This window comes from Companilactobacillus muriivasis, assembly GCF_036246245.1.
Lineage (GTDB): Bacteria > Bacillota > Bacilli > Lactobacillales > Lactobacillaceae > Companilactobacillus > Companilactobacillus muriivasis.
This window is the reverse complement of the sequence record NZ_BTTQ01000008.1, coordinates 115,343-171,859: the sequence shown is the minus strand read 5'-3', so window position 1 is coordinate 171,859 and position 56,517 is coordinate 115,343. Positions and strand designations below refer to the sequence as shown.

Sequence of the window (56,517 nt, the reverse complement as noted above, 5' to 3'; positions counted from 1 at the left end):
ACTCCCTTATATATTGGTTTCAGCGACTTAATTATAAGGATATGAGTAAGCTCATGTCTATTTTTGTACAATAAAACCCCGGCATGCCGGGGTTATTGTATAATATTCAACTTTCAACCTTTAGTTAGAATAAAAAATAAACTCCGTAGTAATCATCTCTGACTGCTACGGAGTTTTTGTATACTACTTTCCTTTATAAACCATGAAATTACGAATGAACTTATACTTTCGGCTGTGACTTGCTGAATAATAATATCCAAAAATGCTGAAGAATATCGCACCAATTAGATTAACAAATAAATCCTTCATCGTATCGATTAAACCGATATCTAAATAACCACCTTTTACGACAACATTTTTATTATCCTTGGTATGAATTGTTGTATGATCAATATTTTTAATGTGACCGACTGTATTAGGTTTATCCGATAGCTCAACGCTATTAACTTTTTGAACAATCCGGTCCTTCTGCATATCGGTATTCAACCACTGATCAGCTGTAAACTCACCAAACTCCCACATAACTCCGATTGTCATTGAGAAACAAAACGATGTTATCGCAATAAAAACCGGTGTTAATTTAATTGAGGTCATACCTTCATTTAGCAGATAAATTGACGAAAAGCCGACTCCAGCAGCTAAAAATCCATTTAATGTATGCAAACCGGTATCCCAAAATGGCAAATATCCATAGAAGTCACTCAGTTCCCCCAAAATAGTTGAGCTGAAGATAAACGAGATGATAACAATTTCCAAAATATCGGGAATCATGATTTTAAATTTATTCTCAATAACAGCGGGAATCTCAAATAAAACTAGCGTCAGCAAAACAATCATGATTCTGTTGCCCTGTTGCATCCAGATTTGACTACCCAACATTATTAAAGCAATCAAACGATAGAGAACATATACTATTTTTACAAATCTACTGGCATCGTTTGTTGATCTGGTCAACCACCTGACTAATATCATCTTTTCTCCCTCAAATATATGGTAATTTTATCTCAATCGAAAATCGCTGTTGAACAAGCTTGGCATCCATATTACCATTCATATTCTCAATCAGACGTTTCGAAATATACAATCCCAATCCGCTTGATTCGGTATTTGTACGTGTCTTAGATTCAGTATAAAAACGATCAAAGACCTTTTCAATCGATATCTTGCTACCATGCTTAATATCATTGATGAACGTTACAACGCCAAAATTACCTTGTTTAGCATATTCGATTTCAACTTTTCCCTGAGCATAACGTAAAACATTTTGAATTATATTTTGAATAACACGATTCAAAAGTACCTTGTCCGCCAAAACATGAATAGATTCACAATTATCAGGGAATTTAATTGTCAAACCTGACTTTTCAAAACTGTCAAAGAAATTCAAAAAGTTATCCTGAATCGCGTCATTCAGCGATAATTTAACTAAGTCAAAGCCCTTTTGATTGAGGTCTATTCTAGTCAAATCATAAAACTGATTAGTCATCTCAAGCAACTTGGAAACAGATAATTCTATAACATCTAAATATTGTTTTTTCTTGAGTGGATCATCGGTTAACTTAAGCAGCTGCACATAACCGTCGATTGCCGTCAATGGGGTTCGTAAATCATGTGATAAACCAGTTATTGAAAGCTGTAAATTTTCCTCGGCTTGCTTAACTTGTAATTTCTCTGACTCATAAGTATTAACCATTTGATTAAGTTCATCAACTAATGCAATCAGATTCTTTTCTCTAAAATCAACAAAAAAGCGACTGCCTTTTTTTGAGTCAGCCGACATAGTATTAACTTGTTTTGCCAAGCGTTTAATTTGTCGTTTCAAAAAAAACACATATAGTATCAAACCACACAAAAGTAATAAAAGGACGTTAAATATCACCATCAACGTTGGACTCTCCCTCCAATTTGAAACCAATTCCCCAAACAGTTTCAATGTAATGAGCTCCAAATTGATTCAACTTTGAACGTAAATTACTAACATGCACACTGACCGTTTTATCATTGTCTAGATATGGTTCATGCCAGACACTTTCATATAAATTAGAACGGCTAAAAACTTTCTTGGGATTACGCAGCAATAATTCTAAGATACTGAATTCATGCGAAGTAAGATGAATATCTCTGCCCGAAACGGTAACTTCTCTCGTATCCGTATCTAAATCAATCGTTTGGTAATGTATTCTATTGTCTTGTAACGGCGTTGTGGTATCGCTATGACGTAGTTGAATTTCCACTCTAGCAAGTAATTCTTTCAAATCAAACGGTTTAGTTATATAGTCATCAGCCCCGTGAGTCAGTAAATCTAACTTGGTATCTTGATCGACTTTCGCAGACACGGCAATGACTGGTACGGTCGAATTGCTTCTGATTTTTCTGATCAATTCTTCACCCGACATCCCTGGCAACATCAAATCCAACAGAATCAAATCAATCTGATTCTGTTTAAAAATTAACAGTCCTTCAGTACCAGAATATGCATCAAAAACACTGAAATCATGCAATTCCAGTGTTTCCTTAATTAGCGAATGGACCGCCATATCATCCTCTATAACCAATATATTTGTCATCTTATCCTCTACTTAATATCGGCTTTGTAAAAGCTCCAAATACCAATAATTGTCGAAATTATAATCGTTATAACGCTAATAAAAATCATCTTGGGAAATTCATTTATCACTGATGGCAAGGCGAAGTTCTTATAAAACAAATAACTTTCCGTAAACCACCATGTTACGTCTGCCACTGATTTGAATTTCATAAAAACCGCTGGAATAAATCCCATTGAAATTGTAAAAACAAATGTCCAAATAACGCTTGCACCTATCGTACGAATCATGAAACCAATCGCTACATAGGTTGATACAACTGAAAAAATCAATAGAAAAATCGTCAACGATAACATCACAAAATAATTACCATAGTTAGTGATACCAGCGATATTTCCGAATCCAAAAACCATACCGTATCCGCTAACACCCATTGCTGTAATTATAACAGTCGAAATTAAAGTTAAACCAAAAGCTACTAATAACTTTAACAAATAATATTTTCCACGGCTGATACCAAGCGACAATGCATTTCTAATCGTTCCATTTTGAAATTCTTCTCCGATATAAAAACTAATAAACGCACAGAATATCAGTAGAATAACCAGATTACTCTTAACATTCATCAAAACGCCAGATGCTCCGTTGACGACAATATCCTCTTTTGGCGTCAAGTGACCTTGATAACTGTTCTTACTAATGGCATTCAATAGTTGAAAAATTGGTAAGAACACTACTATGGATAAAGTTATCCACATTTTACGACTTTTAAATAATTTTACTTTATCCGCTGCCAATAAATTTAACATTACTTTTCCCCCGTTATATCCATGAAGTAATCCTCAAGGTTTTGATTAGCCATACTGATTCCTAGAACATCGATATTTTCCAAAACCAATTTCCGATTAATCTGGGAAATTTGATCTAAATTAGAATAAATTCTGATCTCATCATCATCGGAAACTTCGTATTCCTCAATATTTAACTTATCCAAAATCGTCAATGCTTTTTCAACCTCTCCAACCTGCAAAGAAATATATTGCTGGCTCTTTTGAAGTAGCTCCGTTTTAGAAAGTTCTTGAATAATTTTTCCATGATGTAAAATTCCATAATTTGTGGCAACTTGTGAGAGTTCTCCTAAAATATGACTGGATATTAAAACTGTTAAACCTTTTTCATTCACTAATTTTTTTATAATTTCTCTTATCTCAATGATTCCCGCTGGATCCAGCCCATTTGTGGGTTCATCTAAAATGAGAAACTCTGGATTGCTGACTAAAGTTACTGCAATTGATAATCTCTGGCGCATCCCTAATGAAAAGTTCTTAACCTTCTTGTGACCAGTATCTTGGAGATTCATTAGCTTCAATAAATTTGAAATATCGCTATTACCAACCCCAGCATTAGCCGCTTGAACTTTCATATTATCGACAGCTGTTAATTCTGGATAAAGCGCTGGAGTTTCAATGGATTGCCCAATTTTTCTTCTAGCATGTTGGATTCCATTAGCATCAGTAGCCCCGAATAATTCAATTTCGCCACCATCAGAATAAGTTAAACCCATGATAATCCGCATCAAAGTAGATTTACCCGCTCCATTTACACCTATCAATCCGTAGATCATGCCTTTGTCAATTTCTAAAGATACCTTATCTAATACTTGATGTTTTCCATAATGTTTGGAAATGTTATTAACCCTCAAAATTGTCTCTGTCATAATTTTTCCTCGTTTCACTATACTAATATAGTAATATCCAGAGATAAATTAACTGACTAGAAAGTTCAAAGAAAGTGTAAAGATTTTGGAGTCCTAACCTTATCCAATTAAAAAAAGGGGCTGTGACATAACTCCTTTTGTCTTAAATATGCAGCCATAAACGTGCAACAAAACATTGCTTTTTCCGCTTAAAACAAATAAAACTAGCAATCCAAAATCGGATTACTAGTCTTATTTGCCTTAATGCTCGAAAGCTGACCATGTTTTGTCACACTCTCTCTGATATTTTATTTAATCTTCAAACTCTTTAAATTATCTTCAATTGTCTCTAAAGGTGAGTCAACTTCTGCCAAAGTAGCCGCTGTATAAGCCCCCTCAACTAAAGCTACATCATACTTATGAATCACTCTGTCAGTCATTTCCAGCAACATTTCCAAATTCATCTTGGAACTGCCGAGGTCATAAAACGCCAAGATTTCATCACCTGTATTGTCATCAACAGCTTGTTGAATTTTTTCTAATGATGAACCAATTTCGCCCTCATCTGTTCCGCCAGCAACTGTGATTGATAAATCTGGGGCCGCCTGAGAAATCAGTGCTTTGACACCTTTAGCAATATCGGCTGAATGTGAAACAATCAATATTCCATATTTCATAATTAGGCTCCTAACACTTCGATTAATGATTCGAATAGATAGGCACTTGATTGAGCACCAGGATCAATGTGACCTTTAGATTTTTCTTCTAAATAACTAGCTCTACCCTTTGTAGCAACTAAATTCTTCACATTTTCCAAAGCATCGTCAATTACTTTTTGGTCAAATTTATCAGCCTTCAAGGCATCACTAACTGGTTGCCAAACATCAATCATAGTCTTCATTCCCGTGTCAGATTCACCACGACGCTTGAGTCCATCGGCGCCAATCTGAATCAGATCACCTAATTCGAGGTTATCTGTTTTGACAGCTTTTGACATATCTAGAAAAGCTGTTCCATACAAAGGACCTGAAGCTCCACCAACTTTTTGAATCATGGCAAAAGCAGTTGCTTTATACAAATCAGCTAAATTCTCAGGATCTTTTTTCTCAAAAGCAGCGGTAATAGCCTCAGCGCCACGATTCATATTTGTACCATGGTCACCGTCACCGATAGCCGTATCCAATTCATTCAAATCGGCTTTATTATTCTCTAATTTTTCAACAAATAAATTAATCCATTTTTTGGCATCTACTAATTCTAATTTCATCAAATTACCCTCTCTACCAAGCGATTGTCGTTACTGGTTCCTTGAGATATTTAATCCAATCGGCATCGGCTTTCATAATTGTTAAAGAAATTCCCTGCATATCAAGTGATGTGACCAAATTGCCAACCTTACTGAAGGAGACTTTAACTTTCTTATCTGCTAATTCGTTCAAAACATCATTAACAAAGATATATTGTTCCATCAAAGGTGTGCCACCCATACCATTAACGAGAATGGCAAAGTCACCATCTTGGCCAGAAAACTCATTCATAATTTTTTCAATCAATTCATTAGCTAATTCTTTAGCAGGTCTAATTTTTTCAACCGCATAACCACGTTCGTTATGGATTCCGATACCATATTCAATCTCATCATCGCCGAGTTCAAAACCAGGATGACCAACAGCAGGTACAGTAGCCGCATGTAGTGCAATTCCAATTGTCTTCGTATTATTGATTACGTTTTGACCAAGTGTTGCTAAATCGTCCAAATTCATCCCTGAACGAGCCGCAGCACCAACAATTTTTTCAACTAAAGCAGTTCCGGCAACCCCACGTTTACCTTGTGTAAATTCACTATTCTTAACGGAAATATCGTCATCAACGACAATTGTCTTAATTTCAATATCGTCTGCTTCAGCCATTTCCTTAGCCATATCAAAGTTCATGACATCACCAGAATAATTTTTAACGATTAACAAGACACCTTTGCCTTGATTGACCGCTGTAATAGCTTCATAAATTTGATCTGGAGTTGGTGAAGTAAAGACCTCACCGGCAACAGCAGCACTGAGCATCCCATCGCCAACATAACCAGCGTGCAATGGCTCGTGACCACTACCACCACCGGAAACAATTCCGACTTGCTTATTTTCCTTGAATTTCGGATCGTTTCTGACTACAGCAGTTGTCCCATCAATCTGCTTGACCAAATCCGCATTAGTTCTTACGAGACCAGAAATCATTTCTGGTACGATATCCTCGACATTATTAATAATCTTCTTCATGTTTCGCCCTCCTTGTAATCGCTTACTTTCCTATTATATAACATTTATGATTTTCTTTATAGTTGGTTATGCCGTCTTCGGTTTAGAGGTATGTTTACAAGTCATTAAGTTTTTATAATTTTTCTTACAGCAAAAAAGGCATGCAATAAAACGCATGTCTTTCAAAGTGTGATACAGCTTATTCTTTTAATATAATTTCTAAAATATTCTGACTATTTAAAATCGAATCGGTTCGCTTAGCAGGTAAATATTTCTCAGTCCTGGAGACCCCTAAGCTAAACTAGCCTTTGGCAAAATATTAATAATATAAAGCAAGATAACGAAAACCACGAACAATCCGTACATAATTGGATTTATTTCTTTTCTTTTACCTGCAGCAAGCATTGTGATTGGATAAACTAAGAATCCAAACGCAATACCATAAGAAATATTATATGTTAGTGGCATACCAACAATTGTTAAGAATGCTGGTAGTGCAATTTCAAATCTATCCCATTGAATACCTTTCATTGATTGAGCCATTAAAGTCCCAACAATGATCAAAACTGGTGCTGTAACGTTACTTGTTACGACTGTCAATAATGGTGAGAAGAACATAGATAACGCGAACAAAACACCTACTGTGATGGAAGTTAAACCAGTTCTACCACCCACGGCAATACCGGCTGATGATTCAACGTAAGCTGTTGGAGGAGTTGTACCAAAGACAGCACCACTGACCATTGAAATTGAGTCGGCCATCAAAGCGTGACCAATTCTTGGCATTTTACCGTCTTTATCCTGCATAATGTCGACTTGTTCAGCCAAACCAATCAAAGTACCGGCAGTATCGAAGAATGCTACTAATAAGAAGATAATCACAACTGCCCAAAGTTGAGGTTCTCTAATATCTCCGATATGTGCTACACCAACCCCAAATGTTGGCTTTAAACTAGGAATTGCGGACACGATATGTGCTGGCGCAGGAATCAATTTAGTAACTAGTCCCACGATTGTTGTAAAGACCATACCGATAAAAATTGCACCAGGAATCTTACGAGCCATCAAGATAGCTGTTACTAACAATCCAACGATTGTTAACCAAGTTGTTGGGTTAGCGAATGATCCGATAGCAACTAATGACGACTTACTTGCTGTAATCAATCCCCCACCTTGTAATCCGACGAAAGCAATAAAGATACCTAAACCAGCCGCAACCGCCAGTTTTAAATCTTTTGGAATCGCATTAATAACGACTTCACGAATTTTCATCAATGATAAAACTAAGAAAATCAAACTGGCTACGAATACACCAGCCATTGCCGTTTGCCAAGGAATACCCATGGCGATAACAACTGAGTAACTGAAAAAGGCGTTGTCACCTAATCCTGGAGCAATTGCAATTGGATAATTTGCTAAAATCCCCATCAGTACTGAACCAACGACAGCAGTCAAAGCTGTTGCTGTAAACAATGATCCTTTGTTCATCCCTGAGTCTCCCAAAACTTGAGGATTAACAAATAAAATATAAGCCATCGAAACAAATGTTGTTAAACCAGCTAAAATTTCTCGTTTAACAGTTGTCTGAGCTTCTTCTAGATGGAATAAACGTTCCATAAAACTTAAATTCCCTCTATTATCTAATGAATTCACTATAAACGCCCCTTAGAAAAATAATTTCTTTTTTGAACTTATATAGTATTGCAAATTATTCGGATTTTTACAAGTGTTTTAGAAACAATTATGTGTATAATTATAAAAATAGTTCGTGTTTTACTATAATTTAATTAATTTCTAGAGTTAATCAAGTACAAAATCACCCATGAAGATAGTTAAAGTTCGTGTTTTGATATTAAAATAGGCTTGATTTTTGCTTAATATTCATTCAAATAAAATTCCATCTTTTTTATTGTAAGCCTTATCATGCAAAGGCTTTGACTCTTATTCGTTCAACAATTCACTAAAAATATAATTAAACTCCACTGAAATTACGAACAATCTAGATAATTTATTATCCTTAATGCAAAAAAACATCCTTGTTCAGAAAAATGTAGCTATAAATAATTACTAGGGTTATAATTTTATTAAAATATTTTTAATTTTAGGGGAATTATTATGACACTACTACACTTTTTAAAATTTGCAAAAAAGAAAACATGGATTCTTTTACTATTAATTCCAATCGCATCAGGAGTGGAAATCTCTGTTTCTTACCTACTACAAGTAATTACTGACGTAGCAACAGGCAAAAGCCAGCTATCATATGGTCTCTTAATTGCCATTGTCATTTGCTATATCTTGATTGACACGGCGGTTTACTTTATTGGATCTTATCTCCAACAAACTACTCTCAATCAAATTGTTAATACTGTTCGAAATCGATTGTTAACGAAACTTTTCAAACAAAACACGGGTATTGGTAACGATGTCCAAAAAATCACGAATGATTATTACAATGACTTTTCCGAAACCGTTCCAGTTTTACGCGATGATTATCTTCAAGGAACATTCAATGCTTATAAACAAATCTGTCAGTTGGTTATTGCTTTGACACTGTCAATCATGATTAAACCCGCACTGACATTAATTATTGTTTTACTATGTATCCCAGGAATTTTTCTGCCGTTCTATCAACAAAATAATCTCCGTAAGAATAAACAAAATGTAATTCATGAATCAAAGTTGGCAACAAGTATTTTACAGGATGCCACCAATGGTCTTAGAACAATTCAAGTCTTTAACATCCAAAGACAACTACACAATATCTTCCAATCTCAAAATCAACACTTACTAATTGCTCAGAATAATGATCAACTAACACGCAAGAAAGTCGGTGCAATAAGTCAATTCATGAACGACTTTCTTTATTTGGGAACTTGGATCGTCGGTATCTATTTCGTGCTGAAAAAGGAAATCTCGCTAGGACAACTTGTTGCATTCTCTCAATTGATGATTTTCATTTCCGAACCGATTCAAACAGCTTCGGGAATTTTCAGCGATATTATTGGTGGAAAAACAGCCGCTACCAAACTGGACGAAAAGATTCAGGACACTAATGTAGAAGTTAAAACCAAGTCTCTAGAGAAATTTGCTAATTTGTCCTATCGAGATGTTTCGTTTACTCAGGACAATAAATCAATTCTTAAGCAATTTAACTTAACTCTAAAAGCCCAGCAGCACTACTTACTGGTGGGTAAAAGCGGTAGTGGTAAAACAACTTTAATCAATCTTCCTTTTAACTCCAAAGTTGCTGAGGGACAAATAACACTTAATGAACAACCAATTAATAGCTATTCATTAAACGATGTTTTCCAACATTTAGGCTTATTGGAGCAACAAGCACACATTTTTGATGCTAGTTTGAAAGACAATCTAACTCTATTCAACACCGAGTTTTCAGCTGAACAGTGCTTTGCGGTTTTACAAAAGGTCGGTTTAACAAAATATGCTAATCCCAAAGCCTTAAATCAACATATTGATTCCCACAGTGGTTTACTTTCTGGTGGTGAAAAAAGGCGTTTAGCTCTTGGGCGTTTGTTACTACGACAAACTGAATTCAATCTATTTGATGAACCTTTAACTGGTGTTGATCCCCGCACCTCACAAGAAATCAGTCAAATTCTGACAAACTTGGATTCCGGTTGGTTAATTGTCACCCATCAATACGATGAGCAGCTCTTCCATAACGCCGATTCGATTATTATCCTTGATAATGGTGAGATTAAAGCCACTGGAGATTATAACGATATAACGGTTAACGATTGGCTCCATAAATTGAATTTGCTGAACCATTAAAATAACCAGTTCATGGAATCATAATGATTTCACGAACTGGTTTCTTTTGTATCTGTATCTAAATGTGACGAAAAAAAAATTAAGAATTACGTTTTCGAATCCTACTCAATGAAACAGGAGTCATCCCTAAGAATGAAGCCACGTAATGTAACGGCACCCGATCAATGACCTCAGGATTATTTTCTGCAAGTTCTTGATAACGTTGCTCCGGCGAATGTTGAATTTGTGAGAAGAAAATATTTCGATATTCAATGAATCGTTCACAGATAAGTTCGGTTATCGACGCTTCAATAGCTGGATAGCTTTGTCTGATTTCATCAAAATGCTGTTTGCTGAGTTTTAAGACAGTTGTATCCTCAATTGCTTCAATCGAAAAGCCACTTGGTTTTCCTAAATAAAAACTTTCAAAAGACGACACCATTTGATTTTCAAAAAAGAACTGGAGTGTAATATCGCGACCGTTATCATTGTGCCATAATCGTAACGCACCATCCAAGACAATATAAACTTCAGTAGCAACATCATCTTCATCCAATAACGTACTACCTTTTGGAAATTTTTCTGGAATAAATAAAGGCTCTAGTTCCGTCCAATGTTCTGCAATGGTTGGAAATTCATTTTTCAAATAATCTGACAATTCTTTTTCCATGAAGTACTCACCCCTAACTTTAAATTAACAATTGTTAATGCTCGTTACTGATACCTCGCATAAACTTAAGTCATTAATCAAACACGAGGTGTTATTTATGAAAACTCTAATTATTTTTGACCATCCATATACTGCTACTGCATCAGATAATGTTCCCCATCACCGCTCATTTTTAGCAGCATTACTCAAAGCGACTATTAAACAACTGCACGCTGAAAACAATGAAGTCGATCTTATTGACCTACACGCTGATAACTTCAATCCTGTAATGACTGCTGACGACCTGACAAATTGGCGCCGTGGTAAACCAATCGACCCACAAATTGAAGACTATCAAAATAGACTCTTAGCTGCTGATAGAATCATCTTCATGTTCCCAATCTGGTGGGAAGTTATGCCAGCCATGACGAAAGGCTTTCTCGACAAAGTTTACGCAAAAGGTGTTCTTTATAACGCTGATACAATGAAGAACAAACTAACTAAATCGCCAAAAATTGAAGTAATAACAACGATGAGCACGCCAAGTTTTGCCTACAAATTTCTCATTGGATCTCCTATTGCAAAGATGCTGTTCAGAGGGACATTCATTAAAACTAGACTTTGGAATTTTAAGTGGAAAAATTTCTCTGGCGTGGAAAAGAAACCTTTAGCAAAACGTGAACAGATATTGGATAACTTCAAACTTTGACTCCATTTTATCGAATTTACCTTTATTTGACCGCAATATCTCTAAATTTTTTTCATGCCAAATGGCACAAGTAACCTAAATAGATCACTTGTGCCATTATATTAATAAGCTGTTTCTCGCATTGAAACTGGCCAATCTTTAATAGAACGGTGTTTATCAAACTTCTTCAAGCCTTCTAATTCTGCGTCAGTAAGTTTGAAATTAAATATATCCAAATTTGACTTCAAATGTGCTTCATTATTAGACTTTGGAATCACGACAATCTTCTGTTGAGTCATGGCACGCAACAATATCTGGGCTCCGGAAACATTGTATTTTTTAGCAAGTTCAGTAATTTCTGGTAATTGAATCATTTCTTTAGCATATTCTTCGCCAAAAGGTGCCCAAGCTTCATGAACAATTTCATGTTCAGCTAAATAAGGAGCAATCTTACTTTGTTGCCAATATAAATGAGTTTCGATTTGATCAATTACTGGTTTAACATCACTAGATTTTAGAATTGCATCAATTTGGTTAGGATTAAAATTACTCAAACCAATTGCACGAATTTTTCCAGCATTATAAGCATCAGCCATAGCACGGTATGTTTCAAGACTATTGCCCATTGGCCAGTGAATAATCATTAAATCAATATAATCCATTTGAAGTTTCCTTAACGAATTATTTATACCTTCTGCCGTTTCATCATAGCCGTCAGTCTGAGCTTTGGTTGTAATGAATAAGTCTTCTCGAGAAATATCACTCTTCTTAACTGCTTCTCCAACGCCCTCTTCGTTGCCATAAACTTGAGCTGTATCAATACTGCGATAGCCAGTTTTAAGTGCTCTAGTCACACTTTCCTCAGTCATTGCAGGTGGCGTTTGGAATGTACCAAAACCAATTACTGGCATTTTTACACCGTTATTAAAAATTACATTTTCCATTTATAAAATTCCTCTTTTTTCATTTGAATTATCAATAGTTGTAAGTGTACTCGAATATATCTTTGATTCAAAATACTTATTTCAAATCATTAATTATGCATTTTATGTATGGATAATTCAAAAAAATCCCTGATAACTTAATATCAGGGATTTTTTACTATGCATTTGTGACGGCTGACTTTTCAGAAATCTTAATGGTTCCTTCAACTAAATCGGCTTTCAAATCTTTAGCGTCAATATGATCGAGATAGAATTCAGCAACTTTATCTCTAATCTGTTGTTCAATGACACGACGTAATGGTCTTGCACCCATGGCTTCATCGTAGCCTTCATCGATCAACCATTCCTTAGCTTCTGGCGTTACTTCCAAAGTAATACCTTTCTTTGCCAAGTTGCGGTTGACGTCGTTTAACATCAATTCAACGATTTGGTTCAAATCATCTTTAGATAGATGTGTAAATTCAACGATACCATTGAATCTGTTTAGAAATTCTGGAGTAAAGTATGGTGCCAATTTATCCATTAATTTCTCATCTTTGTTGCCATGACCAAATCCAGCATTAGATGTAGCGATGATGATTGTATTTTTGAAGTCAACTACGTTACCTTGACCATCTGTCAAACGTCCATCATCCATTACTTGTAGCAATAAGGTCAAAACTTGAGGATTAGCCTTTTCAATTTCATCAAGTAAAACGATGGAGTATGGATTACGACGAACTTTTTCTGTCAAAGTATTGCCGTTATCTTCGTAGCCGACGTAACCAGCTGAAGTACCGATCAACTTAGAAACAGCGGTTAAATCAGAATATTCACTCATATCCAAACGGATAATTGAATCCTTGGAACCAAACATATCCTGAGCCAACTGCTTTACTAATTCAGTCTTACCAACACCAGTTGGACCAACGAATAGGAAACTACCAATTGGACGGTTACCTTCGTCAAAGCCAGCCCGATTACGACGAATAGCTCTGACAACCATGTCGACCGCTTCATCTTGACCAATAACCTTATCTTTCAAACGTTTGCCCATCGTCTTGAGTCTTTCGATATCACTAGCACCCATTTGTGAAACGGGAACGCCAGTTAATCTTTGGACTGACTCAGCAATATCATTGATTGTGGCCACTGGTTCATCTGTTGCAGTATCATCTTTATTCAATTTGGCCTGAATATCTTCAATCTTTTGTTTCAAACTAGCAGCTTTTTCGTAATCTTCTTTAGCTGCCGCAGCGTCCTTATCTTTCTCAGCTTGCTTCAATTCCTTTTCCAAACTAACTTTATCAGTTACAGGATTCTTGGCTGCTAAGTGAGCGGCTGTCATATCGATCAAGTCGATTGCCTTATCAGGTAATGATCTTTGAGGAATATATTGAACAGAATAATCAACCGCTGCTTTCAAAACATCGTCAGGTAATTTTACGTGATGGTGTTCTTCGTATGCCTTACGCAAACCTTGTAAGATTGCTACTGTTGATTCTTTGCTAGGTTCATTGATTGTTACATCGTTGAATCTTCTAGCCAAAGCAGCATCTTTCATAATTGTATTACGGTACTCATCTTGAGTCGTCGCACCGATAACTGAAATCTCACCACGACTCAACGCAGGTTTGATAATATCGGCTAAACCTTTACTACCAGAGTCTGATCCAGATGATCCAGCACCGATAATTTGATGAATTTCATCGAAGAATAATACCACGTTGCCTGCTTTTTTGACTTCTTTCAGTAAGTTCTGAATATTTTCTTCAAAGGAACCACGATACTGTGTTCCGGCTTCAAGAGCTGATAAATCAATGGAAATAATCTGCTTGTCTTTAATTGCTTCAGGTACATTGCCTTTGACAATTGCTTGGGCTAAACCTTCAACAACCGCAGTCTTACCAACACCAGCATCACCTACTAGGATAGGATTGTTCTTCGTTCTCCGGCTCAAAACTTCTGCCGTTTCTTGAATCTCTTTATCACGGCCAATAACCGGATCAAGTAAGCCATCTTTAGCCTCTTGGGTTAAATTACGTCCGAGTTTCTCTAACATTGTGCCATTCTTTTGTTTAGGACTATCGCTGACTGGAATATTTTGACCAGCTGCTCTAGCCTCTTGATATTTTGCTAATTCTTCAGGAGTCAATTCGTGCCCATTCACATAATACTTAGCTTGTGAATCACCGTTTTGTTGACTCATTAATCTTCTAAAAATTTCGTCCATATTGTTGTTAAATGGATCTTCATCCCAAAATGATCTTGCCATATAAAGACCTCCTCACTTTAGATAATGCAACTCCAATTCACGCAGAACTCTCCACATTTCGATATCCTGCGCTTTGGCAATTGCCTCTATATCGCGCAAATTTATTGATGTGGCGGAAGATTGTTTTTTGTTGAAAGATTTATGCAGAGTCGTATAACCATACCCGCTTTTCTTTGCTATTACATATATTGTTAATCCGTTATCTTCTAAGTATGATTTAATATCTATTCGCATCTTTCTCCAACCTCCACATCTATAGTATAGCACAAATGTGATATAGTACAAGTGTGAAATACCACATTTGTGACATAATTAAGAAATGGTTCTGAATTACTTATATAAAGGCAATTTGTTAAAATGAAAATGATAATACAATTAATAATTCATCATATTTAAAAAAAGCAACATTCTGAGTTGCTCACAGACTCTAAAAAAGGATGATTAAGGAAAAGCGTTGCTATAATAGCGTTTACAGTGTGTTAAATACTGCCTAATTTCGTACAATTAAGATGATGACATTATTTTAGTAACATTTAACCAAATTGAGAGGTGATCACATGAGGGAACTATTAACCAACCTAAACCGTTTAAACCATATTTATGATCAACTCGACCTATTAAACTTTCGAGCTCATAAAAATTTTCCACTAACTTTTAATAAAAAAGACAGCAAACAGTTGCTGCCACAAAATAAGCGTCTTTACTTTAGTTACGCCTATTTGAACAAAGAAAAAACACGTTTAACCAATCTGGTTTTAAACCAAGTAATTGATCTACGTGTCCCCCAATTTTTAAAAGATTCAACTATTCACCCTCAGCTGATTGATAAGGCTTTGCGTTTGAAAAACCTTGATCAACTTCATCACGAAAATAATTTTTCAGTACCTTCACGTAACCGAAAAATTAATAAATTAAAACAACTTATTGCCATGATTGAGGATGAACAGATTAATCCGTGTCGGGGTTACTTGAATCAAATTTATGTCATTTTATTGCTGAATAATTTGATGCCATTAGAAATTCGTTCTGAGCCATATCAAGCTGGCGAATTGCTTCATAACGCTGACTTTCGAACTAAATTACTACAATTCGATTATGACCGTTATCTTTATCAAGAATTTCGTCCTGAGAATTATCTCAAGTTCTTAATTTACAGTCTCGTTCACCGCTTGCCCGATTACATTCGTTCCTATGATGTCCGTGACATTATCCCTGAAGCAGCTGAATGTGGGTTCTCAAGTATTGCTTATGAAATTGTTATCGACGGTGTCAAAGAATGTTATGTCACCTTCAAGGGTACTGAGGCTAATGTCGATCAGACAATTAAATCAAGAAGTAAGCGATTTGAAAAATCTATTCTTGAAAATTATAACGATTGGGATTACAACGTTAACTCAATTTTAATTGGTAGTACTAAAGAAGACCGTCAACTCCTTGTTGCACGTGACTTTATTCGTTACTTGCACAGTCAAATTGCATCCCAATCACTGATTTATGGAATTGGTCATTCTTTGGGTGGTCATTTTGTTCAAACTTTACAATTGATGGATAATTCTTTTGATGCCGGATATACGTTAAATTCTGCACCAATCAATTTGAAGTTAATTCGAAATATCAAACCAGATTTATTTACGACTGAAACCTGGGAAAAACTTCTACAACTAACTGACGATACAGATGGAACAAAGTTTATTACTCCTGCCTTAAATGACGAGATAAAAAAACTTTTGCCAGCAGATTACTCAGAAATTATCAACGAATGCTTTGAGCAAGATATGACACAAGTCTTCTATGAGCTGCCTTTCACTATTTGGATTGGTCAGAAGTGGGAATACAATCTCAGTAACTGGAAGTATCCTTTCAAGAATCATCCCCGTGCTTATTTATCTAGTGGTGAAATTCACGCTTATCAAAAATTCTTTGAGGAATTATTTGCTTATTTATCAAGTTCCGACAACAGTCGTCAAGTCGTCCGCAATAGTTTAGGATTCATCGGTGCTAGGACTAAAATTCTACGTGAAACTATCGGTGAACAAAAAACTGCCAAGTATTTCTTTGATTATTCCAATTATCTTTATCAGTCCGGATTATTCACTGATCAACCACAAAAAGTTGGAAAAAAATTTATTGAACAAAATAATTCTCTCTTCCGTGGTTCGTTACGCGAGTGGCCTTTCTTAAAGAGTCTAAACCCTGATATGTTCAGTCTGGCAACCTATTTCCACGTTATCGATGGTGCCAAACATTTCTTGAATCGCACGCCTCATAAATTATAAAAATTATAATTTTATTAAAAAAACACTTGATATTCAAATTTTAGGTGACTATAATACAAACCAACAAAACGTTGAAGAAAAAAGTAGAAATCTCAAGTACGCTTAGTGAGTCATGTTTAGTGCAAAGTGACCGTCGCGAGAATTTCGAAAATCATTTCTGAGTTCGATGCCGATATGTAGGTTATCGTGGTTGCCACCATTATTTGGCTAGCGGATATCATTTAATTACTGTCCGTTAATAAAGTGAGTATTCTTAGAATACCCAAAAAAGGTGGTACCGTTCTATTTGAGCCCTTTTCCTTAGCTGGAAGAGGGCTTTTTTTGTACCAAAATTAGTAAACTCAAAACGTTATTTGTATAAAGTTTGAAAGATGAAAACTTGTTATAACAGTTAATCCAACATTCTAAATTTCAATTTATTTAAAATAATCCCAAATTTTCATGAGATTAAAAATAAATTAGTTGGAAGAGCTGAGAGTATTCATCAGCAGCGAAAGTGGCGTTATTGCTTTAGCAATTACACCACCGGGCGTGTTGGAGCCTTACCGGTCTCAACCGAGATTCGAGACCGCCCTTTGGCTCGAACCGTACCGCGCAGCAGATGAATACTCTCAGCTATGGAAATGGCATACTTCAATAAACTTTCAGTCTTTAATCTAAAAAAAGAGGTGGTAAAAATGGATTCTGACATTAGTGGCATTAAGGGCCCAACACAGATTAGAAACAACATTTTTAGGAGGATGTATTATGAAAGACGATTTAGATTTAACAGGAGAAAAAAACAATAAAAAGAAAGTTTTACATTTACTCGTAGTCAGTTCCTTAATTTTTGGAATGTTCTTCGGCTCAGGTAACTTAATTTTCCCAGTTCACTTGGGACAATTAGCTGGTAACAATTGGTTCTCAGCTGCATTTGGATTCGCAATTTCCGGTTCCCTCTTTCCATTACTAGCAATCATGGCTGTTGTCGTAACCAAGAGTGATGGTTTATATGATCTCGCTCGTCCAGTCGGCAAATTCTACGCTGCCTTGTTCCTAGTTTTGGTCCACCTCACAATCGGACCACTGTTTGGTACACCACGTACCGCTGCAACAGCTTTTCAAATGGCCGTTCAACCATTTCTACCAGCAAAATTTGACACCGTCGGGATGTTATTATTCACTGCCGCTTTCTTCGGTCTTGCATATACTTTGACTGTTCATCAAAGTCAATTATTGAAATACGTTGGGAAATATCTCAACACTATCTTTTTGGTATTATTAGCTGTCGTATTCGTCGTTGCATTCTTACATCCAATGGGTGGTTTGAATCACATGCCAACCCAAGCTTATCAAACAAACTCAACTGTCAGTGGTTTGCTTGAAGGTTACAACACAGTTGATGCTGTTGCCTTACTAGCCTTGAGTGTTACTTTTGTTCACGCCGTTAAAGGCCTTGGTTACAAAGATCGTGAATTATCCGTTTTAACCGCTAAAGCAGGTTCATTAAGTATCGCCGTTGAAGTTTTAGTTTACTTTGGATTAGTTTTATTAGGTGCTTTCAGTTTGAGCAAATTGACCCTTTCAGCTAACGGTGGTGTCGCACTTTCACAAATCGTTGGTCACTACTTTGGCCGATTCGGTGCCGCATTCCTAGGCGTTTTAGTTACCTTAGGAGTTTTCACAACTGCTATGGGATTAGTTGCTTCATTCTCACAGGATTTCCACAAATTATTTCCTAAAGTTAGTTACTTAGCATGGTTGAGAACAACAACCACCTTGTCATTCGTTGTTGCCAATGCTGGATTAAACAACATCATCGCTTGGTCATTGCCAGTCTTGATGCTACTTTACCCACTATCACTTGCTTTGATCCTTGTTTCATTGACTGTTCACGCTAAACCATATGCCGGAGTCGTTTACAAAATGACAATTGCCTTTACTGTATTGCCAGCTGTCTTCGATATGTTGAATGCCTCACCCGCTGCCGTTACAAGTGTTAACTTTGTCAAAACAATCTTAGCTGCTTATCACCAATATGTTCCTCTAGCTAGCTTGGGACTTGGCTGGGTCGTACCTACATTTGCCGGATTCTTCTTAGGACTATTGTTAGGTAAACTTGGAGTCTTTGCTAGTGCCAATGAAGCTGTCGAAAGTCATGATTAATATGGACTGTCAAATAGCTAAGACTGACTCACAGACTGATTTTGACAGCATCCGTCGAGTTTATTATCAAACTTGGACTTACTCATACGTTGGCCTCGTGCCCCAAGCATTGTTGGACAATATCAATTTGAAATCCACTTGGCATCCGGAAACAAGAATCAACAACACTTTGGTCGCATTAACTAAAGATCAACAAATCGTCGGCGTCTGTACTTATGGACCCGCTAGAAGAAAGAAATACAGTGGCTTCGGGGAAATATATTCATTATATGTATTGCCACAGTTTCAACATCAAGGTATCGGACAAAAACTTTTCCAAGCAGCTCTCGATACCCTGCAGAAAAAATTTAACGAAATTTATTTAATTGTATTGAAGAATAATTTAACTTCACGTGCGTTTTACGAAATGTTTGGTTTCGAAGCTAGTGATGATTTCATTGCTGATCAGACCGAATATGGTATGTTGCATGAAGTGGTTTATATTAAAAGTTAATTACCAGAGTCGAGAATATTTGCCGGTCCACATAGCGATAAATATTCTCGGCTTTTTTTAATCTCCAAAATTAATTTTTAGTGCAATTTATTTAAACGGAGTAATCAGCTTAATCATTTAATTTTCCGTACTAAATATAAAATAAATTAGTTGGAATGGATGAAAATATTCACCAGCTGTGGGTGTGGCGTTATGGCTTTAGCCATTACACCACCGAGCGTGTTTGGAGACTTATCGGTCTTTGGTAAGGCTTCAAACCGAGGTTCGAGACCGCACTCTGGCTCGGACCGGTCCGCATAGCAGGTGAATATTTTCATCCATGGAGACGTTAAAATTTATATACATTGCCTAATTTATGGGTTATTTTTTGTACACATCGAAATTGAAGCTCTGCCCTTTTGATAGTAATCTTTAATTATGAAAACGATTACTTTTAAAATTAAGGAGCGATGACTGTGTTAGTAGGAAGTATAGAAGCTGGTGGAACAAAGTTTGTTTGCGCAATTGGAGACGAAGACTATCGAATCAAAGATATCATCCAATTCCCAACAACAACCCCAGGAGAAACGATTCAAAAGGCAATCGATTACTTCAATAAATTTGACATTGAAGCTTTGAGTATTGCATCATTTGGTCCCATTGAATTACGAAAGAACTCACCTAAATATGGCTACATCACCTCGACACCCAAGCCCAATTGGCATGACACTGACTTTTTAGGCGAAATGAAAAAAGCCTTCAAGATTCCCATGTTTTGGACAACCGATGTTAATGGTTCAGCTTACGGTGAATATGTTATGTCGACCCTAGCCAACGAAAAAATTAATTCACTAACGTATTACACAATTGGTACTGGCGTTGGTGCTGGTGCCATTTCCGATGGAAAATTTGTTGGTGACCTCGGACATCCCGAAATGGGCCACACATTCTTACGCCGTCATCCAGATGACTTAGAATTCAAAGGTATCTGCCCTTATCACGAGGACTGTTTAGAAGGATTGGTTGCCGGACCAACGTTTGACGCACGACTTGGTATCAAAGGTAAGGATGTTCCACTAACAGATCACACCTGGGATATAATGGCATATTACGTTGCTCAAGCAGCCATACAAGCAACATTGATTTTACGTCCAGATAAAATCGTCTTTGGCGGTGGCGTTGTCAGTGAAGCGTTCCTAGTAAAAGTTCGCCAACAGTTCAAAGAATTACTAAATGGCTATGTTCAAGTTCCAGATTTAGAAAAATATATTCAAATGCCAGCTGTTAAAAATAATGGTTCAGCAACATTAGGTAATTTTGCCTTAGCAATCAAAGAACTACAAAAATAAAATTCTCACAATAAAAAGAACGTTCCAACATACATTTCATAATGTACGTTTGGAACGTTCTTTTTGGTTATACATTTACACTTTTTAATCTGAACACCAGTGTATATATCAAATACACTAGCCAGAGGTCGTCAGTAATATAGTCCAGCAGTGAAAGTGGCGTTAAGGCTTTTAGCCTTTACACCACAGGACGACTTTTGAAATTCGCGAACCTTGCGAAGTTCAAAATCGAGGGTCGAGACCGCATTATGGCTCGAGCCGGTCCCACAGCAGGACTATATTACTGACGACCGGAGGCGGAACCCAAACTAATCTTTATTGAAAAAGTTATAAGCTGATCCTATCAAGTTAGCATCGTTATGATATTCAGCTGCCATCAAAGTTGGAACAATCTTAATATCGTCAACATCTTTAACTAAATTCTTTATTTCATCATCTAACTTTTGAATAAAGCCATTGTTAGCCGACACACCGCCACCAATAATCACAGCCTCCGGATCAACCACAAACTGCAAATTATAAATTGCCCGTGCCAAATTTTGATAAATATCATCGGTATATCGTTGTGCTACCGGATCGCCTTGTTCAGCTAATTCCAAAACTTCCTGACCGGTAAATTTATGACTGGAATCAGCACTATAACGTTCAGCCATATGCACTACTGTGCCACGTAAACTGAGCCGTTCATTCTTATCATCAAGAATCATCCCAAATTCACCGCCCAACAGATGCTTGCCATGAATAATTTGACGATTCAACACAACTGCCCCACCGATACCTGTTCCGATAATAATGAAGATAACATCACTCATATCAGAAGCAGCACCAACAGAAACTTCGGCTAATGCAGCACAGTTAGCATCATTTTCCATCGTCACCGTTAAATTTAAGATGTTTTCTAACTCTGCTTGAATCGGAAAATTGTGTATATAAGGTAAGGCGCTAATGCCGCCAATGACACCAGTCTTTTGATCGACCGCACCTGGAATACTGAAACCTACGCCATCCACTTTTTCATCGGCAAACTTTGCCACAATTGATTGAATAGCATCGTAAAAGCCAGCTAAATCCTTAGGAGTTGCGACTTTTCCTTTGGCAGACAACAACTGTTCAGTTTCATTCCAAAGTCCATATTTGATACTTGTGCCACCTACATCGATTGATATTATTTGCTCCATGTCACTTCTCCAGTTCAAAGCCATTATTTTTTGTTAACTCTTTAAACCACAAACCACTCTTTTTAACTGTTCGCTTATAATTGTCATCTAAATCAACACTGTAAAATCCATAACGATTGCGGTAGCCGTTGAGCCATGACCAACAGTCGATATAAGTCCACATGTGATAGCCAAAACAGTTACTGCCCGCTTCGATTCCACGGTGTAATTGTTCCAAATGTTCTTTGATAAAATCAATTCGATACTGATCGTCAATCATCCCTGAATCATCTTTGAAACGTGCTTCATCAGCGACACCCATACCATTCTCACTCACATACCAGGGAATATTGTGATACTTATCCTTCATCATCATCGCAATATCAAATAAAGCACGAGGATAAATTTCCCAACCACGATATGGATTGATTTCCTTATCGGGCCAATCATATGGTTCATACAAATCTTCAGGCATTTCTGCAGGAACCTTAGGATTAGTTGGAGCTTGGACACGCCTTGGTTGGTAATAATTGATACCGACAAAATCAACTGTATTGAGTTTAATTAGATCAACGTCTTCTGCCTCAGTTCTTGGCAACAAGTCATTTTCTCTAAATAGTTCAATCAATTCTTCAGGTATCTTCCCCAATACCGCTGGATCCAGAAAGCTCTGCGTATTGATTAAATCTGATGACTTCTTAGCCTTCAAATCAGCGGGTTCGTCACTACGACTGTATGCTGGTAAAACATTCAAAATAATACCAATACGACCATTAATTCCACTGCTACGAAATTCTTTTACAGCCATAACATGTGCCATCAAAGTATGATACCCCACTTGCACGGCACGTTTCATATCGACAACTTCTGGGTAATGAAATTTGTACAAATAACCACATTCAACGTGCACCATTGGTTCATTAAAAGTTGTCCATTCAGTTATCAGATCACCAAACTGTTCAAAAGCTTTTTTCGCATAAAATCCAAAGGCATCAACCGATTCGCGACTTTCCCAACCACCTTTTTCCATCAACCACCAAGGCATGTCAAAGTGGAAAAGATTGATGATTGGTTTAATACCGTTATCGATCATCTCTTGAAAATATGCACGATAAAACTCAACAGCTTCTTGATTCAAATGCTGTCCATCCGGCAACAAACGTGCCCATGAAATCGACGTCCGGTATGAATTGAGACCAATTTTTTTCATATTGGCAACATCTTCACGGTACATTTCATATGTATTGGAAGTATTACTTGGACCCTGATTATCGTTAAACTTTTCAGGACTCATTTCAAACCATTTATCCCAAGTTGTGGCGGATTTACCGTTCATCAAGCTATGTCCTTCAGTTTGTGGAGCAGAGGCAGCAGCCCCCCAGAGGAATTCTTTGGGAAATTTCAGCATAATATTTTTCCTTTAAATGTATTTTTTTCGATACTCTTTTGGTGACAATCCACAGATAGATTTGAAATTACGGTAAAAATAAGCTGTTGTTGTGTAGCCAACATTATCCGCAATTTCAGCGATACTTTGGTTAGTATTTCGCAACGATTCTTGTGCCTGTTGAATTCGATACTCATTGAGATACTTCGAGAAACTCATTTTAACTTCTTTTTTAAACAATTGACCTAAGTAATCTGGATTCAAATGCAACTCATCCGAAACTAATTTCAGACTCAAATCATCATTGAAATCCTGATGAATTAACGCCATGACCCGTTTAATATTCTCAGAATATTTTTGATCATCAACCTTTTGCGACAATTGTTTGATTACTTCCGAAGAAATATCTACGAGACTTTGTAAATCGTCCGCACTGTTGATTCTAATTACATATTCTTGATATGTCTGTTCATCGAAATTAACTTTGACATTCAATTCCGAATAGACTAAAAAGGCAATTTGACGGACATACGATGGACTGGCTCCACGACTAGTTAGGTCACTGAAGATAGCTTTCAACTCATCCATTAATTGTTCATACTCACCCAATGCAATGGCTTGCTTAATTTTCACTAATGAAATCTTGGGTAATGTAGCTTGCTTTAGCCAGTCGACACGCAGGTTATTATTGCTAAATTTATTACTTTTTTCATAAAACTTATATATTTTCGAAAGACGAGCGGCCTGTTCATAACTTTGACTAATATTTTGCCAATCATAAACTGTTTCTCCAACGGTAATGAATGACTTACCCGTAATATAGCCTTTGTCCTCCAACTCGCGAACAAATTTTAGTAGCAGACCTCTACCACCAACAAAGCCGATAAATAAATGATGATTTTGTTCAAAGCTCAATACCTGACCATATTGTTGACATAATTGCTCAACTTTTGAAAAATCATCCAGACGATTACAGGCAATTACGGTCATGCCACTTTTTATAATATCCGGCGTAATCCGTAATTGATGGAATAGTGAACTAATTTCGGACCGATCAATATCATTTTCAAACAGTCGTTGCATTTGTGCATTCAGTGAGACGACTGAAGCCTTTTGAATGGCAGTTTGTGAGTCCAAAATATTTTTCACTTTTGCCAAAGATGCCACTAATGCCTTCGGGTCAATCGGTTTCAAAATATAATCAATTGCTCCCAGCTGTAAACCTGTCCTGACATAATCAAACTCTTGATAACCAGAGAGAATCATAAATTCGAATTTCTTGCCCTCATCTTGAGCCATTTTAACCAAATCTAAACCGCTGATTCTTGGCATATTAACGTCAGTTATTATCAAGTCAATATCGTTATCCTCTAAAAACTCCAAAGCTTGTTTTGAGTTACGTGCTGCCTTAACAATCTCAAAACCGTAATCAGACCAGTTAATGATTTTCTCTAATCCTTTTAAAATCATATATTCATCGTCAACAATCATAACTGAGTACATATTTTACCCCTCCAAAAATATCTGCATCGTTACTGTGACCCCACCGAAATCGTTGTTCATAACTTTCATTTCAAAATCATTTCCAAACGCACCAGTCATTCTGGCTTTAACATTCATCAAACCAATTGATATATCACCTTTAACTAGATTATCACCTTGAGCTGACAACTTATTGTTAAGTTTATCCAACTGATCGGATGTCATCGGTGTCCCATTATCAGAAACTGAAATGAGCACGGTATTGGCTTCTCTACGAGCTTTAATATGGATGGCATTATCGAAACGTTCCAAATCAATACCATGTTTGAAATAATTTTCAACCAACGGCTGAACGATGAATTTAGGCACATTTAAGTCCTTCAAATCATCAGCCAAATTAAATTGATAGCCCAATTGATCTGGAAAACGCATTTGATAAAGATAAATATACTTTTCCGCAAACTCAAACTCTTTCTCCAAGGTGACCGTACTTTCTTGACTGATATTATTCCTCAATAAACTGGCAAAATTAAACACCACATCAGCCAACTCCGTCTGTCCTTCATTGATTGCGTACATCCGGATGTACTCGAGAGTATTATATAAGAAATGTGGATTTATCTGTGATTGTAAAGCCTTCATATTGGCATCTTTTTGCGCTAATTCCAATTGATATATCTGCAAAACATATTGGTCAATGGCATCCAACATATCGTTGATTCCGGTAGCTAATGTATTCAGCTCCCCCTCCTCACTAGGGACAGGGATTCTAGTCTTCAAATCACCACTGGAAACTTTTTCCATCGCTTTGGTCATTGATTCCAAATGTAAGGTGTAGTTATGGAAAACATATTTCAACGTCCACCACAAGAAAAAGTCAACGATAACTGCCAACAAAATGAAGAACAAAATAGTCTTCAGAATTCGGCGATAGACAATGTACTTGGGGACTAAAGCAACAATGTCATCTTGATTCTCAGCCTTTTGCGTCTTGATAAAATATTGATTTTCTAGAGAATGAATCAGACTCTTACCTTGTTTGGGATTATTGATCAAACTCTTTTTCGCTATCGGTATAAGTTTGGAATGATAACTATACCTAATTCGGCCAACACTCGTGACAACAAATAGTTGCATCCCAGAACTATTGTGTGCTTGGTTCAACGAAGTATTTAAAGTATGCGGACTGAAATTAACAATCACTGAACCATATGGTTGATACGTTGAATCACTAATTAATGACGTTCCATAATACAATCCGTTAGATACCATTTTCTTAGCAGCTATCTTACTGCCACTGAGATTACGAGGATTCATACTAATTGACTCTGCTTCTTGATTCAACGATAAAGTCACCTTGGTAGCCTTACTATTTCTCAAAAAATCAGCCACCTGGTTAGGCAAATAATAAAAATAACTGCTACTCGATTGATTCTGACTATAATCCAGATAATCTTCCGGATCCATCCGAAAAAATGCCTCCAAATTAGCAACTCGATCCTGACTTTGATTAATATTTTTTGTTAAATTATCCGCCTGATTTTGTTGCGACTCGACAATTGAAGTACTGCGATTGATGCCCTCACTCAATGTCTGATCCTTATCAACATAAATATCCGCAATTTTAAAAGCAGACATCAAAACCGCAAATAAGGTAATGGTGATTACCATTACCTTAATGTAAAACGTCATTAATTTTTGAAGATTGTAATGATTATCAATCATATTTATAACCTCAATTAATTCAACTCGTCCAAATGCTTAATCCAGTTTTGACCGATAAATTGTGTATAAATTACTATCAGACTGACTGTTGCGAAAAGAATCAATCCGAGGAATTTATAAGTAATTCCTAAAATAACTATCAAACCAAGCAACTGTTTCAAGTTGTCGAAGAAATTGAAGAAATAATGTGCACAGGCCAACTTGAAACTGTTGATAACATTGATATCAAAACCAGCTTTAATATTCAATGTGTAAGCATAAATACAGATGATAGCTAATAGCACAATTGCGATAATGAAATCGATTACAATAAATAGCAAACCGGGCACTTGAACTGATAAGAACAAACTATAACTTAGTATAAATGCTACCGCGAAAAATGAGTAGAATAACCTATTCCCAAGCGCAAAATTCTTTTTAAACAGCGTCCACGCCTGTTTCCAAGTCATTTGACCATAGTCATATCCATTATCAAAAAACAGTTCATTGATAACCATCAAACTTGGTCCAACGCCTAGGACAAGCCCTCCGGCAAAACTTAACGCCCAGAACAATAGATTTAATTTAATGATCGTATACGCTTTAATAAACAATTGTTGAACCGCTTGGGAAAACATATCTCTACCTCTTTTTCTTTTTAAATATGCCGCTTCCGGTTGTCAGAAATATAGTCTGCTGTGAGGACCGGTTCGAGTCAAAGTTCGGTCTCGAACCTCGATTTTGAACTTCGCAAAGTACGCGAATTTCAAAACTCGTCCTGTGGTGTAATTGCTAAAGCAATAACGCCACCTTCACTGCTGACCATATTTCTGACAACCTCCTGCTAGGGTTATTTCTGATTCTAATCTAACTTCTAAACAGGCAATATTACTTAAGTCACAAATTAATTAGTCTCATCTGAAATCTTTAAATTGAACGTTAAATATTATTTTTAAACCATCGTCAAATTTCAATTTATTAAGAATAATGCTCATTCATTGATACAAATTAGTCGGAAGAGCTGAGAGTATTCACATGCTGTGGGTGTGGCGTTATGGCTTTAGCCATTACACCACCGGGCGAGTTTGGAGACTTTTCGATCTGTGGAAAGGCTTCAAACCGAGGTTCGAGACCGCCTTTCGGCTCGGACCGGTCCGCATAGCATAGTGAATACTCTCATCTCTGTAGACGGACCTCAATTATATAAAAAGAGAGGTTGAGACGTCGTCTCAGCCTCTCTTTATTATTTTTTTATTTGAATTAGGGGAGTTTTAAACTATTTTTGGTCCTTTAGAAAGGCATCATATTGTGATTGCATTTCCTTTTGTACCTTGTCATATCCAGCTTTCTTCAATTCTTTGTTCATCTTAGGAATTGTTGTTTCTGGATCTGATGTACCAGTTTGTAGACCGGCTAGATACTTGTTCATAACATTTGAAATGTTTGTCAATTCAGTCTTAACGTTCTTTGTCTTGAATTGGAAACCAAGGATTGGAGATGTGATGGCATCCTTTGTATCTTGGATACGTGTTTGAATCATTTCATCAGTTATATTCTTTGTTGGAGTAATCTTGTTGTTATCACCTGTTTGCCATGGTGCTGAATGGTAACCTTCTTTGTAGCCCTTAAGTAGTTCAACACGTTTATCGTCTTCAACATACTTCCAAGCTTCACCTTTTTCACCATAAACCAAACCATTTAGTACTTCAGGATCACTGTTCATAACGCCAAGAACTTTAACTGCTTTTTCTTTATTGTCAGAGTTGTTACTTACAACATAGTTGTACATTTGTGCTTGAGCTGTTGACTTGATTGCAGGACTAATTGATCTTGAAACAATTTCTTGTCCGGCAGTTTGTGATAATTGGTGGTCACCGTAATCGAAAGGTCCTTGTGTTTCTTGTCTAGCGAACCATGTGTCACCACTCAATGGACGATCTGTGTTGTCAGTTGCTGCATCTTTTGCAATGTAGCCCTTCTTGTAGTATTCGTGGAATTTCTTCAATGTTGCCACGTAAGCTGGATCATCATAGGGGTTAATGATTTTCTTACCGTTATCAACCGCATTAACTGCAAATGGATAGTTTTGATCGATTGCAAAATCAAGATTTGAACCAATACGTAAATTAGGACCAGTTGAGAATGTTAAAACTTTCTTGTTTTGAGAATGGAATTGGTTAAATGCATCTTCCAAATCATCGTAAGACTTGATGTTATCAACATTAATATTATATTTGTCTAAGTATTTTTTATTAAATGAGATAACTTGTGTTGAGTAGATGTTTGAATTGATAGGCATTGCGTAAAGTTTGCCATCAATCTTGTTACCTTTGATATAAGCTGGATCTAAATCATCATAAGCTGACTTAGCGTACTTAGGTAGCATTGATGTTAAATCAGTATAAGCACCCTTTTGAGCATTAACAGCGTAGTTATCAGCTTTGGCAATATCGTACTTTTCACCAGATGAAACGATAACTGACATCTTTTGCTTGTAATCACCCCAGCCAATATATTGAATCTTCAACTTAGCCCCGGCTTTTTTCTCAAGAATCTTATTCGTGTTGGCAATCAACTTATCATAATTCTTTGGTTTATCACCAATTTGATACATTAACAATGTTGGTGTGCCATTGTCACTGGCTGATTTCTTTGATCCACAAGCTGTTAATCCTACAGCTGTGACAGCTAAAAGTGACAATCCTACGACACGTTTAACCCATTTTTTCATTTCGTATCCCCCGATACTGAATTTTTATAAAAGTTATTCTTTAACACCACCGATGGTTAGACCACGGACGAAGTATTTTTGGAAGAATGGATAGCTGACTGCAATTGGTAATGTAGCAATAACAACCATGGCCATTCTTGTTGCTTCCTTTGGAATTGCTAGTAAACTGCCACCGAATTGTGAACCCATACCAGAACTTGCCGAAAGCATTTCGATATTTGCTTGAATCTTCATCAATAAGTATTGCAATGGAATCAAGTTATCGCTTTGGATATATAGCAAGGCGTTAAACCAATCATTCCAATAACCTAAGGCGGCAAACAAACTAATTGTTGCGATACCAGGTACTGCCAGTGGAATAACGATTTGCGTAAAGATTCTCAACTCACTGGCACCATCGATACGGGCTGATTCGATAATTGATTCAGAAACTTGTCGTTTAAAGAACGTCCGCATAACAATGATATTGAATGGGCTGACAGCCATTGGCAAGATCAAAGCCCAAAGTGTATCTTTTAAGTGCAAGAAGTTAGTCACAACGATATAGTTAGCAACCATACCAGGTGAGAACAACATCGTGATCAAACAGAAAACCGTGAAGAACCGACGATATTTAAAAGTGTTTCTTGAAATTGCATAGGCATATGTTGATGTGAATGTTGAGTTAATTAATGTACCAACAACCGTAACCAAGATAGAAATCCAGAGTGATCTAAGTAATTCTCCACCCATCGTAGCAAGATATCTATATCCTGCAAAGCTCCAAACTTTCGGCCAAAGTCTGTAGCCATATGTTGCTAAAGCATTTTCATCTGTTAATGAAATTACTACAACGAAGAACAATGGAACTAAACATGATATAGAGAATATCGCCACGATTATGTTGAAGAATAAATCAGCACCTCTATTGAAGGAGTGAACTGAAACGCTATCTATTTTCTTTTTCTTCTTTTTGTTAATCAATTTCAATTCTCCTTCCTAGAATAGTGCTGAATCGCCATCAAGTTTTCTAACAAGTGCATTGGTTGAAACTAAGAGGACACATCCAACAACTGATTGATAAAGACTGGCTGCACTGGACATACCAATATCACCGGTAGATGTTAATCCGTTAAAGATATATGTATCAAGAACTGAAGTTACATTGTATAAGGCACCTGAGTTCTGTGGGACTTGATAGAACAAACCAAAGTCGGCACGGAAGATATTACCTACTGCTAAGATTGTCATCAAAGTCATAAGTGGTACTAGTTGTGGAATTGTAATGTTCTTAATTTGTTGCCACTTATTGGCACCATCAACTGTAGCTGCTTCATAGTACGTTGGATCAATTCCCATAACAGTCGCAAAGTACAAAATACTGTTATAACCGATACCTTTCCACGTTCCAATGAATAGTAAGATAAATGGCCAATATTTAGGTTCTGCATACCAATTAATATCAGTGTGCATCATCATGTTTAGCAAACCTTTATCTGGGTTTAAGAATGCCATTACGAAGTATCCGATGATAACCCATGATAAGAAGTAAGGTAAAAGCATTGATGTTTGGTAAACTTTGACCAATCTCTTATGTCTTAATTCACTCATAACGATGGCGAAGAATACTGAGATAACCAAGTTTAAGGAAATAAATCCTAAGTTATACAAGATTGTATTCTTAGTGATCAACCAGGCAGCATCTGAGGTGAACAGGAATTTGAAGTTTTCAAAACCTACCCACTTACTCTGCATTAAACTGGCTAAAAATCCATCTGGTGAAAAATGGAACTCCTTGAATGCTACTACGTTAGCAAAAACAGGAATATAAAAGAAGAAGATCATCCAAATGGCACCTGGTAAAGCAAATAGTAGAAATGGTCCATTGTGGAATATATTGTAGAAGAAACCTTCCTTTTTGCGTTTAGGTTGTGCAATTGGTTTTGGTCCTTCTGGATTTACGTCATTCTCCATTCTCTTTTTCCTCCTCCCCTCTTAATTAACTTACAAGCAAAATTATAGCGCTTACATAATGGTCAAAATAAGTTACAAATTCTATATTTGTTATACAAATTCTAGGAAAAGTATAAAAAGACTTTTGAAATGATATATCAAATATGCCGTCTCCAGAGCTGGGAAATATTCTCAAGCTGTGCGGAACGGCACGAGCCAAAAAGCGGTCTCGAACCTCGGTTTGAAGCCTTGACAAAGCTCGTCAAGTCTCCAAACACGTCCGGTGGTATAAGTACGGGAGATTCCTCCCGTGCTTATACCACTACCACGGCACACAAATATTTCCCAGCTCTTCCGACTAATTAATCGTTATTAGTTGAATGTAAAAATATTTAAGCAATTTTAAACTATGAAATACTTGTAGTAGGTTATCGACTAGTACCATATGTATAACATAATTATTAATGAACTCTAAACACAAAAACGTCCAAACCCACCTCGAGTCATTGTAGGTTTGGACGTTTATTTTAAATAAATTTAATTGAACCAGGAAAACTTAAACTCCGGTCTGATCAACACCCATAATTTTGAATCCATAGATTCTGGCTGTATTGCCTGATTGTTCTGCTTTGTGAATAAACAGTTTCACATAACGACCTTCTGTTTTTGAAATCGCATCTTTACTAATGTCTAATGTATTATTTCTATGTTCAACAACAGTCGTCCAATTTTGCTTGTCATTACTTACTAAAATATCGTAATCTTTCGTATTCCAAGCACTATCTTCGCCACCTGTTGCTGCATTGTAAAGTTCAAATCCTGTGATTGTCTTTGTATTGCCGAGATCAACTATCATAAATGGATTTTCGTGCGAATTATCACACCACTTTGTTGTCAAATCGTCATCGATTGCATGTGAATAGTCTTCATTCTCATTGGTGAACCCTGAACCTTCGGTTGCACTAACGCCTTCTAATTTCGTCAAATCTTGAACACTATATCCCGCTGATTCATCGTAAACTGTGATGTAATCGGCTTTTTTAACTTCTGTCATTCCAGCCGCATTGGTTACTTTACAATTAACAGAATACTGGCCGGCTTTAGCAAATTTAACTGTAATTTCTTTGTCTGTTTGAGAAACTACTTCTGCACCTGGTATTTCCCATTCGACACTTTCAGTTGATGGGGATACTTTGGCGTTTAAAGTAACTTCTTCACCTGCTTTCACAAATGTTGAAGTGGAGCTAAATGTTGCTTCTGGCTTTTCTAAAGTGTTAAAAGTATAGCTGGTTTTGGCTGATTTATAAGAATATTCATTATTGTAAATATCCTTTGGTGTGACGATATATTCAGTTACACCTTCAACCCGTTTTTCATTCATGATTGTAAAAGCATTATTTGAAGTTGTTCCAGCTAACGTTGTGTGACCATTTGGTTTGCGTTGATAAATATTGTAGCCAGCAGTGTCATCGGTAGCTTTGTCCCACTGCAAACGAATATTTTCTGTCATATCATCTGTAACTGTCTTACCTTGAACTTTCAAACCAGTTACATTATTTATTCTTTGGAACTGACCATTGCTAAATGTCATTGAACCGATATTGATTTGGTTTTCACCAGTTGATCCATAAATATTTAAACCAATCGACTTAATTGTTTTGCCAGCCAATTTGGACAAACTAAATCCGTATTCGTGCCAACCATTGATATTATCGTATTTATTGGCATCCAAAGTGATCTTCTTATCATTTTCATCGGTCAAAACTAATTCCAGATTTTTTTCACCTTTAACAACGATATTGGCTGATTCATTACCAATCGCTTTTACATCAGAAGCATACAACTTGATATAACTGGCCGCATTATTCTTCATATTACCGGATAGTTCAACTGATGATCCGCCATTGAACACATTTTTGTAACTGAATTTGGCTGAAAGGTCATTGCCTTTAGCATTATCAAGAATCCAACGATATGTCGGTAAAATATCTTGAATACTCCGGTTGTTATATGCACCGGAAGTCATCAACTGGCCATTCTTGTAGTAGTTATCGCCATTACCAACGTTAAAATTCGTTACAAATGGGAACTGTGTTACAGGTGTTTTTTCAACTACATATTTAGAAATACCTTGCCATTTTTGAGACTGATCCACTTTTCTTGGATCATTATTGGCATTAGTCCACAGCTTTTGTTCGTTTTCCCAATACTTGTCGACGTCGTAATTAGCACCATCGCGCAAGGTCCAATCGGGACAATATAAACCAATTGAAGTTTTTAATTTACCGCTTTCATCCAGTAACATTTCAAGATTGCGAGAACTGTTGATTCCATTAGCTTGAAGGTCGATACCGGCAAAGAGATCGTAAGGATTTCTACCTAATTTAAAAGCCTCTTTATTAGATGAACTTAACTTGTCCTTAGTCCAACGGAAATCAATAAACATCTTATCTGCGATGCTCTTATCGCCTTGCTGGAAAAATGAACTATTTTCATCGTTCAACGCACCCTGCCATGTCACATCCCCAGAAGGCAACATTGCATCATACCAAATAACTTGTTGATTAGATTTCTTATGTGCATTTAAATAAACCATCATATCGCGCAAATCGTGAGCTGTTTGTTCATCGACATCAGTTTCTTCATTGATAAACCAACCGTCAAAGCCATAATAATCAGCCATTTCAATCAATTTATCAGCGACAATGAATTTTCCATTGGCATCTTTTTGAACAAATTGCTTCACCCATTCAGTCTTACCGCCATAAACAGAAGGTGGGAAAAAGACTGTTCCAACCACTGGCACACCATTTCTGTGAGCGGCATCGGTCAAATCACCACTTGGCGGCACGATAATTCCCTCACCGGACGAACCTGCCCAAGCAACCAAAGTATCCACGTATTGCCAATTAGTGAAGTTATAAACTGCCTTATTACTGTCACCTTGCGATGGCGTACCAGCAGTATGACGATTAGTAATCGCAATAGACAAAACTTTGGCATCTGGATTTTGGTAGTCATTAACTTTCTGACCTTGTGAACGCTTAGCCAATTTCACATTTGAAACATTATAACTTGCGTCCGGATCCGTTTGCGGACTCCATTTCAATAACCCCTCAGGAAATAGTGCTGTTGCTTCCGGATTCTTTTCAAAATCATTGATATCTTGTGATGTCGAAACTGCTTCAGTTCCTACAGCAGCATGTGCAACTTGGTAATTTAAATGGCTCGAACAAAGCAGTGTTACCGAAGCCATACCAACTGCAGCAGCTAATATAAATCCCTTTTTAGACATAAACCAGACCCCTCTACGTTTTTATGTAAGTGTTTTCAAGAGAAAGCTTAGCAAGATATTTTTTAAAAATCTTCTATCTTCTAACTGAAATATTTGGACACTTTAAACTAGATTTACTGGTTTCAGGATTTGCCGTCTCCAGAGCTGAGAGCGGGGGTGCACCCGCTCTCAGCTCTTCCGACTCATTAATTTTCTTTTACATTCTTACTGAGAATATACAAAAAAGACTGCAACATTTCGTCACAGTTCTCATTTATATAAAATTCAATTACTTCAACAACAAGAAACATAAAACCAAATCGTCTCGGTCTTTTAAATCAAATCCTGTTTGTTCGTAAAATTTTTCAATTCGATATAATAACGTATTTCTATGTAAGAACAACATTTTTGAAGTCTTTGCTAGATTAGAATCACAACGATACAATGCATCGATCATTTGGGTTGTTTTATGATCAATCTCAATCTTATCGCGTAAGCTTTTAAATAAATCGGTATTCTTTAGATTTTGTTCAACTAGAAAATCAAGGATTACGGTCGAAAGATTATTAACTCGATCTCTCATTTCTATTGATTTTTTAAACAAGCGTCTTTCACTCTCAAAAATGTTGGGCAACTTCTCATCAACTGGCCAAAACTGCCCGATATACAAATTGCTCTTAGTATAAAAATCTGAATCGAGTAATTGCACCATTTGTTGAATGCTCTCTTTGTCCATGCAACTGGTTGTTTCCGTTTCAATTAATATTCCTGAATTATTGCTGATCAAAAAACAATCGACTACATCATCAAAAGTATCTTTAAATACTTTTAACCATTCAATCGAGTTTTGTTTGGTTTCATTCTTTTGGATTTCAAATTGAATGATTCTAACATTTTTATTTATTGTGGGAATGTCATCGGATTTGCCTGTCAAAAAATGCCACCAATTATTCTGAACGGCTTTGGAGGAATCCTCTTGACTCATCAGCGACAGCAAAAATTTTTCTGGTTCGGTTAGATTACGCTTATCAACGTTGATCCACTGACCCGCAATCAGACAATTAAAACTAGTTGCATTCGAAACTGGTTCGACAGTTAACTTTGCACTCGGATAAAGTTTTAGAAATCTTGCTACACTTCCCACCATAATATTTGCCACCATTCACATTTTATATATTTTGAAAAACTATTGTTGTGATATTTTCTTAACAGGTAAAATTGTAACGCTTACATAAATGACAAATTAAGTGACAAATTCTAGTTTTATTGTCTAAATTCGAGATTGTACTTCAAAAACACCAATCAAATTATTTGGTTGGTGTTTTTGATTAAATTATTCCGTCTCCAGAGCTGATCAGTAATAATTGAATGTAAAATTATTCAAATATACTTATATTCAAGCAATTTTAGACTATGAAATATTGGCATTAGGTTATTATCTGATGGCTTCTTCTGTCTTGTCATCAAAGAAATGGGCTTTATTCAAATCAAAAGTTAAGTCTACTGTATCGCCTGGTTTGTGATAATCACGAGCATCAACGATAGCAACAAATTCAGTCCCGTCAATTTTTGAGTAAAGCATTGATGTTGCGCCTAATAATTCAGATACGACAACTTCACATTTAACAGATGATTCTGGCCATGTTTCTTCAAAAGCACCTTCAGCGTGAATATCTTCTGGACGAAGTCCTAAAGTAACGCGTTTGCCATTGTAGCCTTTCTCATTAAGAACTTTGGCACGTCCTTCGGGAACCTTCAATGATAGTCCTTGCCCATCTTTAATAATTCCATCTTTATATTCAACTTCGAAGAAATTCATTGCTGGTGATCCGATAAAACCGGCAACAAATTTGTTCTTAGGTGTTGCATAAACTTCATGCGGTGTTCCGATTTGTTGAACCTCACCCATTGACATAACAACAATTCGGTCAGCCATTGTCATAGCTTCGGTTTGATCATGGGTAACATAAATTGTTGTTGTGTTAAGTCTTTGATGCAAACGAGCAATTTCAGCACGCATGTTAACACGCAATTTAGCATCCAAGTTAGATAATGGTTCATCCATTAGGAAAATTGGAGCGTCACGAACGATGGCTCTACCTAAAGCAACACGTTGTCTTTGACCACCAGATAAGGCTGCTGGCTTTCTGTCAAGATATTCTTCCAAACCTAAAACTTCAGCAGCGTATTTAACTTTTTCTTCAATCTTATCTTTTTCGTATTTACGCAACTTCAAACCAAAGGCCATGTTATTAAATACGGTCATATGTGGGTACAAAGCATAATTTTGGAAAACCATGGCAATATCGCGATCTTTAGGTGCTGTATCATTTTCATACTTACCGTCGATGATCAATTCACCTTTAGAAATATCTTCCAAACCAGCAATCATACGAAGAGTTGTTGACTTACCACAACCTGATGGTCCAACGAAGACGATAAATTCCTTATCTTTGATATGTAAGTCAAAATCTGAAACTGCATAAGCATCTTCTTCAGAGTTAGCGTATTTCTTATAAATGTGATTTAAATCAATTTCTACCATAATTAGAACCTCTCACGATTATTTATTTATATTATGTTTGTCTTTAATTGATATACCCATTTTATTTGAAAAACGCTTACATTAAAAATACAAAACAACTAAAATCTTTTGGTATTTTTGTGCACTATTACTAAAAGTGCCGTCTCCGGAGCAGAGAGGTATGATTTCGCCTGCTATGCGGACCGATTCGAGCCAAGGTCTCGAATCTCGGTTTGAAGCCTTACCAAAAACCGGTAAGTCTCCAAACTCGCCCGGTGGTGTAACGGCTAAAGCCGTAACGCCACACCCACAGCGGGTGAATCCTACCTCTCTGCTCCTCCGACTAATTGAAATTTTTAATTCATATAGACTTATCAATATACAAATAAATAGACTATAAACCATACCTTTACGGCGTCATTTATAGTCTATTTATCGTTAATCAAATTTCATTAAATCTAAAACTTGTAACTTCTGATTTCTGCTGGACGTAAAACCTTCACATCCCTATCATCTATTTTTTCTTCTAAAAAGTTCACTGTTTCAGCTTTTGATAACATATCAGCTTCAACATTTGATTCGTTTTTAGTCAAATTGTAACCACGTAGAACATTCTTCTTACCATCTTCTGCTTGTTTCAAGCTTGTTACAGCAAGGTTTTCAGCATTCAAACTAATAAACGCATCAATTGACTTTCTATTTCCATCGTGAATTCCTGTTTGAACTGCTTGAATTTCGACTTGGTTATTTCTGGCCTTTTGGTATGAGTCAACTTGACTTTCTTCTGATCCATCTTGGAATGAAAGGCTGTATTCTCCTGAATATTCACCTAAACATTGAGCTTCCGGCGTTTCAAAGTAGCCCCAATCGCCCATTTCGCCGGTACAACGTAATAGTGTGATGGCAATTGTATTATCTTCAGGTAGAATTTCGTATTCATTCAAGCCAAAGTTTCCAATTGTTACACCATTTTTGTCATCGTGAATATTAACAAATGCTTGTTCATGTTGTGGATTAGTTGGATTTTGCCATGTATCGTTTACAGCATTCGGGCGTTCAACTACTTCATAAATTGACTCTGCCACATGCTTATCTGTCTTCAAATTGGTCTTAAATAGTACTCGCACGCGGTGATCTTTTACTTGATTATTGAATGATGTCTTGAAATTCAATTGGTCAGAATCCTTCGACATTGTAATTGTTGTGGTAAAAGTCACTGGCATGGTCTTTTCAGAACGGTTGGCGATTCGCTTAGTTATATCAATTACTGCTTGTTGTTCATATGCTAAACGTTCGTCGGCGGAAACTGGCAAGTTCATTGTTTGAACTAATTCAATTTCGACACCCAAACTATTATTACTTATAACTTTGACAGCCACTGGACTATCTGAAGAAAGAATTGTCTTCTTGTCAGCTGATTGGCGATAGATATATTCATTTCCAATGTCACCAGTATCTTCAAAAATCAACTGATCATCGTATTCGTGGTTTGTTTTCTTGTCCAAAATATTCAAACTACCATCATGCTTGATTGCTACTTTAAGATAGTCATTTTCTAGTACATTATTCGTTTCGTCAAAAATTGTTGGTTCTTCACTTGGCAATTGTTCTGAATCAGCCTTGATCAATGCCAATGTTTCCCAAGCAAATGCTGGCATTGCTGACATATTAACTTGAACGGTCACATAGAGTGCCATGTAAGGAATTCTAAACTTAGTTTTTGGTAAGTCATAGCCAAAACGGACATTAGTCCCAACAAGATTAAAAGGAACACGTTGGCCTTTGGAATTAATAACTTCTAAGGCTGGTAAAGCCTGTTCTTCTGCCTTCATTTTTTCAAATTGGGCATCTGGTCTGCCATCGGCAAATAGTGCTCGGTCCCATTCAATTTCAACTGTCTTCAATTCAGTTTTTTCGTAACCATTCGTATTTAGCAGAACAAATGGCTTACTGTCTTCTGGGAAAATAGTTGTATTAATTTGTGATGCAATTGTATCGAGTGCTTCTTTAGCAACAAATTGGCGGACTTCTTGTGACTTTTCAAATCTTGTCATCATTTCACGGTGAACTGCATCAACTGAACAGCCACAAATACTATCATGAGGATTATTTTGCAACAAAGTTTTCCATGCATAACGTAATTGGTCATGTGGATAAGCTGTTTTTTCTTGGTCATAAGCTATAGTTGCCAAAGGTTCCGCAATGTTTTCCAATTGACGTTCAACTTTGGTATTAAATTGTTTCAAATAAATCCGAGAAGAAGCTGTATTAGCCAATGTATACCAGCCATCAGTTTCTTGACTTGTCAATTCGCCATCAACTGAACCGAGATCTTCCGGTACACTTTCAGCCACAGCGGCTAAATAATCGTCAAAATTAGAGTGGATAAACTCGTAATCAGGATACAATTCTTGAGCTACTTTTAGAGCTTCAATAACATCTTGTTGGACTGGTTGGTGGTCAACACCATTCATCATCAACAGATTGTCAGTTGAAGCATATTTTTCAACATCAGCTAATTTTTCAGCCCAGTATTTTTTGGCAGCCACTTTATCCACGGGAATTTCGTTACCATTGCTATACCAATTAGCAAATAGAATACTCAAGACCTTGGAATTATCGGGTCCCTTCCACCACATTTCTGAATATTGAGAAGCGTATTTTTCATTGTCAAAGACTTGGTTATTTAACCCGGTTGGCTTCACACCACGTCCAAAGGCAGCGTATTTCAAATCAGCTAACTTCAACATTTGAGCCGTTTGTCCCATATTTCCAAAAGTATCTGGGAAGTAACCTAAATCAACTGGCTTGCCCCACTTCTTGGAATCTTGGTTACCAATCAACATATCACGAGCATTGGCCTCACCACTGATCAAAAAATCATCTTGCAAGATATAAAATGGACCAACTCGGAGCTTGCCTTGTTCAACTAAAGCTTTTACTTCAGCCTCTTTTTCTGGTCTAACTTGTAAATAATCGTCCAGAATAATTGTTTGTCCGTCTAAGTGAAAACTATTAAATTCTGGCTCTCTTTTAAATAATTCTAGCAAGTCGTCCATCAATTTAACTAAACGCATATGATGATGTTCATATCCCATATACCATTCACGATCCCAGTGACTGTGTGAAACAACGAATACTTTCTTTTTCATGTTTTTTCTACCTTTATTCTTTAATTTTGTAGTCGAAATAGTTTAAGAATAGTTCGCAATACATCATATTGGCCCAAGAGAACCATTCACGTGTATATTCTTTTGGATTATCAACATTGAATCCTTCATGCATCATGTTAGTTCCGGCAGTTGTTTGAACCATATTTTCCAATAAACGAGCTTTCTCAGTCTGATCATTTGATGTCAAACCTTGAATTGCCAAGGCAATATGCCAAATATAATTCTTAGGTGTGTGCGGACTGCCCAAGCCCTTGCCATATTTTCCGGCATAATAATAAGGATTTTCCGGACTTAAAATAGTTTTTCTAGTATTTATATAAGTGGAATCGTCTAAGTCTACGTAATGTAAGTATGGAGCACTCAATAAATTAGGAACGTTCCCGTCATCCATAATTAAATAATTGCCCAAGCCATCAGTTTCATAGGTATAAATTCTTTCTCCAGCTGCGTTAGTAGTCGTGCCATATTCTTCAATTCCAGCTCTAATTTCTGTCTGAAGTTTCTTAGCACGGTCAACAATTTTTTCATCATTCAAAACACTACTAAAAATTTCTTGCACGTAATCTAAAACCAACACAGCAAACATATTGGCAGGTACTAAATATCCGTAGACACAAGCATCATCACTCGGACGAAAGGCTGACCAAATCATCCCTGTTTCCTTAACTGGTGAGCCCAAGCCATTATGAGTCAGTGTATCTTCAGGCCGGTCATCATCTCGTTCAAAACGATATTCTGACTTAGTCATATGATGTTGCTCAGTTTCAAAAACCGTTAACATTTTTTTGATTCCACTGATGAAATCTGCATCGAAATGATCAATTCGACCAGTGTTTTTGAATAATAGATATGCCAATTGAACTGGGAAACAGAGTGAATCAATTTCAAATTTACGTTCCCAAATCCAAGGTGTCATTTCAGTGTGATCTTTTTGGTGACCAGCATTGTTAGGTTCATTATTGAATGCATTGGCATAAGGATCATGATTCATATTGAAGAATTGACGTTTAATAACGCCACGGATAAAATCAGATACTTCCGGAATCTGTTGCGCCATAACTAAATATGGACGAACTTGGCAAGTTGAATCACGCTGCCACATTGCTGGAATATCTCCCGTCAAAATGAAATTATCATCATCCGCAATCTTTTTAACTGTCGTTTCAAGTGTATTAGCATAGGTAACATTGAAGACTTTGGCCCAATCGGCATGCTCTACACCGGCCTTTTCAGTAACCTCTGACATAAATTGTTTAATCTCTGGTGAAATCATTTGTTTTGTCAATTTTGAATCCTCCAATTGATATATCATTTGTCCAATCAGTATAATGCATACGTTTACAAAAAACTAGTTCTTTTTTCAATATTTTGTGCTATATTATATGCAACAGAAAGGATTTGGACATATGGAACCGAAATATAAGCTGATATATCAAAGTTTAAAAGACGATATAATTAATCAAAAATATTCAATTGGAGATAAACTTCCCAGTGAAATTCAACTAGCTGCTGATTATCAAGTTAGTCGCATCACATCCAAACGTGCTTTAACTGAATTGGAAAACGATGGTTTGGTCACACGTCAAGCCGGAGTTGGGACAATTGTTCAGAAAGCTGAACTAGAAACTCCACAAAAAAAAGAGATTATTTTCGTAATCCCTTTTGCTAACAATAATGAATTCGGCGACTACACCAATGGTTTGCTACAAGTCTTGGGCGATAAATATCAATTAACTACTATCACTAATGAAGTCTTTCGCAAACTGCCGATTGATCGGATAAAATCTGCCGAAGGTGTCATTTACTACATCGAAACACTCAACAAAGAAATTGAAACGATTACTAATTTATATCTTCACAACGTGCCAATTGTTATCTTGGATAAATTCTTCGAAGACTTGCCAATTCCCGCTGTGACTTCAGATAACTTTAACGGTGGCTACTTAGCAACTAAAGAACTGTTGAAGAATAAACATCAAAACATCTCATACTTGATGGTCACGCCCAAGTTGAGTGAGGCATCAGTTAGATCGCGCTTCTTCGGCTATCTTTCAGCATTGAATGAAAAACAGACTGTTCCTTCAGTTTTGAAAATCAATCTGGAACAGGACGATGATTTAACCGAACTAGTTCAACAGATTAAGGATAACAACATCACTGCACTAGTCATCGAAAATGATGTTGTCGCCATTAAAATCATGAACGAACTGCGCGACTTCGATATCAAAATTCCCCAAGATATTTCCATTGTTGGTTTTGATAATATTCAAGCCTCAAAACTTAGCTACCCTGCTCTGACGACAATTGATCAAAACTTCGTTTCGTTAGGTCAACACTCGGCTAAGATATTACTAAAAATCATCACCGACCCAGCCTACATTGCACCAGAAAGAACCGTTATTCCGGTTACTCTAATCAACCGTCAATCAATTCAAAAGCTAGGAGACTAATAATGCAAGTTTCACAAATCGACACTCGACAAGGTACTAACAACACTGCTGATTTTTCACATGGGAATACACTTCCATATACGGGTGTTCCCTTCGGAATGAATTATTTCGTTCCACAAACTACTTTTGAAGATACATCTTGGTACTTCTCACCGACTTCACATCAATTTGCTGGGATTAAAATTACTCACCAACCTAGTCCTTGGATTGGAGATTTCTCAGCTTTCACATTATCCAGTGCAACTGGAAAAATCGATTTAAGCAGTAAATCCTTTGATCAAGTTGGTTCTTATCGGCCAGATGAGGCTACTTTTAACCCTCACCAAGTTTCAATCTACGATCAAAGATATGAAGTTTGCACACAAGTTGCCCCCACTGAATATGGAGCAATTTTCAAATACAGCTTTGATCGAAATGAGCCTAAAGTTATTGTTCACATCCCTAAAAAAGGTCAGTTCAAATTAAACTCCAATCAAGATGAGTTAGAGTTACTTGTTCAAAACTTCGATGCTCACTTCAACGACGATTTTAGATTTTACGCTAAGTTGAAATTCGACCGTAAGATTCAATCGACTGTAACTATGCATCAGACTGATCCAGACTTCGATTCAATGATTTTATCATTCGAAAATACTGATGAAATCAACGTACGTTTGGCAACATCATTTATCGACTTTGACCAAGCTACTGTTGCCTTAAATCGCTTGAATGATTCCAGTTTTGAAGACGTTAAAAAAACAGCTCAAGACAGTTGGCAACATTACCTAGATTTAGTCGATGTGACCGACAGAAATCGTGCTAAAGTTTCGACTTTCTATCACTGTCTATACCGCTTTTTCCTATTCCCACAAAAATGTTATGAAATTGATGAAAATGATGAGCCAATTCATTATGATCTCTATAATAACGAAGTAAAACCAGGTTATTTATATATGAATAATGGTTTTTGGGATACAAGTAAGAGTGTTTACCCACTATTCTCACTGTTAGCTAAGGATGAGTACCATCAAATGCTTCTAGGATTCTACAACAGCTTCTTAGAGAGCGGTTATCTACCTAAATGGCTTGCTCCCGAGGAACGTGGAATGATGCCTGGTACCTTGATTGATGCCGTTATCGCTGATGCTTCAGTTAAAGGGATTTTGACACAAGGCGAGATGCAACAGTTCTTAGATGCCATGCTTAAGAGTGCTAATGTTGAAAGTTCTGATGAACGTTTAGGCAGAGTTGGTATGGGTGACTTTAATTCATACGGTTATCTTCCATTCGACAAATACAAGGAATCAGTTAACCAAACGCTCGACTATACTTTCAGTGATTTTTGTATTTCACAGGTTGCCAAATTAGTTGGTAATGACGAATTAGCGGCCAAATATGAAAAAACAGCTTTAAACTACCAAAATATTTTCGACCCTAAAACTGGCTTGATGCGTCCAAAGGATTCAGAAGGCGAATTCAAACCTGACTTTGACTCCATTAGTTGGGGCGACGATTACACTGAAGGTAGTTCTTGGCAAAATAGTTTTGCTGTTTACCATGATATTAATGGCCTCAAGAGCCTTTACAGTAAAGACTTAACTTTCGAACAGACGTTAATTAAATTGGCTAACCAAAAACCAAGTTTCAACGTTGGTGGCTATGGTTTCCAAATTCATGAAATGGCGGAAATGTCTGCCATCGACTTTGGGCAAATCGCCATTTCCAATCAACCAAGTTTCCACCTTCCATACTTATTCACCTACACAGACCACCCAGAATATACTCAACTGTTGGTCAAACAATTATCAAACCAATTCAACGACTCAATTGATGGCTATCCCGGAGATGAGGACAACGGCTCAATGTCAGCCTGGTATGTCTTCTCCTGTCTTGGTTTCTACCCTGTTTGCCCAGGATCAGACGAATATGTCTTTGGTATCTCACAATTCGATAAAATTGTCTTGAACATTCAAGGTAGTAAAAAATTCACTATCCGTTCAAAACGTAACTATCCTCAAAATCAATTTGTGGAATCACGCATATTAAATGGTGAAAAGTTAGCACAACGTTTTATAAAACAAGCTCAATTGACATCTGGCGGCGAACTCGTTTCAAACTTATGTTTATTGCCTGCAGATGCTAGCAACGAAGAATTGCCATTCTCATTAAGCACCAACTAAAAAAGCCCTCGGTAAATCAAATTATGATTTACTGAGAGCTTTTTGCATGTCTTCAATTTTTATTTAACGATGACTTTCATACCGTCAGGAACAGTAGTGTTAATCCATTTAGCATCAGGAATCGTTAATCTGACACAACCATGACTTGAAGGTTCACCCAGTTTATGAGCTTCACTTTCAACATACTTGCCTTTTTCATCTGTCGGAACGGAGTGGAACAAATAAACGCCCCAGTCCTTGAAAGAAGTCCAATAATTGGCACCTTCCTTTGATTCAGCATTGTAGAAATGATCTCCACGATTCTGAATTTGGAAGTTTCCCTTTGGAGTTGGTGAATCCTTACTACCAGTGGCTGCTTTCATAGTGTAAAGAACATCATTATTATTTTTGATATAAACTCTTTGTTTAGCAATTGATACTTCGATATAAGCATCCTTATATTTATTTAAATCTGGATAAGCTTTCGATTCAGAGGGATGTTTCCATTCGTCCCAATCCTTCTTTTTGGCTGCAACTTTTTTGGCAACCTTAGCTTTAGCTTTCTTAGAAACTTTAGCTGTCTTAGACTCAGCCTCAACTGAGTCTGTACTATTAGCATTTACAGCAAAAGCAACAAGAGCGATTGCTAATACCCCGACAATGGCAATGACTGCCGTTATAATCTTTTTATTTTTAAGCATAAAATCCCCCGTGTTCTAATAATAATACAGGTATTAATATCGCACAATGGATTTTTCACTTATGTTAGGAATTTTGCCATCTCCAGAGCTGAGGGCGAGAATTTCGCCTGCTATGCGGACCGATTCGAGCCACAGTACGGTCTCGAATCTCGGTTTGAAGCCTTACCAAAAACCGGTAAGTCTCCAAACTCGCCCGGTGGTGTAATGGCTAAAGCCATAACACCACACCCACAGCGGGTGAATTCTCGCTCTCAGCTCTTCCGACTAATTCATTTTCTACATATTTGATCTATGTCTAAACTTTTGTATATATTTCGATTATTTATTTCTTAAGCCAATATTTAATTATTAACTAACTCATTAATCTAAATCCAATCCTAAATAATCAGAAGTCTTTGAGACAACTGACTTTCTTAAATACGTTAGCCTACGGGTTCCAGTGATGGAGACAGCTTTGAGAGTGGCGTTAGAGCAGTGAATTTCTGCTCTTACACCACTGACGTATTTTGAGATTTGCGGTTTATGCAAAGCTCAAAATCGAGGCGCGAGACCTTGGCTCGCACCGGTCCATAGCGTCGGAATCACTGGAACCCGTAGGCGGCAGTTTTTAAGACAAAAAAAAGGCAGTAGCCTAATAAAAGACTACTACCAAATTAATTATTATAAATTATAGACGCTTGTTTAATTCTTTACCTAGTTCTTCATAGCCAGGACGACCTAGAAGACCAAACATATTTCTCTTGTATGCTTCAACACCTGGTTGGTTGAATGGGTTAATACCGTTCAAGTAACCAGAAATACCAACAGCAATTTCGAAGAAGTACATCAAGTAACCTAAGTTAAAGGCATCTTGTTTTTCAATGTGAACTGACATAACAGGAACGCCACCGTCAGTATGTGCAAGAACAACACCTTCGTAAGCCTTCTTGTTAACAAAGTCCATTGACTTGTTTTCCAAGTACTTCAAGCCGTCAAGATTATCCTTTTCGGCAGGGATTGTAACATCATGTCTTGGTGTGTCGATTAGAACAACAGTTTCCATAAGGTTACGACGACCTTCTTGGATATATTGACCTAATGAGTGCAAGTCAGTTGAGAAGTTAGCTGATGATGGGTAGATACCCTTTTGATCTTTACCTTCAGATTCACCCATCAATTGCTTCCACCATTCGCCAAAGTATTGAACGTTTGGTTCGTAGTTTTCTAGCAATTCTGTTGTGTAACCTTTACGGTATAAGATATTTCTCAAAGCAGCATACTTGTAAGCATCGTTCTTTGTAAGATCGGCTGATGAATAGTCTTCACGTGATTGTGCAGCACCTTCCATCAACTTGTCAATGTCGATACCAGCAACGGCGATTGGCAATAGACCAACGGCTGTAAGAACTGAGAAACGACCACCGATATCATCAGGAACAACGAATTCTTCGTAGCCTTCAGCATCTGATTCTGTCTTCAAAGCACCCTTAGCACGGTCTGTTGTAGCATAGATACGGCCTTTGGCACCATCAACACCATATTTTTCAATCAATTTAGCTTTCAAAATACGGAAAGCGATTGAAGGTTCTGTAGTTGTACCAGATTTTGAAATAACGTTGATACTGAAGTCACGGTCACCGATAACTTCTAGTAAATCAGCAATGTAGTTTGGAGAAATTGAGTTACCACAGAAGTAAACTTCTGGGACATCTTTTTCATTCTTAACGTTATAGAATGATGAGCTTAGGAAGTCGATTGCAGCACGGGCACCTAAGTATGAACCACCAATACCAATTCCGATAAATACTTCTGAATCAGATTGGATCTTTTTAGCAGCTTTCTTAATACGAGCAAATTCATCCTTGTCATAATCAACAGGCAAGTCGATGAAACCACGGAAGTCAGCACCGGCACCGGTACCCTTACGTAGTTCATCGTCAGCAGCTGTAACAAGTGCTTGCATTTCGCCAAGTTCATTATCTTGAATAAACTTGCTTAATTTTGAATCATCAAATTTAATTTGTGACATTTTCTCTCCTCCATATATATCGTCAAAACTAGATTAATCATTTTCGCAGAAAATTTCAAATTTTTATTAACTTTTTTATCCATTTTCCAACAAAATATAATAAATATCCGACCGCGGCTCCAAGAGTATTGAAGATCACATCATCAATGTCAGTGACTCCGGTGTTCAAAATGAACTGTAAAGTCTCAATTGAAGTTGAAATCAAGGCACCAATCAGGACAACCTGGAAGAATCCAAGGTGCTTTTTGGTCAATGCTGGGATAAATACTCCCATTGGTACGAACCACACAATGTTACCATATAAATTATAAAAAAAGTCAACTAACGATTGACCTTTTGATAATTTAAATGTTTCTACGAGCGGAATAATATTTATTTGGGACAATGGTCGATGGAAATAAAATTTGAATTGCCATAAGAAATAGCCATCCCGAAAAACTGTTAAAGCAAAAAGTAGGAAAACATAAAACGCAAAAACGGCCAACCCGAGTTCCCGGCCAAAGTTCGTCTTTTTGTTCTTAATTTTTATCCACAGAAACCTCAAGACAATAAAAAATAAGGTATACAATATTGCTTTATCAACAGCGTAAAAGGAAAGCCTAATCAATGGAAAATGATTGATTTTCATTGCATATAGCTTGTATATGTAATCATACAACGGTCCTAAAAATATCATTTTACTCATTCTTTCCCACTTTTTACCTATATCGTATTATACTAACAATTAAGCATTTTATTTAGGCTTTAAATAGATTTATTAAAGAAATTTTACAAAAAAGGAATTATCAATGAATAAATTAAAAAATATCCTCAATAAAAGACTAGGGTTCATGGGACTCCTAATCTTTTTCCTATGGTTTAAAACGGTCATTGCCTATTACGCCGATTTTTCACTAGGCGTTTCGGACCCGTTACAACATTTGATTTTGATCATCAATCCGGTTGCAACAGCCGTTATCTTACTCAGTATAGCGTTATACATAACCCGTTCCAAAGCATCTTACATCGTTATGGGCGTTATATATGTCTTAGAATCAGCCCTACTTTACGGGAATATTCTTTACTATCGTGAGTTCAGCGATTTTCTATCATTCAACACGATTGCCGGAGTTTCTAAAGTTTCCAAAGGCCTCGGTGGCAGTGCTGCCAATATGATGCAGCCACATGATTTTATTTATGGTTTAGATTTCATTATTATCGCTATATTGTTACTTACCCATTATATCAAAATTGACGCCAGACCAATGAGAAAATTAACAGCAATTGCAACAACTTTTTTGGGAATCTTTTTATTCTCACTTAATTTAACAATTGCCGAGAGTAATCGCCCACAACTACTCGGTCGAACCTTTGATCGCGCCTATATCGTCAAGTACTTGGGACTCAACACTTTTCTAGCTTATGATTCCATCAAAACGGTTCAAAACAATCAAGTTCGTTCGGAAGCTGTCGGAACTGATATGGACGATGTGCTTTCCTATACCAAACAAAATTATGCCAAGCCAAATCCCAAATATTTTGGTGAAGCTAAAGGAAAGAACATTATTATTATCCATTTGGAAAGTTTCCAACAATTTTTGATCAACGACAAAGTCAATGGTCAAGAAGTTACCCCATTTTTGAACAGCCTCTATAACGATAAAAATACGATATCATTCGATAATTTTTATCATGAAGTTGGTCAAGGTAAAACAAGTGACGCTGAAAATATGCTTGAAACTGGCCTCTTCGGATTACCCGAGGGATCACTTTTCTCAAAGCTTGGTACTGACAATACCTTCCAAGCTGCTCCTGCCATTCTGGGACAAAAAGAAGGTTATACCAGTGCTGTTTTTCATGGTAATGTCGGTAGTTTCTGGAATCGTGACAACGTTTATAAAAACATGGGTTACGACTACTTCTTTGATTCCAGTTACTACAATAAAACTGCCGATTCAAGTATGCAATATGGTATGAAAGATAAATTGATGCTTTCCGAAAGTGCCAAGTATCTCGAACAATTGCAACAACCGTTTTACGCCAAATTTATCACCGTTACCAACCATTATCCGTTCGATTTACCAGATGAAGATAACGATGGCTTCCAGGCTCCAAATACCGATAACAGCGCAGTTAATAACTACTTTGTCACAGCTCATTATTTGGATAATGCCTTAAAAGAATTCTTCGATTATCTGAAATCTAGTGGGATTTATGACAATTCAATGATTGTCCTTTACGGTGATCACTACGGACTTTCCAACAGTCAAAATACTGCTCTAGCACCATTAGTTGGTGTCGACAGCAGTGACTGGACTGAATTCAATGACTCGCAAATGCAAAAAGTTCCATTTATGATTCATATGAAAGGTCTCAAAGGTGGCATCAATCACACATATGGTGGCGAAATTGATGTTTTACCAACTATTCTCCACATGGCGGGTATCAATACTAAACAGTATGTTCAATTAGGAACCGACTTATTATCGAAGAATCACAGTCAAATCGTGGCTTTCCGTAATAAGAACTTTATTACACCAAACTACACTGTCTTAAAAGATAGCGATGGCAATCCTCAAGTCTTCAAAAATAGTACTGGTGAACAAGTTGATCTTGATCAGAATCCTGTTTTGAAAGAAAAAGTTGCTAAATGGCAAGATGCCGTTAATACTAAGTTGAAATTATCCGATACTATTAATAACAAGAATCTATTACGTTTCTATACGCCAACAGGCTTCACACCAATCGATTCCAAGGATTACAGTTATCAAAACGAAATCCAGAGATTAGTTAAAACACGTGATGACCTCGGTTTGAAATCAACCAGTGTTTATTCTAAGAATGGCAATAAAACAACTACTAACATGTACAATACCGACGCTCCGGAGTTAAATGGTGATCGAACTGTAATCGACAGTTGGTCCAGTATTCTCAAGGGCAATAACGATTCATCAAATTAAGTCAGCAAACGCTGGCTTTTTTTATTGCTGGAAATAACGTATTATTAACCGGTGGGTCTTTTGGTGGTCTGCCGCCGAAGGTGGACATCAAGGCAGTCGCTATGGGGACCGGTCCGAGCCAAGGTCTCGAACCTCGCTTTGAAGCCTTGCAAAATACACAAGTCTCCAAAGTCGCCCCGTGGTGTAATGGCTAAAGCCATAACGCCACCTTCACAGCAGACTGCCTTGATGTCCACCTTCGGCTAATTTATTTGTATGGATACTTATTTCTACATTAATCTGATTATCATTAAAACTTAGTCATTTCCATTAGGAACAAAAAAACATTTAATTGCTGATTAATAGACATAACAAATATCAACACCAAAACAAATAATCAAAAAACTAGCGGGCGGGTGTAAGAGATGAAGACCGCAGTGGTAGTGCTGTTAGGCTGGCGATTTTCCAGTCTTACAGCACAGGACGTCTTTTGAAATTCGAGTGGTTTTCTCGAAGTTCAAAAGCGAGGGTCGAGACCGCACTTCGGCTCGAGCCGGTCCCACAGCAGGCTTCATCTCTTGCACCCGCCTGCGGCATGGTACTTTTTAGTTACGAGGAAAAACATGAAAAAAATTCAATCCATTTTAAACACGAGACTAGGTTTTCTAACCTTGTTGGTTCTCTGTTTATGGTACAAATCAGTTCTTGCGTACTTCATGGGATTTTCACTTGCCATCAATAACCTTTGGCAATACTTCTTTATCATCGTGAATCCCTTCGCAACAACTGTTCTTTTGTTGAGTTTGGCACTTTACCTTAATAAGCCGAAACTCTCCTACATCGTTATGGGTATTATTCATATTGTGGATACCATCTTTATTTACGCAAACATCCTTTATTATCGTGAAAACGGTGACTTTCTATCTGTCAGCACTATTACAGGTGTTTCAAAAGTTGCTAAGGGTCTTGGTAAAAGTACCGCTAGTGCCATGCAATTCAGCGATATCTTCTACTTCATTGACCTCATAATAATAATTATTTTGTTCGCTACTCACTTTATAAAAATTGATAAACGACCTTTTCGAAAAGTCACTGCTTTAGCAACTACTTGTTTAGGTCTGGCGCTATTCTCAGCCGATTTGGCAGGCTCTGAAGCCAATCGTCCCCAATTACTTGGGAAAACCTTTGACCACTCTTATATCGTCAAATACTTAGGTATTAACAGCTTTCTAGCCTATGATTCGGTTCGTTCAATTCAAAATGATCAAGTACGTTCTAGTGCCACCGAGACTGAAGTTGATACAGTACTCGACTATACCAAGGACCATTACGCTGCCCCTAACGCTCAATACTTCGGCAAGGCCAATGGCAAAAATATTATCGTCATTCATTTGGAAAGCTTTGAACAATTTTTAATCGGTATGAAGATTAATGGTCAAGAAGTTACACCATTTCTAAACAGTCTTTACAATGACCAAAACACCCTTTCCTATGATAACTTCTTCAACCAAGTTGGAGGCGGACGGACAAGTGACGCTGAAACAATGCTTGAATCTGACCTCTTTGGATTACCTGAAGGATCATTCTTCCAGAAACTCGGTGGAGACAATACTTTCCAATCTGCTCCTGCTATTTTGCAGCAACAAAAAAACTACACGAGTGCCGTTTTCCACGGTAATATCGGTAGTTTCTGGGGACGAAATGTAACTTATAAGAATATGGGATATAACTACTTCTTTGATGAAACCTATTACGATACTAAAGACCCTGATACCTTGTCGTTGAACGGTTACGGTGTCAAAGATAAGATTTTATTTGCGGAAGGTGCCAAGTATCTTGAACAGATGCAACAGCCTTTCTACACTAAATTTTTAACTATTACCAATCACGTTGGCTATCAATTTTCAGATGAAGACAATGCCGATTTCCAAACTGCTGATAATCCTAATCCAACCGTTAATAGCTATTTCAAAACAGCTCATTATTTGGACAAGTCGGTTGAAGAATTTTTCAATTATCTCAAAGCTTCTGGCTTGGACAAAAATACCATGGTTGTCTTATACGGAGACCACTACGGCCTGAATGATACGCAACACAAGGCACTTTCAACTATGGTCGGTAAAACACCCGACACTTGGACTAAATTCAATGATACGCAAATGCAACGAGTTCCATTTATGATTCATATGGACGGCCTAAAAGGTGGTATCAAACATACTTACGGTGGCGAAATTGACATCTTACCTACTATCCTACATTTAGCCGGAGTTAATACGAAACAGTACGTTCAACTTGGAACTGACTTACTTTCGAAACATCATAGTCAAATTGTTGCCTTTAGAAATAAGGATTTCATCACACCACAATACACAGTCTTCCGCAATGGTGGCGCAAGTACGCAAGTTTATTCCAACGCTACTGGCGAAAAAATTGATATGCGCAATAATCCAGAACTTTTGACGAAAATTGATCGATGGGAATATGACGTTGATTTACAGCTAAAGACTTCAGATAATATCAATAATAAAAACTTGTTGAGATTCTATACACCAAGCGGATTTAATCCTGTCAATCCGGCTAATTATTCATATCAAAATCAAGTTCAACAGATGGAAAAAATTCGAAATGATTTAGGCGATAAATCAACTAGCCTTTATTCTAAGAATGGTAATAAATCTACGACTGACCTCTACAATACTGATTCAGTTCAATTGCAGGATGATCGAACTCCGATTGATAGTTGGTCATATTTGAATAAGAAATAACAAAAGAGTGTGACAAAATATGGTCAGCTTTAGAGCATTAAAGTAAAAAATCCTAGTAATCCGATTTTGGATTACTAGGATTTTTTGTTTTGAGTGGAAAAGGATATGTTTTGTTGCACGTTTATACTGCCACATTTAAAACAAAATTAGTTATGTCACAGCCCCTTTTGATACTATTTAATTTCATATCTTAAAATTGTTTTCAACTTTTCTGGGGCAACACGTCTGGCGTCCGATAAATAAATTTCTCGATGAATCTTTGAAACACGTTGTTTCTGATTTTCTGCCACAAATTCGTCAATCCTTTTAAAACTGGCAGGTTCATCATCATACTTTCCAACATGCAAGATTTGAGCAACTTCTTTAGCAGGATATTCTTTTATTTCAATGTCTGAAATCTCAGGTAAATTCTTCTTTTTCTTAACGTCTTCCAAAGTTGGTTGAATCAATTCATCTGGCACAAATTCAGGGATTCGAATCATGATGTCATAACTGAATTCATTTTTGTCCAAATGATCCATCTTTTGACCTTTTTTAGTCAATGACCAGACACCCTCCAATGGAAAAACTACATAATCTTCATATTCCACATCCCTATCAATACAAAATCTTTTATAGGCACCCTTGATTCCATAGGCAGATGGATAAAGTGTCTGAATTTTTTGAGCAAATTCAGGACCGTTAGGATTTCCAATTCCATGTAATGAAATGAACTTTTGTTTAGGAACCGTCAAAATTACTGGTTGTTTCTTAGTTGAATACAAATTTTTTTCCTGTTTACGCCACTCATACTTCATGATTTAATCCTCACTAAATTGCTATTTAAACTCATTAAATCAAAAAGAAACCTAGTAATCAACGATGACCACTAGGCTAATTAATTTATACTAATGAAATTTTATCTGCGCTTACAAACTCATTAGTAGCAACACGATAATATTTCTGACCATTAATCATTGTGTATCTATCTGTGAACCAATCACTCGAAGGCCCTAAAGCCCGGTCAGTGATTTTCTTCCCTTGAGAATCAACTAAGTAGACGATTGAATTTGGTTTAACGCAGTATAAACGTAAACATCACTGGCTTTAACGTATTCACCTGTCGAAACTCGATAATATTGTGTACCGTTTAAGGTATATTCTTGATCACTGAACCAAGCAGAATCTTTGTCTAAAACTCTATCTGTAACCAACTTACCTTTTTCATCATAGATGTTGACCAATTTTGTAGCCGTAGAAATAGTTTGGTTTACATCTTTGCTAGAACTGCTTTGATTATTGTTCTCGTTGTTATTATGATTGCCATTATTGTGATTACCGTTGCTGCTACCACCACTATTGCCATTATCACCGCCAGAACTTGTCTTGGTGTAAACGGCATCTACTGTTATTGGATTTTCTGAGGAATTATCACCAAAAACTTTGTTCTGATCAAGTCTAAGTTGAGTATTAATTGCGGTTGATAAAATTGAATTTAAATTCTTTTCTGGTGGCTCAATAGGATTAGGGTTAATAACTGATGGTTTCTGATCTTCAAATGATGCTACATAATCATTAAATGACTTTGCCTCATCATTGCCAACTTTAATTGTGGACTTGTCCAAATCAAGCACACCATTTGATGGGTTCGAAATATCACTATATTTATATCTGGTATCATTTTTCTGAATATCAAACGATGCATCTTTTGGCTTATCAGTTCCAACTGTTTGCGTAACCTTAATCTGAACTGGCGACACCTTTTTAACATAGGCTTTGACAATATAACCACCATTGCCATCTGGCTCAATTTGGCCTGTCTTTAAATTTTCAATTGAATTTCCTGCATATCCTGGTTGTAATTGATTTATTTGAGCCAACGTATAATTTGTTAAATCAATATTCTGATTTTGTGATACTAGTAATACATGTTGAACTTCATCATACGTAAACAACACTTCTCCAGAATCATTATCAATATATTGGATTTTAAAATTGGTGTTTTCTGTCGGATCATTGGGAACCCAAGTTGTTTGTGTTCTATCAGTATTTCCAGTCGAATATCTCTCCATTAACAATTCTGTCGATAGATAATTCTTCGCATCACTAGAGTCCTTCCATCCACTGGCAGTAAAGTAAGTACCACCATCACTATAAGTAAATGGATCACTAGAAAGATTGGCTTTGTTAATAACTGAATTTTTTCCAAGTGTTATTGATGACAAATTTGTATTTTGAAGCATATTTGTCGTTGTTTTTGCCGAGGACATGTCAATTTCTGATAAATCAATTGATTCCAGACTAGTATCGTCATAAAACATATATGAAAAGTCTGTTGTATCTGAAGTATCCAATAAACTCAATCCGGAAATTTTTTGTAACTTACTTAAACCTGAAAAAAGATATTGTGCTACACCACTAGCCTTAACATCACCAACAATAACCACTGAAGTTATTTTGTTTGCATATGGCATCCAGCCATTATTACCTGTACCAGTGGTTTTGCCTAATTTTTCAACAGTCTTACCATCAGGATTTCCAAGCCTTAATTGCAAATTATTGGTATCCTCGTTTGTTGTGTAAACGGCCCAAGAAATACTTCCATATCCATCTGGTTCTCCTGAAGCAATCGGGGTATCATCCTTAAGCTGCACAGCACTAACCGTACCTTGCTCACCGCCACTATCAGCCTTAACCACATTACTATTAACACCAAATAAAATTGCACTACTTAAAACTGCAACACACGACATAGTTACTTTATCCAACTTCAATTTCATAATCCATTCCTCCTGATTTTTGAACATGAGAATCTGAAAAACAAAAAAAGAGCCCTTAAAATAAAGACTCTCAGATTGAAGACAAACTAATTTGTCTAGCATGATTCAATTTTAGTTTAACCTGAGTTTTATGTAAGCCTTTACAGCTACATTCTAACTCATTTCTCCTCGTTTGGCTTGTGTTCATATCCTTCATCAAACAAAGTAATTATGAAAGTCGTACCCTCATTGAGTTTACTCTTAACTTCAATTTCACCGCCATGATTTTCGACCAGTTGGTGAACAATCGATAAACCTAATCCAGACTCACCATACTTACGATTCTTACGTGATGGATCAGCTTTGTAATAACGATCCCAGATATTTTTA

Annotated in this window: 43 protein-coding genes (1 of these 43 running past the window's edge); 10 read left to right on the top strand and 33 right to left on the bottom strand. The window is 36.8% G+C overall.

The features are described from left to right. Positions 1-183: 183 nt before the first annotated feature. The 9 genes from AAA923_RS10050 to AAA923_RS10010 form a co-directional block, all read right to left on the bottom strand. Positions 184-972, bottom strand: coding sequence for a DUF2238 domain-containing protein (locus tag AAA923_RS10050; protein WP_338216797.1), 789 nt, complete (start codon positions 970-972; stop codon positions 184-186). A gap of 10 nt (positions 973-982) precedes the next feature. Then, on the bottom strand, positions 983-1,831 hold the full coding sequence (locus AAA923_RS10045) for a sensor histidine kinase (protein WP_338216803.1): 849 nt from the start codon (positions 1,829-1,831) through the stop codon (positions 983-985). Between the two features lie 37 nt (positions 1,832-1,868). Next, complete coding sequence (locus tag AAA923_RS10040) at positions 1,869-2,567, bottom strand: response regulator transcription factor (RefSeq protein WP_338216796.1); 699 nt, start codon at positions 2,565-2,567, stop codon at positions 1,869-1,871. An 8-nt stretch (positions 2,568-2,575) separates the two neighbouring features. After that, entirely contained in the window at positions 2,576-3,355 is a 780-nt protein-coding gene (locus AAA923_RS10035; protein WP_338216795.1) for an ABC transporter permease, read from the bottom strand. Continuing rightward, positions 3,355-4,263 carry an ATP-binding cassette domain-containing protein gene (locus AAA923_RS10030; protein WP_338216794.1) on the bottom strand — a complete coding sequence of 303 codons (909 nt, stop codon included), beginning with the start codon at positions 4,261-4,263 and terminating at the stop codon, positions 3,355-3,357. Before AAA923_RS10030 ends, AAA923_RS10035 begins: the two co-directional genes overlap by 1 nt. A gap of 287 nt (positions 4,264-4,550) precedes the next feature. Next, positions 4,551-4,919: a dihydroxyacetone kinase phosphoryl donor subunit DhaM gene (dhaM, locus tag AAA923_RS10025; RefSeq protein WP_338216793.1), complete on the bottom strand. Its 369-nt coding sequence runs from the start codon at positions 4,917-4,919 to the stop codon at positions 4,551-4,553. A 2-nt stretch (positions 4,920-4,921) separates the two neighbouring features. Next, positions 4,922-5,509 (bottom strand): dihydroxyacetone kinase subunit DhaL, encoded by a 588-nt coding sequence (gene dhaL / locus AAA923_RS10020; RefSeq protein WP_338216792.1) that lies wholly within the window; start codon positions 5,507-5,509, stop codon positions 4,922-4,924. A gap of 13 nt (positions 5,510-5,522) precedes the next feature. Further along, the gene (gene dhaK / locus AAA923_RS10015; protein WP_338216791.1) at positions 5,523-6,515 is read right to left on the bottom strand and encodes a dihydroxyacetone kinase subunit DhaK; all 993 of its coding nucleotides are present in this window, start codon (positions 6,513-6,515) and stop codon (positions 5,523-5,525) included. A gap of 270 nt (positions 6,516-6,785) precedes the next feature. Next, positions 6,786-8,111, bottom strand: a complete 1,326-nt coding sequence (locus tag AAA923_RS10010; RefSeq protein WP_338216790.1) for an NCS2 family permease — start codon at positions 8,109-8,111, stop codon at positions 6,786-6,788. 498 nt (positions 8,112-8,609) lie between these two features. On the opposite strand from AAA923_RS10010, the gene AAA923_RS10005 reads away from it, so the two are divergent. Beyond that, the gene (locus AAA923_RS10005) at positions 8,610-10,289 is read left to right on the top strand and encodes an ABC transporter transmembrane domain-containing protein (protein WP_338216789.1); all 1,680 of its coding nucleotides are present in this window, start codon (positions 8,610-8,612) and stop codon (positions 10,287-10,289) included. 79 nt (positions 10,290-10,368) lie between these two features. On the opposite strand, the gene AAA923_RS10000 is transcribed toward AAA923_RS10005, so the two are convergent. Continuing rightward, complete coding sequence (locus tag AAA923_RS10000; RefSeq protein ID WP_338216788.1) at positions 10,369-10,938, bottom strand: Crp/Fnr family transcriptional regulator; 570 nt, start codon at positions 10,936-10,938, stop codon at positions 10,369-10,371. A 97-nt stretch (positions 10,939-11,035) separates the two neighbouring features. Here AAA923_RS10000 and AAA923_RS09995 point away from each other — a divergent pair, with 97 nt between their 5' ends. Then, on the top strand, positions 11,036-11,626 hold the full coding sequence (locus AAA923_RS09995) for an NAD(P)H-dependent oxidoreductase (RefSeq protein ID WP_338216785.1): 591 nt from the start codon (positions 11,036-11,038) through the stop codon (positions 11,624-11,626). A gap of 101 nt (positions 11,627-11,727) precedes the next feature. On the opposite strand, the gene AAA923_RS09990 is transcribed toward AAA923_RS09995, so the two are convergent. The 3 genes from AAA923_RS09990 to AAA923_RS09980 form a co-directional block, all read right to left on the bottom strand. Then, positions 11,728-12,549 (bottom strand): aldo/keto reductase, encoded by an 822-nt coding sequence (locus AAA923_RS09990; protein ID WP_338216784.1) that lies wholly within the window; start codon positions 12,547-12,549, stop codon positions 11,728-11,730. A gap of 157 nt (positions 12,550-12,706) precedes the next feature. After that, on the bottom strand, positions 12,707-14,803 hold the full coding sequence (locus AAA923_RS09985) for an AAA family ATPase (protein WP_338216782.1): 2,097 nt from the start codon (positions 14,801-14,803) through the stop codon (positions 12,707-12,709). Positions 14,804-14,815: 12 nt separating this feature from the next. Continuing rightward, on the bottom strand, positions 14,816-15,037 hold the full coding sequence (locus tag AAA923_RS09980; protein ID WP_041499243.1) for a hypothetical protein: 222 nt from the start codon (positions 15,035-15,037) through the stop codon (positions 14,816-14,818). A gap of 323 nt (positions 15,038-15,360) precedes the next feature. Between AAA923_RS09980 and AAA923_RS09975 the strand changes: the two genes are divergently transcribed. The 4 genes from AAA923_RS09975 to scrK all read left to right on the top strand — a co-directional run bounded on the left by AAA923_RS09975 (position 15,361) and on the right by scrK (position 21,045). Continuing rightward, positions 15,361-17,079, top strand: coding sequence for a DUF6792 domain-containing protein (locus tag AAA923_RS09975; RefSeq protein ID WP_338216780.1), 1,719 nt, complete (start codon positions 15,361-15,363; stop codon positions 17,077-17,079). A gap of 747 nt (positions 17,080-17,826) precedes the next feature. Continuing rightward, the gene (gene brnQ, locus AAA923_RS09970; protein ID WP_338216778.1) at positions 17,827-19,224 is read left to right on the top strand and encodes a branched-chain amino acid transport system II carrier protein; all 1,398 of its coding nucleotides are present in this window, start codon (positions 17,827-17,829) and stop codon (positions 19,222-19,224) included. A gap of 1 nt (position 19,225) precedes the next feature. Beyond that, on the top strand, positions 19,226-19,717 hold the full coding sequence (locus AAA923_RS09965; RefSeq protein ID WP_338216777.1) for a GNAT family N-acetyltransferase: 492 nt from the start codon (positions 19,226-19,228) through the stop codon (positions 19,715-19,717). A 455-nt stretch (positions 19,718-20,172) separates the two neighbouring features. Continuing rightward, positions 20,173-21,045: a fructokinase ScrK gene (gene scrK / locus AAA923_RS09960; RefSeq protein ID WP_338216776.1), complete on the top strand. Its 873-nt coding sequence runs from the start codon at positions 20,173-20,175 to the stop codon at positions 21,043-21,045. A gap of 308 nt (positions 21,046-21,353) precedes the next feature. Here the strand turns inward: scrK and AAA923_RS09955 are convergent, their stop codons facing one another. The 13 genes from AAA923_RS09955 to AAA923_RS09895 all read right to left on the bottom strand — a co-directional run bounded on the left by AAA923_RS09955 (position 21,354) and on the right by AAA923_RS09895 (position 41,694). After that, positions 21,354-22,223 (bottom strand): ROK family protein, encoded by an 870-nt coding sequence (locus AAA923_RS09955; protein ID WP_338216774.1) that lies wholly within the window; start codon positions 22,221-22,223, stop codon positions 21,354-21,356. Position 22,224: 1 nt separating this feature from the next. Then, the gene (locus AAA923_RS09950) at positions 22,225-23,610 is read right to left on the bottom strand and encodes a glycoside hydrolase family 1 protein (RefSeq protein WP_338216773.1); all 1,386 of its coding nucleotides are present in this window, start codon (positions 23,608-23,610) and stop codon (positions 22,225-22,227) included. A 12-nt stretch (positions 23,611-23,622) separates the two neighbouring features. Further along, positions 23,623-25,092, bottom strand: a complete 1,470-nt coding sequence (locus AAA923_RS09945) for a response regulator transcription factor (RefSeq protein WP_338216771.1) — start codon at positions 25,090-25,092, stop codon at positions 23,623-23,625. A 3-nt stretch (positions 25,093-25,095) separates the two neighbouring features. Next, positions 25,096-26,796 (bottom strand): sensor histidine kinase, encoded by a 1,701-nt coding sequence (locus AAA923_RS09940; protein WP_338216769.1) that lies wholly within the window; start codon positions 26,794-26,796, stop codon positions 25,096-25,098. A 14-nt stretch (positions 26,797-26,810) separates the two neighbouring features. Then, positions 26,811-27,413, bottom strand: a complete 603-nt coding sequence (locus tag AAA923_RS09935) for a DUF624 domain-containing protein (RefSeq protein WP_338216767.1) — start codon at positions 27,411-27,413, stop codon at positions 26,811-26,813. A 638-nt stretch (positions 27,414-28,051) separates the two neighbouring features. Next, positions 28,052-29,506 carry an ABC transporter substrate-binding protein gene (locus AAA923_RS09930; protein ID WP_338216765.1) on the bottom strand — a complete coding sequence of 485 codons (1,455 nt, stop codon included), beginning with the start codon at positions 29,504-29,506 and terminating at the stop codon, positions 28,052-28,054. Positions 29,507-29,539: 33 nt separating this feature from the next. Further along, positions 29,540-30,466 (bottom strand): carbohydrate ABC transporter permease, encoded by a 927-nt coding sequence (locus AAA923_RS09925; RefSeq protein WP_338216802.1) that lies wholly within the window; start codon positions 30,464-30,466, stop codon positions 29,540-29,542. 18 nt (positions 30,467-30,484) lie between these two features. Beyond that, the gene (locus AAA923_RS09920) at positions 30,485-31,459 is read right to left on the bottom strand and encodes an ABC transporter permease (RefSeq protein WP_338216763.1); all 975 of its coding nucleotides are present in this window, start codon (positions 31,457-31,459) and stop codon (positions 30,485-30,487) included. A gap of 535 nt (positions 31,460-31,994) precedes the next feature. Then, entirely contained in the window at positions 31,995-34,733 is a 2,739-nt protein-coding gene (locus AAA923_RS09915; protein WP_338216761.1) for an endo-beta-N-acetylglucosaminidase, read from the bottom strand. Positions 34,734-35,001: 268 nt separating this feature from the next. After that, complete coding sequence (locus AAA923_RS09910; RefSeq protein ID WP_338216759.1) at positions 35,002-35,859, bottom strand: helix-turn-helix domain-containing protein; 858 nt, start codon at positions 35,857-35,859, stop codon at positions 35,002-35,004. Between the two features lie 288 nt (positions 35,860-36,147). Next, on the bottom strand, positions 36,148-37,257 hold the full coding sequence (locus tag AAA923_RS09905; RefSeq protein WP_338216757.1) for an ABC transporter ATP-binding protein: 1,110 nt from the start codon (positions 37,255-37,257) through the stop codon (positions 36,148-36,150). 437 nt (positions 37,258-37,694) lie between these two features. After that, a complete protein-coding gene (locus AAA923_RS09900; protein ID WP_338216755.1) occupies positions 37,695-40,388 on the bottom strand; it encodes an alpha-mannosidase in 2,694 nt (897 codons plus the stop codon). Between the two features lie 13 nt (positions 40,389-40,401). Further along, on the bottom strand, positions 40,402-41,694 hold the full coding sequence (locus AAA923_RS09895; RefSeq protein WP_435890174.1) for a glycoside hydrolase family 125 protein: 1,293 nt from the start codon (positions 41,692-41,694) through the stop codon (positions 40,402-40,404). A 121-nt stretch (positions 41,695-41,815) separates the two neighbouring features. Between AAA923_RS09895 and AAA923_RS09890 the strand changes: the two genes are divergently transcribed. Together AAA923_RS09890 and AAA923_RS09885 are read left to right on the top strand one after the other, a co-directional pair. Then, a complete protein-coding gene (locus tag AAA923_RS09890; RefSeq protein ID WP_338216753.1) occupies positions 41,816-42,859 on the top strand; it encodes a GntR family transcriptional regulator in 1,044 nt (347 codons plus the stop codon). 2 nt (positions 42,860-42,861) lie between these two features. Then, positions 42,862-45,018 (top strand): GH92 family glycosyl hydrolase, encoded by a 2,157-nt coding sequence (locus tag AAA923_RS09885; RefSeq protein WP_338216751.1) that lies wholly within the window; start codon positions 42,862-42,864, stop codon positions 45,016-45,018. Positions 45,019-45,077: 59 nt separating this feature from the next. On the opposite strand, the gene AAA923_RS09880 is transcribed toward AAA923_RS09885, so the two are convergent. The 3 genes from AAA923_RS09880 to AAA923_RS09870 form a co-directional block, all read right to left on the bottom strand. Beyond that, positions 45,078-45,698 (bottom strand): L,D-transpeptidase, encoded by a 621-nt coding sequence (locus tag AAA923_RS09880; RefSeq protein ID WP_338216750.1) that lies wholly within the window; start codon positions 45,696-45,698, stop codon positions 45,078-45,080. A gap of 667 nt (positions 45,699-46,365) precedes the next feature. Beyond that, a complete protein-coding gene (locus AAA923_RS09875; RefSeq protein ID WP_338216748.1) occupies positions 46,366-47,706 on the bottom strand; it encodes a glucose-6-phosphate isomerase in 1,341 nt (446 codons plus the stop codon). A gap of 55 nt (positions 47,707-47,761) precedes the next feature. Further along, a complete protein-coding gene (locus AAA923_RS09870) occupies positions 47,762-48,382 on the bottom strand; it encodes a VanZ family protein (protein WP_338216800.1) in 621 nt (206 codons plus the stop codon). 112 nt (positions 48,383-48,494) lie between these two features. Here AAA923_RS09870 and AAA923_RS09865 point away from each other — a divergent pair, with 112 nt between their 5' ends. Further along, a complete protein-coding gene (locus AAA923_RS09865) occupies positions 48,495-50,645 on the top strand; it encodes an LTA synthase family protein (RefSeq protein WP_338216746.1) in 2,151 nt (716 codons plus the stop codon). Between the two features lie 602 nt (positions 50,646-51,247). Further along, positions 51,248-53,389 carry an LTA synthase family protein gene (locus AAA923_RS09860; protein WP_338216743.1) on the top strand — a complete coding sequence of 714 codons (2,142 nt, stop codon included), beginning with the start codon at positions 51,248-51,250 and terminating at the stop codon, positions 53,387-53,389. A gap of 173 nt (positions 53,390-53,562) precedes the next feature. Here AAA923_RS09860 and AAA923_RS09855 read toward each other — a convergent pair whose 3' ends face one another. The 4 genes from AAA923_RS09855 to AAA923_RS09845 form a co-directional block, all read right to left on the bottom strand. Continuing rightward, complete coding sequence (locus AAA923_RS09855) at positions 53,563-54,186, bottom strand: GyrI-like domain-containing protein (RefSeq protein ID WP_338216741.1); 624 nt, start codon at positions 54,184-54,186, stop codon at positions 53,563-53,565. An 85-nt stretch (positions 54,187-54,271) separates the two neighbouring features. Continuing rightward, positions 54,272-54,400: a hypothetical protein gene (locus AAA923_RS12340; protein WP_366150651.1), complete on the bottom strand. Its 129-nt coding sequence runs from the start codon at positions 54,398-54,400 to the stop codon at positions 54,272-54,274. A gap of 20 nt (positions 54,401-54,420) precedes the next feature. Beyond that, entirely contained in the window at positions 54,421-56,148 is a 1,728-nt protein-coding gene (locus AAA923_RS09850; protein ID WP_338216740.1) for an SLAP domain-containing protein, read from the bottom strand. Positions 56,149-56,306: 158 nt separating this feature from the next. Next, a protein-coding gene (locus AAA923_RS09845; RefSeq protein ID WP_338216738.1) for an ATP-binding protein crosses the window boundary here: on the bottom strand, positions 56,307-56,517 show its 3' portion. 1,280 nt of this gene lie beyond the right edge of the window; only the last 211 of its 1,491 coding nucleotides appear in the window; the start codon falls outside the window, past its right edge; it ends in the stop codon at positions 56,307-56,309.

Coding starts and splice junctions, on each gene's coding strand:
- AAA923_RS09875 (WP_338216748.1), bottom strand. CDS start 47,706: ATGTCACAAATTAAATTTGATGATTCAAAATTAAGCAAGTTTATTCAA.
- AAA923_RS09850 (WP_338216740.1), bottom strand. CDS start 56,148: ATGAAATTGAAGTTGGATAAAGTAACTATGTCGTGTGTTGCAGTTTTA.
- dhaM (WP_338216793.1), bottom strand. CDS start 4,919: ATGAAATATGGAATATTGATTGTTTCACATTCAGCCGATATTGCTAAA.
- AAA923_RS09945 (WP_338216771.1), bottom strand. CDS start 25,092: ATGTACTCAGTTATGATTGTTGACGATGAATATATGATTTTAAAAGGA.
- AAA923_RS09855 (WP_338216741.1), bottom strand. CDS start 54,186: ATGAAGTATGAGTGGCGTAAACAGGAAAAAAATTTGTATTCAACTAAG.
- AAA923_RS09920 (WP_338216763.1), bottom strand. CDS start 31,459: ATGGAGAATGACGTAAATCCAGAAGGACCAAAACCAATTGCACAACCT.
- AAA923_RS09940 (WP_338216769.1), bottom strand. CDS start 26,796: ATGATTGATAATCATTACAATCTTCAAAAATTAATGACGTTTTACATT.
- AAA923_RS09995 (WP_338216785.1), top strand. CDS start 11,036: ATGAAAACTCTAATTATTTTTGACCATCCATATACTGCTACTGCATCA.
- AAA923_RS09930 (WP_338216765.1), bottom strand. CDS start 29,506: ATGAAAAAATGGGTTAAACGTGTCGTAGGATTGTCACTTTTAGCTGTC.
- AAA923_RS09990 (WP_338216784.1), bottom strand. CDS start 12,549: ATGGAAAATGTAATTTTTAATAACGGTGTAAAAATGCCAGTAATTGGT.
- AAA923_RS09985 (WP_338216782.1), bottom strand. CDS start 14,803: ATGGCAAGATCATTTTGGGATGAAGATCCATTTAACAACAATATGGAC.
- AAA923_RS10030 (WP_338216794.1), bottom strand. CDS start 4,263: ATGACAGAGACAATTTTGAGGGTTAATAACATTTCCAAACATTATGGA.
- AAA923_RS09865 (WP_338216746.1), top strand. CDS start 48,495: ATGAATAAATTAAAAAATATCCTCAATAAAAGACTAGGGTTCATGGGA.
- AAA923_RS09950 (WP_338216773.1), bottom strand. CDS start 23,610: ATGCTGAAATTTCCCAAAGAATTCCTCTGGGGGGCTGCTGCCTCTGCT.
- AAA923_RS10000 (WP_338216788.1), bottom strand. CDS start 10,938: ATGGAAAAAGAATTGTCAGATTATTTGAAAAATGAATTTCCAACCATT.
- AAA923_RS09900 (WP_338216755.1), bottom strand. CDS start 40,388: ATGAAAAAGAAAGTATTCGTTGTTTCACACAGTCACTGGGATCGTGAA.
- AAA923_RS09975 (WP_338216780.1), top strand. CDS start 15,361: ATGAGGGAACTATTAACCAACCTAAACCGTTTAAACCATATTTATGAT.
- AAA923_RS09905 (WP_338216757.1), bottom strand. CDS start 37,257: ATGGTAGAAATTGATTTAAATCACATTTATAAGAAATACGCTAACTCT.
- AAA923_RS09965 (WP_338216777.1), top strand. CDS start 19,226: ATGGACTGTCAAATAGCTAAGACTGACTCACAGACTGATTTTGACAGC.
- AAA923_RS09910 (WP_338216759.1), bottom strand. CDS start 35,859: ATGGTGGGAAGTGTAGCAAGATTTCTAAAACTTTATCCGAGTGCAAAG.
- AAA923_RS09915 (WP_338216761.1), bottom strand. CDS start 34,733: ATGTCTAAAAAGGGATTTATATTAGCTGCTGCAGTTGGTATGGCTTCG.
- AAA923_RS10005 (WP_338216789.1), top strand. CDS start 8,610: ATGACACTACTACACTTTTTAAAATTTGCAAAAAAGAAAACATGGATT.
- dhaL (WP_338216792.1), bottom strand. CDS start 5,509: ATGAAATTAGAATTAGTAGATGCCAAAAAATGGATTAATTTATTTGTT.
- brnQ (WP_338216778.1), top strand. CDS start 17,827: ATGAAAGACGATTTAGATTTAACAGGAGAAAAAAACAATAAAAAGAAA.
- AAA923_RS09935 (WP_338216767.1), bottom strand. CDS start 27,413: ATGTTTTCCCAAGCGGTTCAACAATTGTTTATTAAAGCGTATACGATC.
- AAA923_RS09870 (WP_338216800.1), bottom strand. CDS start 48,382: ATGATATTTTTAGGACCGTTGTATGATTACATATACAAGCTATATGCA.
- AAA923_RS09885 (WP_338216751.1), top strand. CDS start 42,862: ATGCAAGTTTCACAAATCGACACTCGACAAGGTACTAACAACACTGCT.
- AAA923_RS10040 (WP_338216796.1), bottom strand. CDS start 2,567: ATGACAAATATATTGGTTATAGAGGATGATATGGCGGTCCATTCGCTA.
- AAA923_RS10050 (WP_338216797.1), bottom strand. CDS start 972: ATGATATTAGTCAGGTGGTTGACCAGATCAACAAACGATGCCAGTAGA.
- AAA923_RS09890 (WP_338216753.1), top strand. CDS start 41,816: ATGGAACCGAAATATAAGCTGATATATCAAAGTTTAAAAGACGATATA.
- dhaK (WP_338216791.1), bottom strand. CDS start 6,515: ATGAAGAAGATTATTAATAATGTCGAGGATATCGTACCAGAAATGATT.
- AAA923_RS09860 (WP_338216743.1), top strand. CDS start 51,248: ATGAAAAAAATTCAATCCATTTTAAACACGAGACTAGGTTTTCTAACC.
- AAA923_RS09955 (WP_338216774.1), bottom strand. CDS start 22,223: ATGGAGCAAATAATATCAATCGATGTAGGTGGCACAAGTATCAAATAT.
- AAA923_RS10010 (WP_338216790.1), bottom strand. CDS start 8,111: ATGGAACGTTTATTCCATCTAGAAGAAGCTCAGACAACTGTTAAACGA.
- AAA923_RS10035 (WP_338216795.1), bottom strand. CDS start 3,355: ATGTTAAATTTATTGGCAGCGGATAAAGTAAAATTATTTAAAAGTCGT.
- AAA923_RS09980 (WP_041499243.1), bottom strand. CDS start 15,037: ATGCGAATAGATATTAAATCATACTTAGAAGATAACGGATTAACAATA.
- AAA923_RS09880 (WP_338216750.1), bottom strand. CDS start 45,698: ATGCTTAAAAATAAAAAGATTATAACGGCAGTCATTGCCATTGTCGGG.